Here is a 57,671-nt window from a genome sequence, read left to right on the forward strand (position 1 = left end):
TTCCACGCATCTGCTGTTTGCACCCGGATCCTCCGGCCGATTTGTCACGAATGCTCGACGCCGTCGTCGCCGAAGCGAAGGATCGCCCGAAAGACTGGAGATATCCCCATTCCGAGATGATGTTGTTATTCCGCCTGGGACGATACCGCGAATCGCTTGTCGCATTCTCTGATGCACGACGCGTCTCGCCAAGTAACCTCGTGCATCGCGCCGTCGATACGGCTTGGTCGGCATTGATTTTGAATCGGCTGGGACGAGCGACCGAAGCACGTCGTGCATTGGAAAAAGCGCAACAGTTGCAGCAGGACATCAAAGCAAACGCTCGCACTCCTGTGCCTCAAATGTGGTTCGATTACATCGAATTGGTTGTCATCCTTGGTCAATTTGATGAGCAATCCTCGACGCCCCAAGAAGATCCCGATCAACAATCGGAGACGACAACGCCTCCAGCAGATCAGGCGGCATCACCTCAGAAAATCGCACACGATTCTCAGGCGATCAAAACGGAAACGGCCAAAGAGACATCGATTCAACTGGTGCAGATGCCAATTGAAAACGCGGCGAGACACGAGACGCGGGATCAATGGGAGGACCGTGTCGACGGCCTGTTGATCAAACAAGCCTACGCTGACGCAGAGGCGGAATATGCTGCTGGTCAACAAACACACGAAATGCATTGGCCACTGCGCTGCCGCGTTGCACTCGGACTGATGATTGCCGCGCGAGACGATTCAAATCGACGCCCCCAAGCTGACCGATACTTGCAAAACCTGGAACAAACGCTCCGAAACGCCCCCCAATTGCCGCTGCCTGCTCGAATCGAAATACTCCGCCTGCTCGCGCTCCATCAAGAACGACAGTGGGACCAGGCGTTGATCGATCGGACCGCGCAGCAGATCCAGGCAGAGCGTTGGAGCGACTGGGGCCTTCACCATTGCCTTGCCACAATCCGATTTCGTCAGGGGCGACTTGCACTTGCATTGGATCACCAAGCGGCGGCGGGGCAACTGACGAAAACGGACTTGCAAAAATGGCTCCACGACTACTGGTGGACCCTGATGCTGGCCTGCAATGGTCAACTCGATTTGGCGCGCCGATCGTTGATGAAATCGGAAATGGTCCAGCGGCAGTTGACTCCGCTGCTCGGCTCCGAATCGACAGCGTCCATCGAGGACCTGGAATCGATCTTGGAGATGCGATGGATGATGCCGGTTTTTCAACATCGCCTCGGACCGCTTGAAAACCTGAAACGGTGGCATGCCGGACAAACGCCGGCCTTTGTGAATCTGGACAACCAGGTTCATACGATCACCAAACGTTTGATTGAGTCGCCCGATGAAGCCGAATTTTATTTCCAGCGAGCGATGACCTTCAGCCGCATGCGTCGGCAGCGGGAAGCGTTTTCTGATTTCCAGCGAGCTGCGATGCTGAAACCGGATGATCCGATCTATCAGACCGTCCAGGCATACGTCGAATCGTTGACGAAAGACCGTGGTCTGTTACAGCAGTTCAGTCGCGCCATGACCGGCGACAAAGCGACGATGCTTCGACGACTGGATCGTCGAAACCCCGGCACCGCGTTTGTGTTCCGCGTTCTTCTGGTCGGCACGCCCCAGGAACATACGTTTTCTGTCTATTTCGAAGATCTGGAAACACTCGCGAAAAACTTCCCCGATGATTGGTACTGTCAATACGTTCTCGCACTCTGGAAACTTCGAACCGGGCGAATCGATGAAGCGGAGGCTCACCTTCGGTCGCTCATCACGACCGTCGACGACACCTCTCTCGAACAGTATTGCACCTTATGGTGGATCGATTGGCTGGAGGATCTCCGTGGCAAGCAGAGCGAGGAGGAACGAGCGGCTCGCAAGAAGCGATTGGCTCAGCTGCAAGCCAAAACACAATTCAATCCCCTCAACGTCGTAAAGAATTGGCAGGCCGTTTATGAGTCCATGCTGATCTCAACAGGCAATCTTGAGCCCGTTCGAAAAGTCGTCGAAGCGGAATTGATGCGGACGATTCCCGGTGCGGGCGTCACGATTGCGTTCGATTTGTCTCGCAGCGGATTGTCGGACATGTTGTACAACATCAACGCCTCCGCGATGGATCCAGCAGGAACACGCTGCGCGTTCACTCCCCTACGCGATGGCAGTCTGTATCTGCTGGAAATTGCCCAGGGGAAACTGGTGAATTTCCCTGCCGGCGGTGAAGTCCGTTGTCTCGAATTCACCGGCGACGGCAAGTCCTTGATTGTCGGCCGACCCAACAAGTGCGTCGATGTGATTGAGATCGCGACCCGCCGAGCAACTTCGCTGAACGTGAAATTTCAGCCCAACTCGCTCGACCACTTTAAAACAGACAATTTGCTTGCCGTCGCGTTCCAAGCCAAGCGAGTGGAAATCTGGGATCTGGCAACGAAGACCCTCTGGCAACAACCGACGCTCTTGCTCGGCGTTCCGCGGCACATTGAATTCAATGCCGACGGATCCCGAATCGCGATCGGCATGGGCAACGATCACACGTCTATCTATTCTCAAACGCTGGCCCCGGTGACCGAATTGTCCGACGGCGGACAATTCGCGTGGATCGATCACAACACAATCTGCTGTTACCGTTCAGATTCCCGTCAACTTCGAATCATCGAGATTGACAAGGAACGACAGGCAAGGACGCTTGCGACAACACCGGGACCGATCACCGCTTTAACGTATTTGAAGTCTCATCAATTCATTGTCACCGGAAATGACCGGGGTGAAGTCATGGGATGGTCACTCTCCGGCGAGCAGAAAATGATCGGACACTTGCCACACGCGCTGATTCGTCGACTTTCCTCCTCCGACGATGGCCGCTATCTGCTTGTCACCGGGCGCCGCCACCGACAGGGTGACGGTGGTTCGTGCTGTGTGTTGTTCGACTTGGCAACGATCTAGCTCGACAACCGTCCCGGAGCGAACCCATGGAGGCGTTTCGGCCTGTCGATTGCAGCCCGCACGCGTTCGCAAGTGGCCACGCGGCGTCTCTCGTTCACGCCTCGGGCTGGCATGTTCATGTTGATCTCGGGACGTCGTCTAAATCGACAGGCCGCTTAGGGAAAATAACCCCCCTGAAGGGTAGCGTGCTGGCGTGCTTGCACCCGCTAATCTACGATTTCGGCCACTATTAGTGCCCAGGCATTCACTTATTTGAGGCAGCGGTTGTCCATTCCCGGGTCATCTGTCCTTTGCCTCCTTATCCATTTTCTCCAGGAATGAATCCGTGAGTTTTATCAACCACTTGCGCAGGGCGCTGGGTGAGCGACCGGTTCGCAACCACCGAGGCGATCGAGTCCATGCAAGACGCAATCGGCTTCGGATGCAGATTCTGGAACAACGCTATTTGCTGGCGGGAGACACGAACTATTCCTACGGCGACGAACTGCGCAACTACCGTTTGGCCATTGCAACAACGGAAGAATTCACGGCGGCGATCGGCGGTGAAGTCGCTGCTCTGGCGAGCGTGAATGCCTTGGTATCGGAGTTGAATGCAATCTACGAGCCCGAACTTGCGATTCACTTCGATTTGGTCACCGGCGCCAACACCATCTTTGAAACAAGTGACCCGACGGACGACGGACTGGACAATGGCAATCTGAGTTTATTGATCAATCAAGGCACCGGGGTCTTTGACACGATCATCGGGCCGGACAGCTACGATGTCGGGCATGTCTTGGGGACATTCGGTGGAGGAGGCACCTCCGGCCTCGCCTACCTGGGCGTGGTTGGGAGTTCCTCTCTGAAGGGTGGCGGCGCGACCGTCGTCGGCAATATCAGCTCGGTCGGTTCAGAGGGTTGGAATCTGGTGGTCGCTCATGAGTTGGGACACCAGTTCAGTGCTCGACACACATTCAATGCCTCTGTCGCGGGGACCAACTGCAACTCAACCACCTACGATCCCGCGTCGGCTTACGAACCGGCGAGCGGATCGACGATCATGAGCTATGCCGGAATCTGTGGTGCGAACGATTTGCAATCGACCGAAGACCCCGTGTTCCACTCCGCTAGCGTCGAGGACATCAGCGATTACATCACCACTCAGACGGGAGCGGACCCCAGTTCGACGACTCCGCTCGCCAACGATGTCCCGACCGTCAATGCCGGGATCGACTACACCATTCCCGCCGAGACTCCGTTTGCTTTGACGGCGGTCGGAAGTGACGCTGATCCGCTGAGCTACTCATGGGAGCAGCTGGATTTGGGAACGCCCCAAAGTTTGCCGCTGACGGACCTGGGGAACGGCCCGATCTTTCGCGCCTTTGCTCCAACCAATGATCCGACAAGAATCTTTCCTCGGCTCGATGACTTGCTCAACGGAGTTGACACGGCTGCGACCGGTGAAGTGCTGCCATCGATCAGCCGCGATTTGAACTTTCGCGCAACGGTTCGTGACGGTCACGGCGGTGTCTCCAGCGATGACATGGTGATCACGGTTGATAGCACATCTGGCCCGTTCGCCATCACCAGTTTCAATACCAGTTCCATCCTCACGGGCGGTTCGGTCGAAACGGTGACTTGGGATGTTGCGGGGACCAATGCTGGTGCCATCAATGTCAGTGACGTCGCGATTGAAATGTCTGCCGACGGCGGATTGACGTATCCGTACGTCCTCGCCTCCGCAACGGCCAATGACGGATCTCAAACCGTCACGATCCCCAATGTCAATCTTACCAGTGCTCGCTTGCGTGTTCGCGCCCTGGGGAATGTCTTTTTTGACGTCAACGACGCCAACCTGACGGTGGCCAGCGATAGTGGCCAGCCCGGAGTTGTGTTCACTCAAAGCGGAGGCGACACTCGACCTTTCGAAGCCACTGGTCCCGGTCTGGATGACAGCTACGATCTCTCGCTCAATGGTGACCCCGCGGGGTTGGTCACGATCGAGATTGCCGCGGACTCTCAAACTCTGGTGAGTTCCGATGGTGTCAATTTCAGTTCGACACTGCAACTGGTCTTTGACTCCGCGGCGGCACAAACGGTTCACGTTCGTGGGATCAGCGACGGAATCGAAGAAGGGCCACACCAAAGCTCGATCGCTCATTCGGTTCTCGCCAGCACGTCGACAAGTTATCCGGTTGGAACCGCTCTAGGATTTTTGCAGGTCGACGTGATCGATGCTGAATTACCACCGGTCATCGGAATTGATTTTGACTCCGCTGGAAATGTTCCGTCGAACTGGAAGGGCGCAGGTGCCTTGTTCAACGCGGACGGTTCGAACCTGAATCGTGACGATGGTGCGGCAACGACCGTGAACGTTTCGTCGTCGATCATTGGGACGACATGGATCAGTTCTTCAGGTCCGGCTTCCTCGACGATCCCGCGCCACTTTCCGTCCTTGGTTGACCTGGACGGATACAGCTACAACGAACTGGGAAATACCTTCACGTCGACGTGGACGGGATTGACTGCGGGGGCGCCATACGGGGTCTATCTGTTTGGTTTCGAAAACCGACCCGAAGACTATGGTCATGATGTGACGGTGACCGGGGCGGATACGGTTTCATTTACTCAGACACTTGTGAACGGCCAACTGGTCGTCAATGACGCTGTTGGCTCAAGCTTGAATCGCTTGGACGATTACGCCCAGGTGGTCACCGCCAACGCAAGTGGAAGCATCACGATCACCGTCGCCCCTGCCGCGGGATCTCAGGGAGTATCGCTCGCCGGACTCGCGGTGCAGCCGATCTTCAATTCGATGCTCGATTCAGATTTTGCGATCGCCGCGACGGATGCTTCGAAGAGTGAAGGGGATTTGGGCTCCGTCGATTTCACCTTCACGGTGACCCGGTCGGGGAGCACATCCGGAACGACGAGCGTGGACTACAGCGTCAGCGGCGCGTCTCCCCAACCCGCCGATGCCAATGATTTTGGGGGCGCGTTTGCCGGCGGCACGATCAACTTTGCCGATGGCGAATCCAGCAAAGTGATCAGTGTCAGCGTCAGCGGTGATACGCTGGTGGAGCCCGATGAGAACTTTGTCGTGACGCTGGCCAACCCCGCCGGTGCGGCCACGATCACGACCGCATCGGCAAACGGTCTGATTCTCAACGACGATGTGATTTCCAGTCAGCCTCCGGTGCTATCTCTGCCGTCGGGCCCGGTCACCTACGTCGAAGGCGACGTTGCGATTCTGGTCGATTCCAACGCAACGGTGTCTGACGCGGATTCACCCGACTTCGACGGCGGAACCCTGACGATCGCCATCGCCGAAAATAGCACAGCGAACGACCAGCTATCGATTCGCAACCAAGGGACCGGTGCTGGCCAAATCGGCGTCATTGGAAACACGGTGTCGTTCGAAGGGGTTGATGTCGGGACTTTTGCCGGTGGCACGGCAGCGACGCCGCTGATCGTCGCGTTCAATGCCGACTCGACGCCGGCTGCCGCGCAGGCGATTCTACGAAATCTCCAATTTGTCAACTCGTCCGATTCTCCGTCGACTCTCTCGCGGCTTGTGACTGTCACGTTGAACGACGGAGATGGCAACGAAAGCCCGCCAACGTCGCAAGAGTTGGCGTTCTCTTTCGTTTTACCGATTACGGGCGACAATTTTACGATCGGCGAGGCAATCGGGCGTGATTCGGCAGGCAACCTCTACCATGCCGGGAGGTTCGCCGGGACCATTGATGCCGATCCGAGCGCTGGCGAGTTTCTTTTGACCACGCCGAGTACTTCGGAGGATGGCTATATCGCCAGCTACACGCCAAGTGGGAATTTGCGTTGGGCGCACCAGATCGGCAGTGCCGGAAAGGAAACTGTGTGGCGGATGGTTGTAAGTGGCTCGGGCGATGTGTTCGCCGTTGGCGAATTTGCGGAAGCGGTCGATTTCGATCCGGGCCCTGGAATCGTCAATTTGACTCCCGTCAATACCCGCGACAATTACATCTTGAAGCTCGACAGCGACGGTCAATTCGTCAGCGTGGGGCAGATCGGAGGCGATATAAGCGGCCTTTCGTTGGACAACACCGGCAACCTCCTGCTCTCTGGTGGATACCGACGCACGGTCGACTTTGATCCCGGCCCCGGAGTGTTCAATCTTCCCGATGCCGGATCCAGCGGGAACGCCGACAGTTTTTTCTTGAAGCTCGACTCCGATCTGAATTTCGTTTGGGCCAAGTCACTCGATGAAGTCAACTATCCACTTGGACGTGGCGATTTTTCCTGGGCGATCGCGGCCGATTCAAACGGCGACGTGTATGCGGCGGGCGATTTCCGTGGTGAAGTCGACTTCGATCCGGGGCCTGGGGTGACAAGTTATGTGTCGCCGGGATCTTCGGAGTCGGACGCTTATCTATTGAAGCTATCTTCCGCGGGAGACTTTGTTTGGGCGAGGGCATGGGGCGGCGCAGCCATCGAATTCTCTTCGACTCTGGCGATCGATCGCAATGACAATATCTTGGTGGGCGGCGGATTTGGAGATGCGTTTTCAACTTCGGTGGGCCAAACGACTGATTTTGATCCCGGGCCTGGTTCCTTCCTGATCACGAGTAACGGTGAACGCGATGCGTTCCTCTCGAAATTTGATAAGGACGGACAGTTCATTTGGGCGAGGGGCATCGGTGGAACCTACTTTGACACCCCGAGTAGTATCGCTGTCGACAGCGAAGGCAATGCCTCACTCGCAATGAGATTTTGGCGGACCGTCGATTTTGATCCATCCGCCGACGTGTATGAAGTGGAGGCGGTCGGGATCAATAGTGCCATTTGGGGATTGTCAGAGACGGGTGATTTTAGGTTTGTTGCCCATCAGGCCGCTGATTCAACCACGTCTATCAATCAGTTGATGATTGACGACGCGGGCAATCATCTTGCCACCGGATATTTCAATGCGACGACCGATTTTGATCCCGGAGTCGGTTCTTTTGAATTGCCGGAATCGGCCAGCGGCGCTTTCATCTTGGCATTGTCGCTCGATAACCTTCCTGAGAATCAGATCGTTCATGTGGAAGGTGTTGACCCTGTTTTCTCCATCGCGGCGAATGACGCTCAGAAACAAGAAGGAAGCTCTGGCACGACAAACTTGACGTTTACGGTGACTCGAGCGGACGAATTGGTCGGCGAGTTCAGTGTGGATTATGCGGTGACCGGCGTCGGGACCAATCCGGCCGGTGCAACAGATTTCGGTGGTGCCTTTCCTTCCGGGACACTGACCTTTGCCGAGGGTGAGGATTCAAAGTCGTTGGCCGTTGCGGTGACAGGCGACTTCGACATCGAACCCAACGAAACCTTCCGTGTCACACTAAGCAATCCGAGTGGCGCCGCGACGATCGCGGTTGCGACGGCCAACGGCACAATCATCAATGACGATGCCTTGCCAGATTTCGGTGATGCTCCATTGCCGTTTCCTGTTACCTTGGCCGATGACGGTGCAAGACACATCGCGGTTGGTCCCCATCTTGGTCCGAATCGTGATAGCGAAGCCGATGGAGTAAATTCCGCGCTAGCCAACGCCGACGATCTTGCCAATCAAGATGACGAAGACGGGGTTGATTTTGGCGGTGCTGTTTTTGCATCGACCAACGTCGCTCTGACCGGTTCGGTAGAGATCAACCTGCAAAATCCCCACTCGACTTCTAATCGGTTGGACGCTTGGCTCGATTTCAATCAGGACGGGATTTGGAGTGTCGGCGAACAGATTTTCACGGATTTCGATCTGGGCGTCGTCGCCGGTCCCCAGACAGTTAACTTTGCCGTGCCACAAGACCTTGGTGCGAACGTGCTCAGTGGAACAACCTACGCTCGGTTCCGAATCAGCACGGTCGGCGGATTGTCTCCGACAGGCCAAGCCGTCGACGGTGAAGTGGAAGACCATGCCATCGAGGTTTTCAACGTCGACCCGATCATCGTTGATACGCTCGTCGATGAAAGCGATGGAGATTTTAGTCCAGGTGATTTATCGCTTCGGGAAGCAATCGAGATTTCGGAATTGAATCCCGCGCCCGACGAAATCGTGTTCGCTCCTGGATTGAGCGGAGGAACGATCACGTTGACTGGAGGCGAACTGTCAGGGTCCGGAGCGTTGACCGTGACCGGACCCGGAGCCTCGCTACTGACCATCAGTGGCGGGAACCAGTCGAGAATCTTCAACTTTACCTCGAGCGCTGATGTGTTGCTCGATGGGTTGACGCTTGTTGACGGCCACACCAACGGGTCGGGCGGCGCCATCTTCAGCCAGGGAGATTTGGAAATTCGCAGTTCGGTGATCAGCAACAACACGTCGGGCGCCGGCGGCGGAATCAACCATAGCTCATCATCAAAGATGCTCGTGATTGCCGACACGATCATCGATGGAAACACATCGAATAGTTCTGGCGGCGGCCTCACATCATCCGGGCCGACCGAGATTTCTAACACTTCGATCACGAACAACCAAGCCATCACCGTTGGCGGTGGGATGTACTCGTACATCACGACCACCACTTTGACCAACACGATCATCGATGGAAACACATCCGTGATTCGGTCCGGAGGTGGGGTTTACCAATACCTGGGCACGCTCAACGTGGTCGATAGCTCGATCGCAAACAACCAAGCTCAGGGGACAACGTCAGGAGGTTTGGGAGGCGGCATCGCCGTCGATTCTGGAACTCTGCTTGTTCGTGGCAGCACCATCGCCGGCAACACTTCCGTCAACAAAGGTGGCGGAATTGACTACGCCGATCGAAATGGTTCGAGCAGCTTCAGCGTCATCAACTCGACGATTTCTGGAAACACGACCAACGGCGAAGGTGGCGGCATCTCGGTCGGAGAAGGCAATCTCAACCTGACGCACAGCACCGTCACTGCGAACACGGCGCCCGCAGGGTTTGGGAGTGGTATCGCAAACGACACTCGTAGCTCCGGGCGGATTGCAAGGAGTTTCATCAATAGCAGCATCGTCGCGGGAAATATTAACAGTGACATTGACTCGATCAACGGATCTCCTGCGTCGGTCGTCAGTCAGGATTTCAATCTGATCGGTACGGGAAACGTCAGCTTGAACTTCAACATGTCGTCGGACACCAATGGAGTCGTCGCCCCAGGCCTCGACATTCTTGCTGACAATGGTGGGCCAACTCCGACGCACGCGTTGCTTGCGGGCAGTCCGGCCATCGATGGAGGTGACACGTTTTCCGCTGAAGCGTTCGATCAACGCGGCACGGGATTCCCGCGACTGGTCGGAAGCAATGTTGACATCGGTTCTTTCGAGACGAGTCTCGCGTCAACCTTTTTGATTGCCGCGGTTGATGCGGTCAAAACCGAAGGCAATTCCGGAACAACAAATTTCTTTTTCACCGTCACTCGGCTGGGTGAAACCGACTTCGCCGCAACTGTCGACTTTTCCGTAACCGGCGAGGGCGTTAGTCCTGCTGATGCTGTCGACTTCGGCGGTGCGTTTCCGAGCGGGACATTGAATTTTGCGATCGGCGAAACAGCTAAAATCATTGCCGTCGGCGTCAGCGGCGATTTGGTCGCCGAAGCCGATGAACAATTCAGGACCCTGCTGTCCAATCCGAGTTCGGGCGTCTCGATCGTGAATCGTTTTGCGCTGGGGACGATTCAAAACGACGACGCTGCCGTCCTGGCAGTCAACATTGTTGACACAGGAATTTCTGAATCAAGCGGAGCGGCCGCGACGAGTGTGACCATCACCAGAAGCAGCGATACGAGCGGTTCCCTGCTTGTGAATTTGGTCAGCGACGACACCACAGAAGCGACGATTCAAAATTCGGTCACGATCCCGGCGGGGCAGGCCTCTGTCACAGTTCCGCTGACCGCCGAAGATGACACTTTGGTGGACGGCACACAGGTGGTAACGATCTCGGCGACCGCTACGGGGCATGCCGGCTCGTCGGACACAGTGAACGTGACCGACGATGAGGTTGCGGGCTTTGTCGTGGCCGAAACCGGTGGGGATGCCTTTACCTGGTCCGATGCCGGTTCCTCTGGTGTCGACCCCTTCGGCAACCCTTGGATCGCATCGAACACGACAACCTTACCCAGTTGGGGAATTCCTGGATTTCAAGCGGGCACGATCAATTTCGTCGGCACGGGATCCTACGACGGTTTTCGCGTGACGTTTTCAGGCTTGCCCGACGGCGTCACGATCGATGGCAATCATGGAAATACCGCCTTGAACAAGACCCCGCTCTCTTCGGCTGACTTGTGGAATAAAGAGGTTACGGCAAACAGCGTCTTGTTTACCTCGCCCGATCCGGTGAGCAAGCGGCTCACCGGCGGTGAGCGTTTCTTTGTCAGTGTCATCTTCACGGGTGGCCTTGATCTCGGACAGTTGCAGTTTGATGTCGAATACATCGATGGACGCGCGCCCGGCAACACCGAAGTCAGTGAATCGGGCAGCACTGATGATTTGACCGTCGCCCTGACAGCGCAGCCAATTTCGGATGTGGTCATCAATGTGACCGTGGGTGACACGGGAGAAGTTTCCGCAGATCGAAATCAACTGACGTTCACCACCGCGAATTGGAACGTCGCGCAAACCGTCACTCTCACCGGAGTTGACGACGCCTTGGTGGACGGAGATCAAACGTCGTCGGTGACCTTTGCAATCGATCCTGCCTTATCTTCCGACGCGTTTGACTTGCTTGTCGACCAGAGTGTTTCCGTCGTGACGTTGGACGATGATTCCACACCGGATCCCGATTTCGGCGATGCGCCAAACACATCACAGTCCGGATTCGCAGGAAACTATGCGGTAACACTCGCCGAGGATGGTGCGCGCCACGAGGTGGTCGGACCGACCTTGGGTATCAACCGTGATTCAGAACTCGACGGAGTCCATTCCACCAACGCGGACGCCGACGATGCTGATGAGGTTGTCGATGATGAGGATGGCGTTGTATTCACCGATGCGCTCATCGCTTCAACGACATCGACGACGACGGGTTTCGTCGATATCGAACTGCGAAATGCTGATCCGACTTCGAATCGCCTGGACGCTTGGATCGACTTCAATCGCGACGGCGATTGGGATGATTCTGGCGAGCAAGTCTTTACGAGTTTTGATCTGGGTACAAGCAACGGTGTTCAATCATTGGCGTTTACCATTCCCCAAGACACGGGAGCCAATGTTGACACAGAATCGGGAACGGTCACCTATCGCTGGAACGGTTTCTTGGAGGACGATGGCGCCAATCCTTGGGGACTCGATGGCGATGGGATTCTTCGTTCCGGAGAATTCGATGGGACACCGTACACATTTGAGGTCGTGATTGACAAACGTGCCACAGACTTGCGAACCGGGACTGGAACGGGTTCCAACCTCGCTTCGTATGTCCCCCTGTCGACCACAATGATCATTGGTGGTATCGAAGCAAACGTGGCCAATGAAACGTTCAATCTCGCCGATGACTTTTCGGGTAACGATAGCTTTTCAATCTCTGCCGATGTGACTCTGGCCGGCACAACCCAGCGTATCAGCTCTTCCATCGTGCTGCCGGGTTCCAGCTTTGATCTCGCAGACGATCCGTCGGCCGATGTGCCTCCCGTCTTTCTGCCGTCTCATCCGATCTCCTTCACCGCGAATGGTTTCGTCGGCATTGACACCTTTACCTATCCCGCCGACGCTCCGGTGACCTCGTTTGCCACCGATGGCGGCCCGCTGACGACCTTCGCTCGGTTCCGCGTGAGCACTTCGGGGGGCTTGGCGACAACAGGACCTGCGAGCGACGGTGAGGTCGAAGACCATCAGGTTTTGATCGCCGCGGAACCGGGAGTGGACTTCGGTGACGCGCCTCATTCCGGCCAGTCTGGTTTCACCAGTTCGTACCCCGTTTCGCTCGCCGATGATGGTGCACGGCACGTCGTCAATGGTGGACCGACACTCGGAACCGTCATCGATGCGGACTTGGATGGGGTGAACTCGGCCGACGCAGACTCGGATGACCTTGTCGGTGCCTCGGATGATGAGGATGGAGTGACGTTCTCATCGATTTTGTTCGCCTCGGGCAGCAGCACGAGTGTCGGCACAGTGGGTGTCGATCTGCGAAATGCTGACCCGACATCAAATCGGCTGGATGCCTGGATCGACTTTAATCAGGACGGTGACTGGACCGATCCCGGCGAACAGATTTTCACGGATTTCGACCTCGGGACGGCTGATGGACTTCAGAACCTAAACTTTACGATTCCTCGCGCATCTGGTGGAGCCATTCGAACGGGAACCACTTTCGCTCGATTCCGCCTCAGCACGTCTGGAAACCTCGGGGTGACGGGGCTCGCCGGAGATGGTGAAGTGGAGGACCATGCGGTGACCGTGGTCGCCAGCCCTCTCACCGTGTCGACGTTGATTGACGAGAGCGACGGAGATTACTCATCGGGCGACTTGTCCCTTCGCGAGGCGGTCGAACTTGCCAACCTGAACCCGGGACCTGATCAGATCGGCTACCTGATCGGTCTGAACGGAACGACAAGCCTCACCCTAGGCCAGTTGGACATTACCGAAGACCTGACGATCACCGGGCGTGGAAAGACGTCGACCGTTGTCAGTGGCTCAGGCCTCTCACGTGTGTTCCGAGTGTTCAGCGGAACCGACGTGACTTTGTCCAACCTGTCGATTATCCAGGGCGCCACCTCGGGAGCTGATGCTAACGGCGCGGGAATATTCTCGACAGGCGATCTGCTCCTGGACGGCGTGCAATTCGTTGCCAACAACACAACCGACGGATCAGGCGGCGGTCTTTATCAGCGAGGCGGTTCGCTCACCATTTCCAATTCGCTCTTCGGACTCAATACCGTTTCCGGGAACGGAAGAGATGGTGGTGGAATCGCAGTTGTGGATGCGGACGTGTCCATCACGTCCACCACGATCACCGAAAATCAGGCGATCGGGTCAAACGCAAATGGAGGTGGAGTGAGTGTCGTCAACGGCAACCTGGCGTTGAAGGCATCGACGATCGACAACAACTCGGCGCAGAATGGCGGCGGCCTGATCTTTGAGGTGAATCTCGACGGCACCACCTTCACTGCCGATGTCACCAACACGACCTTCTCCGGAAACAGCGCCGCATCGATCGGTGGGGGGCTTACGAACGTAGGTGGCGTACTCAACCTACGCCATTCCACCGTCACCCTAAACTCGGGGTTCGGCGGTGGGATCGGATTTGCAGCAACGCCGAGCAACAACAATCTTTTCGCATCGATCGTTGCGGGCAATCTTGGTTCGGATATCAATACTTCGACCGGACCAGCGGGCCCCACGATTAACACGCTTGGTTTCAATCTGGTCGGCATCGGAAACGCAACCACAGGGTTTAACCAACCGTCGGATCAAGTAGGGATTACCGCCCCCGGCCTAGACGTCCTCGCCGACAACGGCGGGCCGACTATGACCCACGCATTGCTGCCAACCAGCCCCGCTCGAGACTCTGGACCAACCAGTTCGGCCGAATCGTTTGATCAGCGTGGTTCCGGTTTCCCCCGGTTGATTGGCACCCGTGTCGATGTCGGTGCCTTCGAAGCTGAGTTGCCCACATTGCTGTCAATCGAAAGAACCAATGCCGTTCAGCTCGAGGGTAACAATGGGACAACGCCATTTACGTTTACTGTGACTCGCAGCGGAGACACGAACGGCCCCACCAGCGTCGATTATGCAGTCACGGGAACCGGCTTGCAGCCAGCCAATGCGGATGACTTTGGCGGAACCCTGCCCAGCGGTACGATCAGTTTTGCCGATGGTGAATCCAGCAAGCTGATTACCGTTAATGTGAGCGGAGACCCGTTCGTCGAGTTAAATCAAGGGTTTACCGTTACTCTCAGCAATCCGACGTCTCCCGCCGTCATTACCAATGCCATTGAAACCGGCATCATTCTCAACGATGACACGAGTGTCGTGAGCGTCGTCCCCATTGCCAATGCGACCGAGGATAGCGGACTGCTGACCTATCAGTTTCGAAAAACAGGCACGGGGCCCGAAACACCCGCCCTGACCGTTGAGTTTGAGCTGACTGGAACGGCGACGTTTGGAACGGATTATCCCGCCACCACCCCACTGTCAGTTGACTTTGCAGCCGGAGTCGGAACCGCACAGGTCAGCATCAACCCAACGATTGACCTGATTGTCGAACCCGACGAATCGGTCATTCTGACGATGCAAGACTTGGCGACATACGATGTCTCTCCACTCAGCCCTTCTGCAACGGCCTTGATCCTTGACGATGACTCCGCTTCCTTGTCGATCGGGGATGTTGCGATCACGGAAGGCGATTCGGGCACCTCTGCCTTGACCTTCACCGTCACGCTGGACTCCGCCGTCGAGACGGGCGTGTCGGTTGACTTCGCCACCGCGGATGGTACCGCCACGACGGGCGATGGCGACTACGTGGCCACAAGTGGCACCTTGAACTTCGCCGGAACCGCCGGTGAGACTCAAACGATCAACGTCACGATCAATGGCGATACCAAGGTCGAGTTGAACGAGACCTTCGTCGTCGATCTGTCGAACTTGGCGGCCTCCGGTCGCAACGTGACAGTCTCCGACGCACAGGCAACCGGCACAATCAACAACGACGACGGCGCGTCGCTTTCGATCGCCGACGTCACTCAATCCGAAGGTGCGGACGGGACAACCGTTTTTGACTTCATTGTCACGCTTGATTCAGAAGTGGACACCGCGTTCAACGTTGACGTCGCCACGGCTGATGGAACGGCAACCTCTGGTGACGACTATGTTGCCTCGTCCACGACACTCGCCTTCTCGGGATCAGCCGGCGAGACCCAGACCTTCTCGGTTTCGGTCAACGGCGATAACACCGTTGAACTCGATGAAAACTTCCTGGTCAACCTTTTCAACGTCACCGGAGTCGGCGTAACGCTCGCGGACGCGCAGGCAACAGGCACGATCCGCAATGATGACTCCGCTTCCTTGTCGATCGGTGATGTTGCGATCACCGAAGGCGACTCGGGCACCACCGACTTGACATTCACCGTCACGCTGGACTCGGCCGTTGACACGGGCGTGTCGGTTGACTTCGCCACCGCGGATGGCACCGCAACGACTGCAGAGGGTGACTATGTCGGCGCCAATGGCACGCTGAACTTCGTCGGAACCGCAGGTGAAACTCAGACGATCAACATCACGATCAATGGCGACACGAAAGTCGAGCTCGATGAATCCTTCGTGGTCAATCTGAGCGGTTTGGTTGCCTCGGGCCGCAACGTGATAATCGCAGGCACGCAAGCCACCGGCACGATTCGCAATGATGACTCCGCTTCCTTATCGATCGGTGATGTTGCGATCACGGAAGGCGATTCGGGCACCTCTGCCTTGACATTCACTGTCACACTGGACTCCGCCGTCGAGACGGGCGTGTCGGTTGACTTCGCCACCGCGGATGGCACCGCAACGACGGCAGATGGTGACTACGTGGCGGGAAGTGGCACGCTGAACTTCACCGGAACCGCCGGTGAAACTCAAACGTTCAACGTCACGATCCATGGCGACACGAAAGTCGAGCTCGATGAAACCTTCGTGGTCAATCTGAGCGGTTTGGTTGCCTCGGGCCGCAACGTGACACTCGCGGACTCGCAAGCAATTGGCACAATCAACAATGATGACTCCGCTTCGTTGTCGATCGGTGATGTTGCGATCACGGAAGGCGATTTGGGCACCTCTGCCTTGACATTCACTGTCACACTGGACTCCGCCGTCGAGACGGGCGTATCGGTTGACTTCGCCACCGCGGATGGCACCGCAACGACGGCAGATGGTGACTACGTGGCGGGAAGTGGCACGCTGAACTTCGTCGGAACCGCAGGTGAAACTCAGACGATCAACATCACGATCAATGGCGACACGAAAGTCGAGTTGAATGAGACCTTCGTCGTCGATCTTTCGAACTTGGCGGCGTCCGGTCGCAACGTGACCATCTCCGACGCACAGGCAACCGGCACAATCAACAACGATGACGGGGCGTCCCTCTCGATCGCCAACGTCACTCAATCCGAAGGTGCGGACGGGACAACCGTTTTTGACTTCATTGTCACGCTTGATTCAGAAGTGGACGCCGCGTTCAACGTTGACGTCGCGACGGCTGATGGAACGGCAACCTCTGGTGAGGACTATGTTGCCTCGTCCACGACACTCGCCTTCTCGGGATCAGCCGGCGAGACCCAGACCTTCTCGGTTTCGGTCAACGGCGATAACACCGTTGAACTTGATGAGAACTTCGTGGTCAACCTCTCCAACGTCACCGGAGTTGGCGTGATAATCGCAGACGCGCAAGCAATCGGCACGATTCGCAATGATGACTCCGCTTCCTTATCGATCGGTGACGTTGCGATCACCGAAGGCGACTCGGGCACCACCGACTTGACGTTCACCGTCACACTGGACTCGGCCGTCGACACGGGCTTGTCGGTCAATTTCACCACCGCCGACGGGACCGCCACGACGGGCGATGGCGACTACGTGGCCACAAGTGGCACCTTGAACTTCGCCGGAACCGCCGGTGAAACTCAGACGATCAACATCACGATCAATGGCGATACCAAGGTCGAGTTGAATGAGACCTTCGTTGTCGATCTGTCGAACTTGGCGGCCTCCGGTCGCAACGTGACAGTCTCCGACGCGCAGGCAACCGGCACAATCAACAACGACGACGGCGCGTCGCTTTCGATCGCCGACGTCACTCAATCCGAAGGTGCGGACGGGACAACCGTTTTTGACTTCATTGTCACGCTTGATTCAGAAGTGGACACCGCGTTCAACGTTGACGTCGCCACGGTTGATGGAACGGCAACCTCTGGCGAGGACTATGCTGCCTCTTCCACGACACTCACGTTCTCGGGATTAGCCGGCGAAACCCAAACCTTCTCGGTTTCGGTCAACGGCGATAACACCGTTGAACTCGATGAAAACTTCCTGGTCAACCTTTCCAACGTCACCGGAGTCGGCGTAACGCTCGCGGACGCACAAGCAATCGGCACGATCCGCAATGACGACGGCGCTTCCTTGTCGATCGGGGATGTTGCGATCACCGAAGGCGACTCGGGCACCACCGACTTGACATTCACCGTCACGCTGGACTCGGCCGTTGACACGGGTTTGTCGGTCGATTTCTCCACTGCGGATGGTACTGCAACGACGGCAGATGGTGACTATGCCGGCGCCAGCGGCACGCTGAACTTCGTTGGAACCGCCGGTGAAACTCAAACGTTCAACGTCACGATCAATGGCGACACGAAAGTCGAGCTCGATGAATCCTTCGTGGTCAATCTGAGCGGTTTGGTTGCCTCGGGCCGCAACGTGATAATCGCAGGCACGCAAGCCACCGGCACGATTCGCAATGATGACTCCGCTTCGTTATCGATCGGTGACGTTGCGATCACCGAAGGCGATTCGGGCACCACTGAATTGGCCTTCACCGTCACACTGGACTCGGCCGTTGACACGGGCGTGTCGGTTGATTTCGCTACAGCGGATGGCACCGCTACGACTGCAGATGGTGACTATGTCGGCGCCAATGGCACGCTGAACTTCGCCGGGACCGCCGGTGAAACTCAAACGTTCAACGTCACGATCAATGGCGACACGAAAGTCGAGTTGAACGAGACCTTCGTCGTCGATCTTTCGAACTTGGCGGCGTCCGGTCGCAACGTGACCATCTCCGACGCGCAGGCAACCGGCACGATCCGCAATGACGACGGCGCTTCCTTGTCGATCGGGGATGTTGCGATCACCGAAGGCGACTCGGGCACCACCGACTTGACGTTCACCGTCACGCTGGACTCAGCCGTTGACACGGGCGTGTCGGTTGACTTCGCCACCGCGGATGGCACCGCAACGACGGCAGATGGTGACTATGTCGGCGCCAATGGCACGCTGAACTTCGTCGGAACCGCAGGTGAAACTCAGACGATCAACATCACGATCAATGGCGACACGAAAGTCGAGTTGAACGAGACCTTTGTCGTCGATCTGTCGAACTTGGCGGCATCCGGTCGCAACGTGACCATCTCCGACGCACAGGCAACCGGCACGATCCGCAATGATGACTCCGCTTCCTTGTCGATCGGGGATGTTGCGATCACCGAAGGCGACTCGGGCACCACCGACTTGACGTTCACCGTCACGCTGGACTCGGCCGTCGACACGGGCTTGTCGGTTGACTTCACCACCGCCGACGGGACCGCCACGACGGGCGATGGTGACTACGTGGCGGGAAGTGGCACGCTGAACTTCGTCGGAACCGCCGGTGAGACTCAAACGATCAACGTCACCATCAATGGCGATACCAAGGTCGAGTTGAATGAGACCTTCGTCGTCGATCTGGCCAATCTCTCTGCTTCGAACCGTACCGTTCTAATCAGAGACAATCAGGGGATCGCCACCATCAATAATGACGATCTGCCTATGGTATCGGTTGCCGTCGCTCCGAATGAGGTCGGGGAGAACGGGAATTCGCCGCTGATCTATACGTTCTCCCGCGATGACGCGAGCCTGCCACTGACCATTGGTTATGGAATATCGGGTCCCGCAACACCTGGTGTAGATTTTTCTGTCTCGCACGATGGCTTACTTTCATTCGCCGCGGGACAATTCCAAACCACGGTTGAAGTTCAGCCGGTCGACGATGAATTGGTTGAATTCTCTGAAACCGTGCAATTGACGATTCTCGAGGGTGATTACATCATCGGCACGAATGGATCAGCTGTCGGGACCATCACGGATGATGACTTCAGCACGATTAGCATGTCGCTTGGGCCAAACGCAATCAACGAAGATGCTGCCGGTACGATGAATTTCGTCTTTGTTCGCGACAGCGTTGATTTGACGAGTCCCGAGCTGACGGTCAAGTTTTCGACCACGGGAACCGCGGAATCCGGTGTGGACTACGTCCCCAGCGCGGTGGGTGAGATCACGTTTGCCGTCGGTGAGAACACTGCGTCGGTCACCATTGATCCGCAACAGGATTCCGCTATCGAGCCAGACGAAACGGTCATCCTGTCACTTCTTCCCGACGCTGCCTACATCGTTGGGGCGCCGAGTTCGCTGGTCGGGACGATCGTGAATGACGATTCACTTCCAAAGGTGGGCGTCGAAATGGTTCCTGAATTCGTAGAAGACCAGTATGGGACGCGTGAAGTTTCATTCTTGCGGACCGGTGATCTGACAGTTCCTGTGACGATCCACTACGAAGTCGCCGGCTCTGCGTCGGCAGGAACGGACTACAACGGATTGTCCACAGGTAGCATTACCCTGGCCGCCGGGGTTCCTTCGGCGTCCATACAATACACCGTGGCGGCGGACTCAATTGTCGAGCCAGACGAGGACATCACGGTCACGATTCTTTCCAATGTCGCCTATTCCCTTGATCCTGCCACATCATCTGCGTCATCCTTGATCTTGAACGACGACATCAGTCAGATTTCTATTCTGGGGCCTGCAGCCGCAGTCACGGAGGACGGTGCTGAAACAATCACCTTTACAGTGACTCGAGACAACGTTTCTTCGGAAACACCTGCCCTTTCAGTTGATTTTGCGACGACGGGTTCTGCAACACCGGGTGTCGATTATTCGATGACTCATAGCGGATCGATCTCCTTCCCAGCTGGAGTAGAGGCTGTGACCGTTGTTGTCACACCGAATCAGGACGACATAGTGGAGTTAGATGAAACCGTTGTACTTTCAGTCGCACCGGCGCCAGGTGGGCAATACCTGGTAGGTAGCCCCGACTCGGCGACAGGCGAAATTTTCAACGACGACTCCGCCGCGTTTTCAATCGATGACTCGATGGTTTTCGAAGGCAATCGTGGGCAGGTCATCACGAGATTTACCGTGACGCTGAACAATTCGGTGGATGTCCCCGTTTCTGTCGACTACGCCACGGCTGACGGTTCCGCGACGACTTCAGACAACGACTACCTGAACCAAAGTGGCACGCTGCAGTTCGATGGCAACACATCGATCACTGAATCGTTTAACGTCAGCGTGGTCGGGGATGTCTTCGCCGAGCCGGATGAGACGTTCCTCGTCCTGTTGAGAAATGTCCAATCATCAGGCCGCGATGTGACGATAAGCGACGGCAGCGGACTCGGTACCATTTTGAACGATGACTTGGGACTGGCCTCTGTTCCCGTTGAGAGCGTTGTTTACTTCAACGAAGACGTCCAATCGGAACTTGATTACACTCCCGATTCGACGGGGCAACGCTCGATCCTTCGCAAAATTCAGGTGACATTTGCGGGGGCGGTCAACATCGCTCCAGGTCCCGTCCAAGGGGACGGTTTTGTCGTGGAGTCATCGACCGGATCGCGCGTCCAGCTTGAGGTACTCAATTCCGAACTGGTAAATGGAAAACAGGTCGTCGTCCTTGGATTCGCAGGGACGACTTTGATCGAAGCGATCTCGGCCTCGCAGCCGGAGCTTTCTCCGATGTTGGTCGACGGCCTCTACACCCTGATGGTCGACGGATCGGAATTCGGCATCGATGCCAACGGCGACGCGCCCGGCGTGTCCGCCATCGATGAGTTCCATCGCTTGTTTGGCGACATTGACGGCGACGGAACCGTCCTCGGTCGGGACAACAGTAAGTTTGTAAAGTACCGACGAGATTTACGTTTCGACGAGATCTTTGATTACGACAGTGATGACGAAACTCAAGATCGTGATGACAATATTGAGTTCAAAGCCCGTTTTGGCACTCGCTTGTTCTGATCGCCAACGATCGATTCTGTTTTCGGCAACCTCACATAACGTCGGTCGTCGCCAGCATCCGTTCAATCGAGTTAATCCGACGAGACCCGACATCGGCCCCACAATAACACTCCCAGCCGCCCCCCCATTTTTCTGCCCCTGATTTTTCTGCCAACTTCAGCTGGCGAATCAGTTTTTCCCCTCCAAGCCTTTCTCACGCCGCAAGTGCAACCATCGTTTTGCCTGCGGCCCTTCAGTGACTCGTGTTTTCATCCGCCTTTGACCAGATTGGCTCCGACCCAATAACCCCAGTGGCCTCGCGACAACACGCGACGCCCCTGGTAACCCTGGTCGGCGATGTGCATGCCATCGATGTTGCCCCCGGAGGTCGCATAGCGGAGGAAGATAAAGGAGTGTCCGATCCCGCGAGGACGTTTGTTATCGCGGACGAGTTCGTAGTTAGACTTGGTGCTCCAGGTTTGGATCACGGCACCCGGCTTCAGGTTGCCGGCCCAGATTCCCTGCTGCTCGACGAGCGTGCCAAGCTTCGCATACGCCATCGCTCCCGCAGCGCCTTTGCCACGATATTTTTCGGGAAGATTGAACCAACTGTTGGTCTTGGTGTTGATGAACGAGCCCCACAATCGGCCAAACGACGTGCGACTGGACAGCGATGGCAAGGCAACGCCCACCTGGATCGCAGCAGCTTTGACGCGGTTGTAGGCGATTTGGTAGCACAGCCCGTTGGGATACTTCTCACTTTCGCTCAGGCTGTTGTACAGTTCGACCACCTTGTTCCCGAACTCGTTTCCCTGGGGCTGGGGAGCACCGGTGGGCAAAAAGATCATCCCGGACTTCTTCGCCGCATCGTAGGTTGCCCCGCGAAAATGAACGTACTTTTGCCCACGCGAAGGGCGGGGGCACTGGACGTAATTGACCAGATACCAGTTGATCTCGGCTGACTTCAGCGTGCCAAAGTTGAACCGGATCAGTTCTTTGGCGTCGAGTCCATGGTCCTTTGCAATGGAGGCGAAGGTTTCGCCTTCCTTCTGGCCTACTTGGTAGGGGACCGGTTGATGGCCGGTCGTGGGAGCGGGTGGCCAGGGCGCTTTTCTCGCCGGTTCTTGAATCGTTGCCATTGTCGTCTCGTCCGTTTGGTTTGCGTGGAGTTCAGAGGGGGCCAGCCCCGTGATTCGACCGTCGTGTGGCTGCGGCCAGCAGGAAGGGGCGAAACACACCTCGTTCAGATTTCCAAGCGAACCGTCAGTGGTTTTGTTTCAATCATTGCGGTGCCTTGTAAAAAAAGTTTTCGCTCGGCCGAAGGCGTTCGACGCGGAGGTCGATGCGACCGAATCGCCCGCGGTGTTGCTTGATGCTTTCCCGCCGGGGCAACGATCGTGCAATGGGACCACTAGGACACATAGGACGTATGGGTCCCATCTGTCCTATTGGTCCTATCGATCGCGGGACCCTTCAGTCCACGAGGTTGGACCAACCGCAGCGTTGGGGACGATCGTCAACGTCGCGAACGAAAAGCGATTCGTTGGGGGGCAATGGCACCGTGAAACGCGACTCAAACGCCAAACGCGTGGGGCTCAGGAACGAAGTTCCGTCAAGTCATTTTGCATGCCGCTGAGGATGGCGCCCGAATCGGAGCCGAAAGCGAGCAGCCGGAATCCCTGTTCTTTGTGTTGCCGGATGAATCCGTTTTTGGTCAGGATTCCCGCTGACTTGCCCTGCCTTTCACAGCAGTCGACGACGTATTGAAAAGCGTTTGCGACATCGGGGTGGCCGAAGTCGGCGGGATGTCCCAGGTTGACCGAAAGATCCAGCGGGCCGACGAACAACACGTCGACGCCCTCTACTGCCGCGATCTCCTCGGCCGCCGCTACCGCTTCGGGCGTTTCGATTTGGACGATAACGAGGCTCTTGTCGTTCGCCTCCTCAAAGTACTGCTGCCAGTTCCGGCCGTAGTCGGTCGCGCGGATCACACCGGCCACGCCGCGGCGACCCAGCGGCGGGTACTTCATGCAACGCACCGCTTTTCGAGCTTCGTCGGCCGAACTGACAAAGGGGAACATGACCCCAGCGGCGCCGCTGTCCATCACGAATTTGACCGTGTCGGGGTCGACCGAACGAAGACGCACGACAGGCGCGGCATTGCCGGCGCGGCAGGCCAACAGCATCCCGCGCAGATCGGCCAGCGAACCGGAGCCATGTTCAAGATCAATCAGCAGCCAATCAAAACCGACGCCGGCGGCAATCTCAACGGCCGTCGCGGAGCCGAGGTTGAGAAACGTGCCGGCAAGTGTTTCTCGCCGCAATCGCTGTTTGTCGATCCACTGCATTTGCATTCTGGTTTTCTGGTCGAAAGGTCACTTGATTCGTGTGTGTCGGCTACGGCAGTTGGTCGAACGTGTAAAACGGCAGTTTCAGCTCCTCCGCTTTGCTAAAGATTTGAGTCAGTGCTTCGGGAGTCACAAAGTGGCCTCCGTCGGGTTTCGTCGCACAGATGCGATGCGCATAGAACACGAGGATTTCGTTGTTCTCTGCCGCGCGGGTCAATGCTGCGTCGATCTGTTCAAAGGTGCGATCGGGGCGAGTGGGAGCGTAGTCGATACCCTTTGCGATCAGGCAACCGTGCTGGTGAATCCGGCTGGCTGGAACAAAGAATGCATCGACATCACAGACGCGTTGCCCGTCGCCCACGTTTTTTCCTGTCCGCAGATGTCGAAACACCGTTAACAGTGTCTCGTCGGTGACGGCGTCGTTGCGGCTCATGGGATAGGCGAACGACGTCGGAGTGACTTCCGCAGCTTGAAACGCTTCGAGTTGCGGACGAATTTCGTTGCGAAGAAAGACTTCGGGTGAATGATCCTGGCAGTACTCGACGGCTTTCAAATGATGCACGCTGTGGGAACCGATCGCGTGACCGTGGCTTTTAAGCTGGCGGATTGCCTTGACAGCCTGTTCGTCAATCTTGCCGTTGATAAAGAACGTTGCGTTGACACCGAACCGGTCAAACAACGGGATCGCATTGACCCAATCGTCGAAATTTCGGTCGTCGAAAGTCATCACGACGCCACCGCGATCGACGTCAAACGCTGATGACGCGGGTTCGTCGGCACAGACATCGGATGAGGAAACGATCGACGCCAGTGCTGCGACGACAACAACGAAGATGCTTTGTCGGTTCATGCCCATTCATCCGACTTGCCTGAGAATTTCTGTTTTACCGAATCACCAAATCGGGCGCAGGCATCATCGATTTCAGTCAGGAGTTCTTCCATTGATTGACCGGCCGCGCTACGGGCGGTCGGAATCATGGTTTGGCATTCGAAGGAGTCCATGCTGCGGGCGGCGTCCAAAAGCCCAGGCGTGTCCTCCATCGGCACGGCAAGAAACCCGTGCTTGTCGGCGTGAATCAACGTTCCTGGTGTGATCGGCGTGCCGAACACTTCGACTTCGCAGCCCCATCGAACCGGAGTGCTGTACGCATGACCGACGCTCAATCTGCGAGCCAACGCTTTGAAGCCTGCGTTGGTCATTTCATCGACGTCACGAATGGAACCGTCCACGATCGCACCGACACAGCCGAGGGCTCGATGGATGTTGCTGTTCACTTCACCCCAAAAGGCACCGAAGGTCGCCGGTTTGTCCAGATCCTGCACGACCACGATCTTGGGTCCCGGTATCGACGCCACGTACCGTCGGTATTCACTCCAAGCACCGGTATCTGCCGTCTTGTGATCGGGGTTACCCGGCTCGATCACGACCGTCACGGCGTAACCGATCATGGGCCCCATCTGTGGCATGAAGTCGTGGGTTTCTTCAAGATTAAAACACTCTCGACCCGCATCGCGAGAAGTGATCTGTTCCCAGCCGTTGTAAATCGTGGGCGTGTTCCAGCGTTTCAGTTCCAGCAGATCCGCGTGGCGAAGCGGTGGGGGAGTGTCGTTCATGGGGCGAGTGTCAGTGATTGTGCATCAGGAAGTCAGGTAGGGGATGAAAACCTTCGCTATTGGGCGGAATCTTTTCAACGGTCATCTCGGAAGCTCGTAGTCGTAGACGGTGGCATCACTGCGACATTGTCTCATCGCAACGTTGGTGCGTCAACGATCATCGGCTTCGAGTCCGGTTCGATTGCGTGTGGGGGCGAACGATGGGTGGGGCAAATGGATCACCGCAGGGGCAGAATCCACGACGCCAAGCGAATCACTCCGGCAGATACGATTTCAATCGGTTGATTTCGTCATTTCCCGTGAGCGTCGCCTTTTCGTTGGTCAGCATCGGATACCTGCAACGGTAGTACTCGGCCAAGTCTTCACAGAGTCGAAGTGCATTCTTGGTGTACGTCGAATTGGGCCCGGGTGTGTCCAATCGACTGTGTGAACCTGCCACCAACATCATTGCGTCCAGGGTGCTCTGCTCTTGAAAATATTCCATCTCCAAGCCTTGCCGGACGCCGGCGAGCACGCGGTTTCCATCAACATGCGCATATCGAAAGAACGCCCGCAGGAACACTTTATCAACCCATTGGATGCATCTTGAATAGATAAAATCCCCCATCGGTGGTCCGATTGCCTGGGCGACCGCGGCAGCGTAGGCGGAGCCGGATCCGCGTGTCCCACCCCAGCGTTCCAGTCGCCAGATCATCACTTGCAGATGCAGCATGTCATCGTGCGGGAATCGTTCAAGATATTCACGAATCTCGTCATAGGTATCGTCGTAGCTGAATGACGCGTCGCGAGCCAGGTCGATGAAGTATTGGTAAGCAACGGCGGGGATATCGTCGGTCTGTTGCAACTTGTTCCACGCTTCCATCGCCATCTTGTTTTGCGATTGAAACGTTTGCCAGCCGTTCTCCGTCACGGAACCGGACCAGCCGCTGCCCCTGGCATCCCAGGCTTTCGTGTAGCAGTATTTCATTTTTGCTGTCAGTGCGAGCGGTGACTGACGATCAGCCCACTCGGCGAAGCCCGCCAAACGTTCTTTTGTCACCTCGACGTCTGCTTCGGTGACTTGATCGTTCCTCAGTGACTGTTCCTTGAAGAACCATTTCATGGCAATTCCCTCAGAGAGCATCTGATAGAGTTGCTCGTTGGTTCGATTGAATCGCTTTTCGGGGAGAGCTCGAATCACGGAGTGCAACGCTTCTAAATGATCGAACTGATTCTGCCATGCCCAACTACTCGCCAGCCGCCCAAGTTCGTTTACACCTTGCGGGGGGAACACGAGGCGGGCGTAAAGGTCAATGGTCTGACCGTCATGCAGCGCGACGACGCGTCCGGAAGCGGCGACCACAAGTTTTCGATCGCCGAAACGTTTCATCGGCATCGGCCGCCCAAACGAGCGATCACCAAGAATGGTGTCGTACATCACACGCTCGGTGCCGCCGTCGGGCAGCGGGCGGTCAGCGAGACAGAGTTGTATGCGCCGTGAGTAGGAATGGTGAAGGTCGATGACGTCCACGATGTCCCAGTAGATCGATGCCCGCAAACTCTGGTGATCATTTCCCGACGCGTTCGGGTCGTTGGGACGTCGATGACACGCATTCTTCTCGATCCACAAGTCATCGTCATGCAAACAACGCACCATCAACGGTTCGCCGGGATCGTTGAGCGGAACGTCGAAATCGTAGTCCAACACTCCACCATTGAGTTTGAACACGCGGCCGTTTTGGGGATCGTGCCAAGCCGCGATTCGGGTCGCATCGGGGGAAATCGCTGGCATCGGAAGGCTCACGTCGACCTTGCCGATCTTCGTCGCCGTGGCCAATTCCGGGTCGGTCAAGTACAGATCGCCCGCGTGGTCAACGACCGCGGCATGACCTGTTTCCGCTGCCACGCTGAGATGTAGGATGTCCTCGTCGAAGGCCAGCGTTGTGGCAATGGAGGCCGTTGTGCAATCGACCCGGTGAAGTTGTTTTCCGGCGGCAACGATCAGTTGAGAGTCCGAGCCGTCCGCGTGCTGCCCGAAAAACTCGACATGGATTGCGTTTTCAGCTGACATGGGTAATGCAAGGTGTTGATACTTGCCCGCATCACCAGGTTCGTCGCGTTCCGTCGGCGGCATACCTGGCAACGCCCACCAGGGTCGCCACGGCAATCTTGAAATCCAAAGTCCGTTGTCGCCGCCGACGACCAAGTGCCGTCCCGTGTTGTCCAGCCAGACCGTCGGGTTGGAAACGTCCGCCGGCATCGCAACGCTTTCGCGGAGCATCGGCTGTTCGTCCACTTCATCGAGGGCAATTCTTGCCATTGTCAACGCCTCGCCGCTGAGGCCAGTCGATGCGACCATCCACGGCGGCGGCTGCGGGCTGGACTTGGCGTCTTCCATCCGCTTCTGATTCTTTTTGAGAATCTGATCGGCGATTTCGCCAATCGCTCCCGGCTTGATTTGGCGCAGGAACCCACAGTCGGTCGGTTTGGTGGCTTGCCATTGGTCTTCAATCACCGGCCAGCGGTATTGGTTCGCAACAGCGGGCGCGGCGACAAGCGTTTCGCCCGCCGGAACGGAAAAGTGTTGCTCCGTTGGCACCGGTTCACAGCCTGTCAATGAGATCACGGCGATTGCCAACAGGCAGAGTTTCAATGGACACTTCATTGTTCTTCCACGTCTTCTAAATTGTCGGTGTCGTCGACGGATGCACCCGCGGAGTTGATCGAACGGAGCAATTGACCGAGTACGGAACGGGCTCCCGGCCCGACCGGAGCGTTGGGGACAAGGACGGTCCCGGCTGGGGAGTTAATCTTGGGAGCAGGGCGGAAAAAATCGGGTGCCCAGTCGGGACGCTCGAATTCGCTTGGCCCCTCCTCGTCATCTGGATCTGCGTAGACCGCAAACCCCCTCGGGTCATAGCCCAGTAGTTTCCGTTCTTGCGGCTGGAACCATGTTTCGTAGGCATCACGTTCCATGATCAGCCGATTCTCGGCGGTCAGTTTGGTGATCAATGCCACCGTCGCGTCGACCGGCGACAGTCGAAACATGAGTGACGGGTGGGTTCGGAGCGCCGGTACGATTTCCGACCAGTCAGCGGTCGCGCCGGTGAGATCGAGTTCGTTCAAGAAATCGGATTTGTCAATGATCGCCGACAGTCCGCCTGGTTCAATGGTCGCACCGACAAGTTTCACTTGGCTCAGATAGTCAAGCGGTCCCATGGCGTCAATCACCGATTGATTGATGGTGACGCCGCCGAGGCTGACGGCGGTGAGCCCCGGGCTCTTTCTGAGTTCGGGCAATGAACTCATGTCGATCTCGTTTCCGCCCAGCAGCAGTTGTGTCCAGCCTCCACGACTGATGATCCGAGACGTCGTCGCGGCCGAAAGTCCACAATCTCTGAGATCCAATTCAGTCAGAGTCGCGGGGATGTCCCACTGTTGAAACACGTCGTTGTCGAGATCCGCCCCCGGAAGGGCTAGCTGCTCGAGCGATCGAAGATGAGAGACGTCGTTGAGCACCTTCGATGATGCGGATGGATAAGCGATCGTCAACTTCGTCAACGCCCGCGCTTTCAACACCTCCGAGACGTTTTCGTCAGTCATCCCCTCGCCGCCTCCGATAAACCACTCCAATCCGGCGACACCACTGATTCGGATTTTCGAAAGCGGGCTCAGAACCGCCAAACCGGGAAGCTGAGGCGCGGCCTCCACATGCAGGTAATTTCCGACCGGACTGAGGACCAGGGGAGTCCGAAGTTCCGGTACATTGATCAATCGCAATGCAGTGATTTGTGATTTCTTGTGCTGGTCAAAAACGATCATTTCAAGTTCGGGTTGATTTTCAACCCTGAGCGCGTTGATGTTCGAATTGATCAGCAACGATTTGAGGTCTGCGACTTGGGCGGAGATGGAGTTGACAAACCCGACACCGACCTCGGCGTTTCGCACGTCGATGCTCGTTGCCGAAAGCTTTGCGATCTGATCGGCCGCCTGTTTCGCCAGCGCGCAGTATTGAAAGTCCAGTGATGCGATCGCGGGGTTTTCTGTCAGGGGTGAAAAATCGACCTTGCGAAGATCACATCCTCGCAATCTCAAAAGCGACGGCCCGTTTAACTTTCCGAACTGGTCGATCACTCGTTGGCTGCACTCAGAGCTGATCGTTGGGTCATAGTCCGGATCCCCGACTCCGGGGACGATCATGCTGGTTCCGGCCAGATGCTCCATCGCGTCGCAGCCTTCGACTTGGATGGTTTCAAAGTCGCGAACGTAAAACGAGAAGGACTCGATCAGAGGAATCTCTTTCAACGTACAGTTGCGAACCCACGCTTCAACCGGCATCTGGTCATTGTCAGCCATTCGGGTTTGCAGGTTGTGGTATTGCACTTTGATGTTTGCTAGTTTTGGCAGACGTTGTAGATCAAGGTCGACCAATTGAAACGAATCGAAACCGAAGTACTCCAGCTCGGGCATGTCGTGCACCGAGATCTCAAACAGGCTCGGGTTGAGTGGTTCGTCCAGTGATTGAAACGCGAGGCGTCGCAGTTGGGGCCAAGATTCGAGCCGGATTTCACCAGCGGTCCCCGTTTTCGGTCGAGAGAGGACCAGTATTTCCAGTTGGTTCTTCAGCTCGCAATTTTGCCAAGCCTGGAACGGGATCACCGTTTCCATGGCCATCAGCCGTGAGAGTTGCGGAAGTTTGGCGAAACGTTGAAGCGCGTCCTCCGCAAGATTGGTGTGCGAAATGTTGAGTTGTCGAAGCAGCGAACATTCAGACAATGCGAAAACGGTTTCCGCATCCAATTCGGTACCGGCGACGCGAAGATCTTGCAGATATCGCATCGAGGGCAGGCGGCTCAACGGTTTCTGGTCGTACTGGCCACCACCGATCCGCAGCGCTCGCAGGTAGGGCAACTTGCACATCCACTGCAGTTGTTCGTCTGACGGCTCTTGGAGATCAACAGCGGTTGTCCTCAGCCAGATCGTTCGTGCCGACTCGGGGACCCAGTCGGTCAAAATCGCCGGCATGTACGACTGCCGCAGGACCTGCCCGCTCGTTGCGAGTTGATCGGCAACGACTTGATCGGCTTCGGACTGTCGGATCAGCCATCGCCAATAGCCCATCGCCGAGGCGATCAGCGTGACGACAAACAACAAATCGGCCAGCGAAACGCGATTAGACTTCCTCACCGATGGCCGTAAGTAGAACCAAATGATGGCCAAAAACACGAGGGCGATCGCCAGATTCCAGGCCAGCGCGCCGCCGTACCATTGAACTTGATCGGGACCATTAGGAAATGGATGGCGAATGTAGTAGCGAAACGGCCATCCTGCTTCGACCGGGTCGATGGCTTGCAGCCCGTCTTCGGTTCGAAAGCCGAAGTCGAATGGCAACTCGGACCACGTCGCCTGGGTCGAATAACTGACAGAATACTGAAACGGCCAGTTGGCCGCTACCAGCATCGAAAGCACGACCGCCGATGCGATCCATCGAGCACGGGATTGCCGCCGAGGTGTGCCGCTAGGCGGTAAAGCCTTTTCTTCTAGCCGTCGGGAGTCAACGCTGGGGTGTTCGGGTGACGATGGGGACGCGGAGGGCTTGCGTCCCGCCGGTAAACGCTTGGAAAACACCGCAAATAAACGCTTCACAGCGTTCGGTTTGCCGGTGGCGGTGTTCGCTGTTGTCCTCTGTTCGTCGGTTTTCTGTTCGTCGCCGCCGGTCTCGCCGCTGGTCCGCTCTCCACGAGCAGAATTCTTGGTCTCGCTCACTGATCGTCTCTGCTTCTCTTGCCGCCGTTTTCCATGCCGCTACGTGGCTAGGGCATGTCCACCCGGAGTATACACCGTTCGACGACAGTGGTGCGTCAACGATTAAACTTAGGGCGTCTTGAGACGGTTGGTGCTGGCATCGTGCCGTGCATCGGTTCAGCCACTACCGCGGGCCGCGGGGAAGGTGTTCGACCAGGTATCTGGCGATGAGCATTCGGACATGCAATTCCGATCCCTTTCCTTCACGAAGGCCATGGTCACGATTGGGGTAGACCATGTAGTCGAAGCGTTTGCCGAGTTCGATCAACCGATCCACCAGCCCTTCGATGATCTGAATGTGCGTGTTCGTCTCGCCGGAGCCCGTGACGATCAGCAGGTCGCCCTTGAGGCCTTCGGCGAAATGGAGGGGAGCCGATCGCTCGTAGCCGTCCGGGTTGACCTCGCGGGTGCGCATGTAGATTTCCTGGAACCATGCGTTGTACAGGTGTGGTTGGGGCTTGGGGACGACGGCGATTCCGACGTGGTAATCGTCGGGCTTGCGAAACATGGCGTTCAAGGTGTTAGACCCTCCGCCGCTCCATCCCCAAATTCCGACGCGCGACAGATCGACATACGGTCGTGTGCGGCCGAGTTCTTTCAGTCCCGCCGCTTGATCTTCGGTTGAAAGTGGTCCCAAGCTGCCAAAGATCGACCGTCGCCATGCCGCGCCTTTGGGCGCAGGGGTGCCGCGATTGTCGATCGAGACGACCAGGTAGCCGAGGTCGGCAATGACTCGATGAAAGTGATTTTGAGCGGCGCCCCACTGGTCCAGCACCGTCTGCGCATACGGCTCACCGTAGACGTAAATGAAGACAGGATACTTTTTGGATGCATCAAACTTCTTCGGCTTGATCATCCAGGCATCCATCGAGACACCGCCATCGATTTCCAGCCGGATGAATTCAGTCGGAGGTGTCAGGAGCGTCTCGGCCCGATCGCGCAGTTCGCGGTTGTCCTCCAGCACGCGCACTACCTTGTGTCCTTCCAATTCGACCAAGTCGACGACCGGCGGCTGGTCGATGGTGGAATAGGTGTGAAAGGCCCACTTGGCATCGGGAGAAAAATCGTAGTCGTGCGTCCCCGGTTGATTCGCGGGTGTGATCCGCTCCAGCGTTCCCGATCCGTCGAGGGGGACTCGGTACAAGTACTTTCTCGGCCCATCGTCCGGTGCGGCGTAGAAGTAATACCAACCGCCCGGTTCATCGACGACGGCCCGATCAATGATGTCGTACTCGCCGGGTGTCAGCAGTGCCAATGCTTTGCCGTCGCGCGAATAGAGGAATGCGTGGCGCCAGCCGTCTTTTTCGCTGATGACGATGAACGCCTGGCCGTCTCGAACCCATGTCAGCCCCGAATTCTTTCCCTGGCTGCCCACCGCCCAAGCGGAATTGGTTTCGCGAAAGATCTCTTTCATCGGGCCATCGACGCTTGCCAGCAAGAAGACTCGTTCGTCGCGAAAACGGCTCTTCTTTTCGACCAGCACTTCCTCCGAATTCCCTGCCCAATCGACCTGCCCAAGATAAAAGCCGTCCGGGCTGGATTCGATCGGCAACCATTTCAGTTCGCCTCCATCGATTTCGACGACGCCGACGCGGAGGGCGTTGATTTTTTCACCGACGCGAGCAAAACGCCGGTGTCGGACGCTCGGATAGGAGGGATCGTCTGGCACCAGCATCGGACGCATTCTGACGTCGGTCGCGTCCGACTCGATGAATACCACGCGTTTCCCGTCGGGGCTCCATTGGGGATCACGAAACGAAATGTCTCGATCGGACGAACGTTGCGTCAATCGGGTTCGCTGATCGGTTTTCAGATCGCGGACGAACAGATCCTGATCTCGAAATTCCAGGCGATCGTTGCCATCGGGTGACGTCAATCCCCGGCGGGCCGGTTGCGGCGTCGTCGGCGATTCAACTACCTCGCGTTCACCCGTCTGGACGTTATACCGCAGCAACTGCGATTGGTCGGAACTCGGATCCCGTTGACGAACGGTGTATCCCGAACTGTCGGGCAACCATTTGCCCTCAAAGTCCTTCGCCCGAAATTGACCCTTTTCGTAAATCGCTTTCAGCCGTGGTTCTGCTTCCCAGACCCACGCCGAATCGTCGGTCGATTGTGCCGGCAGTGGACCGAGTCCGATCGCAGCACTTGCAATCAGTGAAAAAAGCGTGACCGGGAATCCTTGTCTCGGCATCATGGGAGATCGCTCGCAGTGGGGGCCAATGGCTGATGGGGACGCAGGTCCTCGGCGAGCGAGTGAAACAGAGATTTTTGATGCGTTTCACCCGACCCTCGGCTGCCTGTGCGGGTCATCGTAGTCGCTTGGGCGCGAGTCTTCTTGTTCGTGCGCACGCGTCCATCGATGATTTGCGCACATCGCGACGTGGCGCGTCGGGATCGACGGGGGCCCACCAGGCGTTGCTTAGCCGTGGTTCGAACCATCGGATCAGCCGTTTCCCTTGCTCGTGCAGTGCTCGCTGAGGAAGTCGACCAGCCGGTCCGGTGCAAAGGGTTTCATCAGAAAGATCACCGCCTGGAAGCTCGCCAGTTGAGCCAGCACGTCTTCGTCACGGTGTCCGCTGATCACAACGGTCGGGACGGCAGTTCCTTGTTCGGTGAGTTGAGTCAGCAGATCGATTCCGCTCATTTTGGGCAGTCGCAGATCCAGCACCATGCCGTCGATGGAGCCGCTAAAGTTCCCGACTAAAAAATCTTCGGCACTTGCGACGCAATGGGTTTCAAATCCGAAGGCTGCCAGCAGCGCCCTGACGGAGTCTTGGACGGCGGGGTCATCATCAACAATGCAAACTCTTGCTTTCGCAACATTCATCGGCGGATTCTCCGCTTCGTGGCAGCACTACGAGAAAGACCGTCCCGCGACTGGTGGATTGTTCAACGACGAGTGATCCCTGATGGGCTTCAACGATAGAACGTGCAACGGCCAAGCCCATGCCCATCCCTTCCGGTTTCGTCGTGAAAAATGTACGAAAAACATCCTGTGTGTCGTCGGACTCGATTCCGTTTCCGGTGTCTTTCACGCGGATCTCGATCTTGTCGGGTGTCGACGTGGTGCCAATGGTCAGCGTCCGCCGGTTTTGTTCCACCTGATCCATCGCCTGAATCGCGTTTTGGAACAGATTCATGAGGACTTGTTGGAGCTGCACTTGATGGCCAAAAACGGTCAGAGATTCGGCGTGCAAGCGAGTGTCGAGATCAACGCCATGGGCGCGAAGGTCTGGTCCCATGATGCCCAATGAACTTTCGATCAGCTGATGGATGTCGGTTGCCTGGTTGTCACCCGGGCTGGGTTTGAGGAGACGTCGGACGCCGCGGACGATCTCGGCGGCACGTTGCGCCTGGCCGCGAACCTGTCCGGCATGTTCACGGATCGCTGCGGTCTGTACGGGGGATTCCGAAGCAAGTTTTTCCAGGACAAACGCGTAGTTGGTCGCCGCCGACAGCGGCTGATTCAATTCGTGGGCGATGGAGGAAACCAATTCGCCCAGCAGATTCACCCGGCTGGCGTGCGCCAGCTTGTCGCGATGGTCCTTCAACTGTTTTTCGATGCGCCGTTTCTCGGTGATGTCTTGGGTAATGCTTAAGACATGGATTGATTCGTCGGATCCGTATCGAATCGGGACTTGGCGAGTCGTCATGAAGCGATGCTGGCCGTTCAGGCCGACGATCTCAAATTCCAGACTGTTCGATTCCCCGCGCAGGACCGCTTGCGTCGCTTCGACGAAACGTTCGCGATCTTCGCCGACAATCACATCGAAGATGCATTTCCCCAGGACCTCTTCACGATCCGCTTCCAGCATCCGAAGTCCGGCAGGGTTGATATCCACCAGACGCCCCTCGCGATCGACCAGTTTGACGCACTGGGGTTCGGAATCAAAAATCAAGCGGAACCGACGGTTGCTTTCCAAGATGCTGGTCATCGCCTCGTCACGCAGTTGGTCGTAGGCGTGAAAACGGCGGAGCAGCAACACGAGCAGCGTCGACGACACAACGGCAAACACGACCCCCAGCACGATGCTCTCCGCCCTGGTTCGGTTCCACACCAATGCGGTCTCCAGTTGCGATTTCGCCAAATCAATCTCAAGTTGATTTTGCAGTACCGAGATGACCTGGCCGAATTGATCAACGTCATGTTCCAAGGCGTGAAAGTCATTCGGATCGACCACGCCGGTTTGGTCGTACCCATCGATCATGCGTTTACCGCTGTCGGCGATGTCACGTTGATGCTTCAGGACGCGATCGAATTGCATTCGCGATGCTTCATCTAACGCCGACTGATGAAGAAAAGACTGAGAGATCTGTTCAAAGTCCTCGGTCCAACTTTTGAAATCCCGTTTCTCGGCCTCGTCGCCAGAGATGACGTACGCAAAACACTCTTGAACGGCACCATGGGTTCTGCTGCGAAGATCCACCAATCGACCGACCGATGGGACCCGGCGATTGTTCGTTCGAGTTGCGCTGTCGACGCGCAAAAACAACTGCACGCAATAGGTCGACGCCAACAGCAGCAGTCCCGCAAAGGAAAGGATCAGCAAACGAGAATACGCAGATCGGGGAGCTGTTGATGCTTCGTTGATCATTCGACCGGCCGCCGTTCGATTCGCAGAAGGTGGCTGTCTCGGCGCGTGATCGGCGACTCGCTTGTGCGGGCGCTGAAGTTCGAAACGCTTGAGGCGGCACAGAGGAACACTGTGCAAGTATGGACTGCGGCCCGTCGATCGCCAAGGGTGGTTCCGCGATACCGGTGAGGCACGGTCCCCCGGCAACTGCCCCGGTTCGGATTGGCGTGGTCACGTCACGTGCTTTCCGCTCGTTGCGTGGTGCTCTCCGGTCTGTAGATCGCATCGATGTTCCGAAATCGGCGCGATCATCGGATCACATTCGGTGCGAACGCGTCAGCGGATCTGATACTTCTGATCGATCCAGCATCGTGGCAGGGGTTCACCGGAGGGGAACACCAAATCGGATTTGGCGAATTGGCATTCGTCCTGCTCTTCCTCGCCGGCTTGCCGCCGGGCCAGAACCTCTGATTCCAGCGGGCTGAGGAGTTGGTCGATGTGGCTGATCCGGACCAGGTCTTCGGATTGATTTTCTTTTAGAAACATTGAATCCCTCGAAATTGATAGAAACCGTTTTCGAAGGTGCAATTCACGTTCCAAACAGGTTGAGTTCGGTACGGCGAAGCATCGCGTTCGCAGTCGGCGCGTGATTTGCAAGTTGTACCGTCGGCGACTCTTGGAACGGTGACGTCGCCAGTCTTGTGTCTGCACGACCTCGCGGAGATCAGCTGATCGAAATCGCGGCGAGGCGACTGAAGCTCAATCTCGCGCCGAATGTCGCATGGGACGAAAACTTAACACGCACGAAAACTCAAGAGAAATCAAGACGTAGGGAGATCAACATGTCGACCGCAATCGGATCACCAACCGAACATCTCAATGCACTGTCGCAACAAATTCGACGCTGGATTGTCCGCTGCACGTCGGAGGCCGGTTCGGGCCATCCGACGTCTTCCCTGTCGGCGGTCGAACTGATGGTGGACTTGTTGTTCGGGGGGACGTTTCGATTCAACCCCGAGCAACCTGACCATCCCGCCAACGACCGTTTGATCTTTTCCAAGGGGCACGCATCGCCGCTTTTCTATTCGTTGTGGGCGGCGGCGGGACAGATCGACCCGGCGGATTTGATGAGCTACCGGACGTTTGGTAGCCGTTTGGAAGGCCATCCCACTTCACGGTTCCACTTGACCGAAGCAGCGACCGGGTCGCTCGGTCAGGGGCTTTCGATCGGGTTGGGCATGGCGTTGACGGCCAAGTATTTGGACCATTCGCCCAGCCGTACATTCGTTCTGTTGGGCGATAGCGAAATGGCCGAGGGGTCACAGTGGGAAGCGATTCAGTTGGCCGCCCATTATCAACTGGACAACTTAATCGGCGTCTTGGATGTCAATCGGTTGGGACAACGTGGTGAAACGATGTTCGGACACGACCTGCGCGCCTATCGCGATCGGATCGAGTCGTTCGGTTGGCGGTGCGTGCTCGTCGAAGACGGGCACGACCACGAACAGGTGCGACAAGCGTATGCAACGCTGGACGATTCGCAGGAGCCGTCTGGCAAGCCGACGATGTTGATCGCGCGAACCATCAAGGGCAAGGGGATTCCGTCATGGGAAGATGAAAACGGGCATCACGGCAAACCGCTCGACGAGGAGTCGTACGAACAGGTTTTGTCGCAGTTGGGTGATCCAGACCAATCGATCCGAGGCGAACTGGCCCCGCCGATTTTGTATCAACCCGACCCGGCTGCATCCCTCGAAGCCGGCTCGGTCGACTATTCGCCGGGTGATCAAGTGGCCACGCGCGATGCGTTCGGTAACGCGTTGGTTCGTCTGGCGGGTAAATATCCGCGTCTGGTCTCACTCGATGGCGAAGTTTGTAACTCGACGCGTTCCAAACGGTTTCGTGACGAATATCCGGATCGGTTTTTCCAGATGTTTGTTGCCGAACAGAACATGGTCGGTGCCGCAACCGGGATGGCCGTGCGGGGCAAGACTCCGTTTGTTTCCACCTTCGCAGCATTCTTGACCCGTGCGTTCGATCAAATACGCATGGCACCTTACTCGGACGCCCACATCAAGTTCGTCGGATCGCATTGCGGCGTTTCGATCGGGCAAGACGGGCCGTCGCAAATGGGGCTGGAAGACATCGCGATGTTTCGAACGATTCAAGACGCTCTGGTGCTGTATCCTAGCGACGCCACATCGACCGAGGCACTCGTTGATCTGATGGCCGACCACGACGGCATCGCCTACCTGAGGGCCACGCGAGGCAAGCTGCCCGTCATCTACGATGCCAGTGAGACGTTCGCGATCGGAGGAAGCAAGGTGCTGCGGGAGAGCGAAGCGGACCAAGTGACGCTGATCGGAGCAGGCATCACACTACATGAATGTCTGGCGGCACACGCGGTGCTGCGAGACTGTGGCATTGCAACTCGCGTGATCGATCTCTATTCGATCAAACCGCTCGATCATGCGACGGTGCGGCAGGCGGCGGACCAGACTCGGGTGGTCTTTACGGTCGAAGACCATTTTCCCGAGGGCGGACTCGGCGAGGCGGTGTTGACGAGTTTGTCAGATCACTCCACCCCGGTGAACTGTATCGGAGTCCGCAAACGTCCGCTCAGCGGATCACCGGACGAGCTGCTCGACGCCGAAGGCATCTCCGCCACCAAGATCGCCGATGCGGTCACACGGTGGATCAACCGCTAAGGCAACTACATCGCCAGTGCCACCGTCAAGAATCCCGCCGCGTAAATCACGAGCATCAAGACGCTCTCGAATCCGATGTTGCCCGGACCGTGTTTTTGCCGATAAATCAATCCGATCAACAGGGTGATGTTCAGCAACAGCGTCAGACTGGTGAGGAACGACTCCCGCATGCCGACGCCGGTGCCGTGCAAGAGTGAGCCCTGAAGGAAGCAGAGATCCGCTGCGGCGACGAACAGCACGTCAAAAAAGTTGCCGCCGACGATGTCGCTGACCGCCAGCGTGAGCGCGCCGCGACGCACCGCCGCGACACAGGTGATCAATTCGGGCAACGAAGTCGCCGCGGCCATGAACAGACCGCCAACGATGGACTCGGAGATGCCCGTCGCCGCCACCAGTTCTCCTGCCGTTTCGGCCACCAGGATCCCGCAGCCAAGCGTACGGATGCGGCCAAGCCCGGGAGTGCAGTGATCAAGCCCAAGAACACGGTGCCGGTAATGGCTTCCCCGAGTCCGGTGCGATCTGCCAAACGGTCGGCCAAGCCGGCCATCTTCGTGCCCGCGAACCCAATGACAACCGCCGCGATCAGAAATACCGTGACGCTGCCGCCGATGGATAGCGAAAGATTCAGCATGGAAATGCGATGGCGTCCCCCACACGACTCCTCATCGTGTGAGTCCATTGTGGGTGTTGTTTTGACGGCGAAGCCGGCCTACGGAAGGACTCAAGGTGAACATCATTCGTCTTCCCCCGTCGGGTTGCGGGCAAGTGACGCGAAGTAGCTGGCGATCTGTTGCGATTGTTCTTCATCGATGGCATCGGCGATTTTGTGCATCAGATTGCCGTTGCCGGCGCCTCCTCGTGATCGCTTCCGGAATAACGTCAGCTGACGATTCAAGAACTCGGCGGGTTGCCCTGCCAAAACAGGGTAGGACGGATCATTCCACTCACCGTGGCACTCCGAACAGGCCGCCACTTTCAGCGTGTCGTCCTGCTGCGAAATCAGATCGCGTCCCGCTCGGATTGCTTCGTCGTCCAAATCAGATCGATCCGTTGGCGTTAACTCTTGCCCAGCATACCACTTTGCCGCCGCGACGATTTCCGGCTGGCTCAGCCGCGCGGAGATCGGTTCCATCACTCCGCTATGTCGATCGCCCTCGGCAAACGCTTGCAGCGACTCCTGCAAGTAGACCTCGTTTTGGCCGGCGAGGATCGGTACGCGTGCATTGCCGCGGCCCATCCCATCGGCTGCATGACAAACCGTGCAGGCTTCCGTCACGATTTCAGGCGCGTCGGCATTCTCTTCGACGTGGACCAAGTCCTGGTATTCCGCGACGCTCATCTCGCTGAACTGTTTCAGAAACGCCACCAACGGCCAGATCTCGTCGTCGCGTTGACGGGTCGGCCAGGCGGGCATACCGGTAAACTTGATTCCGTGTTTCACGATGTAAAACATCTCGGACGGTTCTAATTCGTGCAGCACGTCGGGCAAGTACGGTGGCGCGGGAGTCATCGCAGCTGGTACCGGGGGCGACGGCAAGCCCGGGCGACCGTGGCACCATTTGCAATTGGACTGGTAGATGCCGGCGCCCAACGTCAGCATACCGGGATCGTCCAGCGGCGGAACCTCCGTTCCGTTGCTGTGGAAAGCGACTGAGCGATCACTGGCAAAACCGAGAATCCAACGGGTGATCGGCCAATGCCCGCTGCTGGCCTTGACGGGCACGATGCCAGAAACCAACACGAGTAGACCGATCACTGCCAAAACCAAGCCGAGCAGCGCAAGCTTTTTCAAAAAGTCCTTCATGCTGATGCCTCCACTGTCGATGGGCGTGCGGCTGATTCACTCCGCTGGGATGTCAGTGCCGCCGAACGATTCCGCAAGAGATCTGCCGTCAGCACCAGACCGCCCGCCAGGTATACCATGCCGCCGACGACCAACATCACTGCGCCGCCAAGATGTTGATCTTCCAGCGGTGTCAAGCCGCTCGAGCCGTGTGGGTGATGAAACAGCAAACGCGGCGACAAGGCCAGCAGCGCGCCGAGTAAGGTCATGTGCATCGAAGTGAGCAGCAATCCGACCACTCCGGCGGCACTGCGCTGACGGGTGCGGGGTTGCGTGCCCCCGAATGCCGACAGCCAAACCCACGTGCCGGCGGCCAAAAACATCGATTGTTCCACGACGAATCCGAGCGTGTCGTGTCTGGCCCAATGGTGAAGCCCCGGTCCGTGCCAGGCCCACACGATGATCAATTCCCCGACCGATGCGGGAACCGGTGCAAAGAATCCTGGGCAAAATCGGACGGGGTCGTAGCGACGCCCGGCGGCGGCGATCGAAAGCATCGGCGCGACGATCGCAACGACCAGCATGTGGAGTGTCATGTGCGCAGCAAACGAGTGCCGGGCCATGTCGGGAAGTGGTCCCATCCATGCCGCAGTCAAGATGACCCAACCGAGATTCCAGATCAGCAAACGCATCAGTGGCAGGTCCCCACGAAGTAGAACACCAGGGCGGTGAAAATCGTCGCGACGGCGCTCAATAGTGACAACAGAAATGTCGACAGGCCGATCAGGCGACGTAGATCGGCGGCAGTTGCTTCGTCATGTGGGCTGCGACCATGGCCGTCGCGCTGCCGACGATGCCCGGCCCAGCCGACCCCGGCGATGATCACGATCGCCACCACGGTGTATGCCATCACGGCCAACTGAACTTCACCGGCCGAGCGATCGGAATCCGCGACCTTGGCGCAAAAGATCGCGGCGGTCAAATAGCTTGCCAAAAAATGCACCGCCCAGACCGTGGGCGCGACAACGATCCACCAGATCGATGTGACATGATCCGTTTTGTTGATCTCGTTGCGATTGCTCGTCTCGGTCATCGCCATCACTTCGCCACCAGCGGAAATCCGGCGATCACCAAGACTGTAATCGCCGTGGTCAACAACAGAAAGTGCCAGTAGAGCGTCACGTTGACGATGTCGGCGTCACAGCGCGCCGTCATCCGGCCGGCGGCGCGTCTGGCGGCACAATACAGGTGCATCACGACCCCGAGCACCACATGCAGCGCAGTCCAGATCGTCAAGACCCAGACGATTGCCGGATAGACGTGGGCGGTCGGATCCATTTGATGCGTCAACGGACCGTACAGCAGTGCCAGACCGCCGACGATGCTCAGGACGACTCCGCAAGCGATCGCCCCATAAAACCTCGTCGCGTGATCCTGGCGGTTCCACCGTCGCGCGGCCAACGTCGCCGAGTAGGCAAGCAGAATCGTCAGCACGGCGACCATGGGCCAGATCCACCCGGGGCCACTCGATCCATTGGGCGGAAAATCGTCGTGGGCGGTCCAGTAAAAAAAGTAGCCGAAGATCAGCGAAATGAACGCGGTCATGTCACCGAGCATGGTGATGAACATCGCCCACCAGCCGACCGCTTGGGATCCCGAAACGTAAATCGGCAACGTCAGACCACGTCCCACGTCCTTTTCCTGTTTTTCTGGAATCGGAGCGGTGCCGGTCCAGAGCCAGACCAGAATTGTGATGAACGCAAGCACGCCGCTGATCGTTGCGGCGGTGTACCAGTGGTACGTCGACAAAATGAACACGCCGCCGGTAAAGATCGCTGCGAAGTGCGTCAGGAATGTCGGCCCCGGAACCCGCAGGCATTGGATCGGATCGGCATCGACCACCGACGTCACCAGCGTCTCTCGCAACCCCTCTTCCGCATCGGGCAGGTAAAAGTGGCCTGCGTCGACATCATCGACAAAACCCGGTTGATCCCAAAGCGGATAGCGACTGGTGACGATCGGAATGCTGCGCACCCCCCAAGGCTTGTCGGGTACCTCTGCTAACCATTCCAGCGTGCCCGCGTTCCAGATGTTTCTCGGCGCAAGTGGTTGGTTCTTTTTGGAACGAAGCACGTCAAAGAGAAAAACGACAAAACCGATCGCCAGCACGAAGGCACCCACCGTCGAAATCAGATTCAACGTCCCCAATCCCAATTCCGCCGGGTAGGTGTAGACGCGGCGTGGCATCCCCAGCAAACCGCTCAGGTGCATGGGGAAGAAACTGACGTTGAATCCGACCAACATCAACCAAAACGCATACCGCCCCAGTTTTTCGGAAAGTTGTTTTCCGGTGACGGCGGGATAGTAGTAGTAGACGCCGGCGACGATCGGAAAGATGGTCCCGCCGATCAGGACGTAGTGCAGGTGTCCGACGATAAAGTACGTGTCATGGGCTTGATAATCGAACGGGGCGACGGCGACCATGACGCCCGTCAAACCGCCGATGACAAAGGTCGCCAGGCCGCCCAGCGTGAACAGCAAACAGACCGATTTGGTGACGCGTCCGATCAGCAGCGTGGCGATGAAACAAAAAAGCTGGATCCCGGTCGGTATCGCGACCGCCTGGGAGGCGGCCGAAAAAATGCCGATCGAAATCGCCGGCAACCCGGTCGTGAACATGTGGTGCACCCACAAGCCGAAACTCAGAAACCCCGTCCCGACCGCCGCCAATACGATCCAGCCGTAACCGACCATGGGCGTGCGGGCGAAGGTCGGTACGATCATCGCGATCAACGCGATGGACGGCAGAAACACGATGTAGACTTCGGGGTGACCGAAAATCCAGAACAGGTGTTGCCACAACAGCGGGTCGCCGCCACGCGATGCGTCGAAGAAGGGCCAATCGAGCGACCGCTGAAGTTCCATCAGCAGATCGCCTGCGATCAAGGGCGGAAACGCAAACAAGATCATCACGGCGACGACCAAAATGTACCACGCGTACAGCGGAATCAGGTTCAACTGCATGCCCGGTGGGCGACACTTCAAGACACCCACGATCAATTCGACGGCCGCTGCGATCGACGCCACTTCGATGAAGGAAAGTCCCAGCAGCCAAATGTCGACGCCCACACCAGTCTGGTATTCGGTCGTCATCGGCGGATACATGAACCAACCGCCCTCCGGCGCCACGCCGAAAAAGATCGATCCACAGACAAAGACGCCCCCGATCACGAAACACCAAAATCCGTACGCGGACAGCCGCGGGAAGGGCAGGTCGCGTGCGCCGAGCATTTCGGGCAATAGCAGAATGGAAATCGCTTCTAGAATCGGCACCGCGAACAGGAACATCATCACGCTGCCGTGCATCGTGAAGACCTGGTTGTACTGATCGGCTGTCAAGAAATCGTTATCAGGGATCGCCAATTGGATCCGCATCAACAGCGCCAGGATTCCGCCGAACAGAAAGAAGGTGAACGAGGCGACCACGTACCAGAAGCCGACTTCCGAGTTGTTGACTGCCGACCAATACCGCCAACGTGTCGGCGTACGCCATGCGTCCAGCAAGCGTTTCGCGTTGGCATCGAGTCGGTCGTCGCCGGATGGGTTGCTAGGTGCGTCCGCGTTCAATTCAGTTGCTCCAGGTAAGCGACAATCGAATCCAGTTCCCGATCGCTGAGCGATTTGAACGCGGGCATTTGCACACCTGGTTTGACATCGTGGGTACGGCTGATCCAACGCCGCAGGTTGTCCGCGTCATTGGTCTTGATTCCCGCCCCCAGGCTGAGCCGGCCGCCGAAATGCGTCAAATCGGGGCCGACTCTCCCACCCGCATCCGTTCCGCGGATGGTGTGACAGGCGCCGCAGCCTTTGCGGCGGAACAGTTCGCGTCCCCGAACGGCTGCCTCGCCCGCCGGTTCGCGGGCGTCTTGTTGTTGGTCCCGCAGCCATTGATCGAAATCGGCCTGCTGCATCACGATCACATCGAATGCCATCTGCGCGTGGGCGGTGCCGCAGTATTCGGCGCACACGCCCCGAAATCTTCCGACGCGATTGGGATGTAGTTTCAAACGGGTTTCTCGGCCGGGAATCATGTCGACCTTTCCTCCCAGGGCAGGAATCCAGAACGAATGAATCACGTCTTCGCTATGTAACTTGAACTCGACCGCCTGATCGACCGGCAAGCGAACCTCGTTGGCCGTCTCGACACGCTCGTTCTCGCCGGTTCGGTAACCGATTCGCCACCACCAGCGCACCCCGCTGACGTCGATCGTCAAACCGGTTTTCGGCGCAGGTTGATGCAAGGCGGGTAACATCGCCAGCGCGTAACACAACAGGGATGTCAGCACCAAAGTGGGAAACACGGCACCACCGCCGATGACCAGAGTCTTGGTCAGCCGGGGTCGGTGTCGTCCAGGCACGGTGACGGAATAAACCGCCAAGCCGACGACGATCAACCAGATCAACACGCCGCCGCTGAGCATCCAGTGGAACAGTTCAGCAATTCGCTCGGCCCCGACCCCAGCCGGATCGAGCGTCGATTGCGAAATGTCGCCGAGCAGTAAGAAGGTCATGGTGGCTGGCTGAATGGGAACCAAGTTGCAAGGAAATCGGCCATTGCCGCGCTGTCGACGACAAACGTTTCGTCTCGACGAACGAGCGGGGAATCATGGGGGCCGCGACTCAGACAAGGAAGCCGCGTTGGGCGGGAGGGCGCGAGCCCTCCGGTCTTTCACAGCGTGCACCGTCGCTGCGCCGGTCGTTTCCATCTGGCTGGACCGCAAATCGTGTGCCCGGCCGTCGGCAAACCGTCCCTCAATGATTCAATGCGATCGCATCCAGGGGATCAGTCCGCCGGCACGGAGCACTTCCAACTGCCGCGGCGATAGGCTGTGATCGCCGATCAGGCTGGTGGATCGAGTCGTGTTCTCGATCGTGATGTGCTGCCCCGACCGAAGTTGTTCGGCGGGGGATTCAATGACAAGATCGTCGTCGGCCGCGATGTGTTCACGCGTGTTTTCAACGGTCAGCGGCAGGATGCCGAAATTGACGAGGTTTTGCCAGTGGATCCGCGCGAAGCTCTCCGCGATCACCAATCGTAGTCCAAGGAATTGGGGAGCAATCGCGGCATGTTCACGGCTGGAACCTTGGCCGTAATTTATACCGCCGATGATTGCGTGTGCGCCGTCATGGTCTTTGGCTCGGCCGACGTACGTGGGGTCAACCTCGATGTAAACAAATTCAGCGATGCGAGGAATGTTGCTGCGGAACGGCAGCACACGCGCACCGGCGGGCATGATTTCGTCGGTCGAAATATTGTCGCCGACCGCGAGCAGCACTTTCACGGCCAGGCGATCGGGAAGCGGTTGGGAGTTTGGCAGCGACTTGATGTTGGGGCCTTTTGCCAAGTCGGGCTTTGCCTGGCGGGAAATGGATGGGGGCGGAGCGATTTGACCGGTGTCGATGATCGGCGCGGAAGGTTCTTCGATTTTCGGATAGGGTCGCTGCGCATCGCGTGGGTCGGTGATCCTGCCCGCCAATGCCGACACGGCGGCGGTTTCGGGGCTGCACAGGTGCACCGCGTCTTCTCGTGTGCCGCTGCGGCCGGCGAAGTTGCGCGGGACGGTCCGCAAGCTAATCCGCCCCGTCGCCGGCGCTTGGCCCATCCCGATGCAACCGTTGCATCCGGCTTGGTGCAGCCGTGCCCCCGACTGCAGCAACGTCAGAACATGGCCATCGCGGGCCAAGTTTTGAAGGATCTGACGAGAGGTCGGGTTGATGTCCAGTGAAACGCCCTCGGCAACCCGTTGTCCTTTCACGATCTCGGCCACGATGGCGAAGTCGCGGTAGCCAGGGTTGGCACTGGAACCGACGTACGCCTGGTAAACCGGTTCGCCGGCGACTTCGCGAACCGGAACCACGTTTCCAGGGCTGGTCGGTAGCGCGATCAAGGGTTCGAGTTGCGACAGGTCAATGGTCTCTTTGCGGTCGTAGATGGCGTCCGAGGAGGCCCGCAACTCCTGCCAATCCTGCTCGCGTCCTTGTGATCTCAAAAACTCTCGCGTCACCTGATCGGACGGAAACACACTTGCGGTCGCGCCCAACTCCGCGCCCATGTTGGCGATCACATGTCGATCCATCGCCGACAACCCGCCCAGTCCGTCGCCGCTGTACTCGAGGATCCACCCCACGCCACCCTTGACATCGTGACGTCGTAGCATTTCCAGAATGACGTCTTTGGCGCTCACCCAGTCTGGCAATTCGCCTTCCAGACGCACGTTCCAGATTCGCGGCATCTTGACGTAGAACGGTTCACCCGCGATCGCCATGGCGACTTCCAATCCGCCGGCGCCCATGGCTAACATGCCGATCGCGCCGGCGGCACAAGTATGCGAATCAGATCCCAATAGCGTCGCACCGGGTTTGCCAAAACGCTCTTGATGGAGCGGATGTGAGACGCCATTGCCGGGACGACTGAACCACAATCCGAATCGTTTGGCGGCGCTTTCCAAAAACAGATGGTCGTCGGGATTCTTGTGGTCTTCTTGCAAAAGGTTGTGATCGACATATTGAACCGAGCAATCCGTTTTGGCATGGTCCAAGTCCATCGCCTCGAGTTCCAGCATCACCAACGTCCCGGTCGCGTCCTGCGTCAGTGTTTGATCGATCCGCAAGCCGATCTCCGATCCCGGATCGAGCGAACCGGAAACCAAATGTTTTTTGATCAGTTGCTGCGTGATGTTGAAGGCGGTCATCGTTGCGCTCTTTTCTACCAGGTTGGTCGGTCAGCAGGTCGTTGGGCCGCAACACTGTGAAGCAGACTTGAGCGGTAGGGCACGAGCCCGATGTCACTTACTTTGCCTCTCAAGGTGTTAGCGGAACGGCGCGAGCCGGCTGTCGTTTTTGTGAGCCGCGACGCGTAAGCGGCCGGGCATTCCGACGCCCGCCCGAGGCGTTACGGCCAGCAGCTCACCATAGACTCAGCAGATCCCAACTAAATCGACAGCCCGCGAGCCGTCCGGTCACGCTTCAAAAACACCGTGAAAGACCGGAGGGCTCGCGCCCTACCGCTAATAAAAACACCCCGCTCGGCGTCGACGGGCTGGAAGCCTATCCCACTTCTATTTCGTTCCTTGCTACGAGATGTGGGAACTGCAAACGATATGCCGGTCCGGCTGACGCAAGGTAGGATCCCGGGATACAATCGGTGCCGTACCGCCCGAATGACCTTCCATCGAGACGTTTACTGATGCACCGGACCATTGCACCGCGTTTGTCTGCCCGGCATTCGATCGCAGTGAGCTTTTGTGCATTTGGCTGGTGTACCGTTGGTCTGGTGATGCTCCCAGGTTGTTCGCAGCGGGGCGATCAGGTCGGCAGCAACGATCCGGGTAGGACTGCGATCGCATCGCCGGACGCCCAACGGAAAGCCTCACCACGACGAATCGATGCACCACATCTGCCGAATCCGATCCAGGTGCATCCGAAGGTGATTTCCGGCGGGTTACCCGATGGAGAGAAAGCCTTTGAGGCGTTGCAGTCGCTCGGGGTAACGACCGTGATCAGCGTCGATGGCATGAAGCCCGACGTGGAGACCGCGAAAAAGTACGGACTGCGGTACATCCATCTGCCGCATGGATACGATGGCATTCCCGACGAGCGTGTGAAGGAACTGGCGAAAGCCGTTCGAGGGTTCGAAGGAAAGATCTACATTCACTGTCACCACGGAAAGCATCGCAGCCCCGCGGCGGCGAGTGTCGCCTGTGTGGCGGCGGGGTTGATCCCGAAATCCGAGAGTTTGGCGATTTTGCAACTCGCCGGAACCAGTCATCACTATCGCGGACTGTACGAATCGGCACGCGTCGTCACGCCGCTGGAATCCGCTTTGCTGGACGAACTGAGCGTGGATTTTCCGGAGTCCGTCGAGGTCCCGCCGATGGCTGAAGCCATGGTGGCGATGGGGCACACGCATCACCATTTGAAACTGATCGCGGAGGCGGGTTGGCGGTCACCGGCAGACCATCCCGACCTGTCTCCCGCTCATCAGGCGTTGTTGATGCGAGAGCACTTCACAGAATTGCTCCGCAGCGAGGACGTGTTGAAGGAATCGGACCTGTTTCGGCAATCCTTGCGTGAGTCCGAGCAAGCCGCCGAGGCACTCGAAGATGCCTTGCGCGGCTGGGCGGCGACTTCTCCTGCGGCCGACGCGCCACCGCCCGAGGCTGTGCGGCGCCACGCGGCAGCGATCTCTGCCAACTGCAAGGCCTGTCACCGGCAGTTCCGTGATGTGCCGCTGAGCGAGAAGTGAAGCGGAGGTTGGGGTGTCCGGACACCGGCCCAGTGCCTCCTACTTTGGCGTTAAGCGAGGTGTTGTTGTTAGCGGTATTGGGCTTCCGCCGTTCCGCGAACACCTTTCGAGCTAAAGCCTCGTCTAGCAGAGGGAAAGAATACTTTATAGCGTTTCCCTTCCGGGCCGTCGTCCGTAGGACTCTCCTCGACGGCCTGGAAAGGTCGTCGTACCGTCGCGTGACTACTTCAAGCTGACCGACTGCGCCGCACCACCCACCTTGGCGTCTTGGACGACGATCGTTTCGGGTGCGTCTTTGCCAGCCTTGATGTTGAAGGTTTTGTCCTTGGGGGCTGCCGGGACAAATCTCTTTCCGGCAATGCGAACCGTGTAAAGGATCTCGTCGCTGTCGCGATCGACGAGCTGCACGACGGGTGAATCGACGTCAAAGGTCAGCTCCCCGAGTTTTCCCCAAGACGGCGGATTGTAGTTGTCGAATTGCGAAATCGTACGTGGCCAGCCGGGATACTGCTTGGCCGACGGATCGGTCACGTCAACATTCCGCGGCCAACATTCCATCGTGATCTGACGGGTTTTGGTGTTCAGACGGACGATGCCGAATCCGGCCGATCGTGTGTTCAGCACGTTGCCAGCTGGCGTCTTCTCGGGGTTGGCTGCCGCGTAGTTAGTGACCTTGTTGGCAAAGCCATCGAGATGGTCACCCGTGTAGTCCGGGCTGCCCGGCTCGCGGTTCTGACCGGGTTCCAGCGGTTCCCACCAGCGGAGATACAGGTTGGCGATCGAGGGAACACAAAACGACCAGATGGCGTCGCGATGTTCGTCGATGCCATGATGAAAGATCGTGGCCAAGTGTTGATCGCCGGCGTAGTGAAACGCAAAGGCTTTGCGGAGTGCCTTCAAGGCGCGGTTTCGTCCGGTTTGTGGCCAGCCGTTGGAGTCCATGTCGGCATGCAATCGACCGTTGGCGCTGCCGTGGATGTGTGCACCACCGCAGAAGATGGTTTGCGACAGGGCAACTTTCATGCTCGCGTCGCGCCAGTCCTGGGCCCAGTCGTCGAGGAAATCCAGTTGTCGCTGACCCAGCAGGATCGCACCGTCGACATCGACGCTGGCGGGATCGTACTCGGGATTGCGAATGTGGTCGGGGCGCGGTCCCTGTTTGGGCACTCGGCCGGCCGGACCGGTTTTGAATTTGCGGTCTTCCAGAATGGCGAAGTCGATGTTGCCCCAATTCAAATTGGTGAAGTAGACGCCGATTCCTTGGCCAATTTTTCGCGGGTCCACCGGATCGGGGAAGTGGCTGGTCTGAGCGCGTTCGACTTCTTGGACATAGATTCCCGGCTGGCGATAACCGCCATCGGCGTTGCCGCTGATCGTGGAGATCTTTCCGCTTTCGCCCCACAAGTTGGGCTGGCCGACGTCATGGTCGTCGGGCAGGCAAAGCGTCGGACGGTCCTTGATGATGGCGCCGAAGTCGCGTCCGAATTTCAACCAGGCGGCGAGGTGTTTATTGTGGTCGTAAACCTGGTCGCCGGAAAAGAACAGCACGTCGGCATCGATTTGTTGAACATTGTCGATCAGGTCCTGTCGTGAGATGTCGCCGCCATGGGCCGGTTGGATCGAGTTGCCGGTAAAGCCGGCGACGACGATTTCGTCCTTGTCGACGGGGTTCTTGCGTATGACGCCTTCGTAGTTCGCTTCGGCTCCATGCAAAACCCGGTAGTTAGACGCTTGGGTGTCGTCCCAGTTTTCGACTCGAAAGGGCGCCGTCCAACCGGGTTCGACGACACTCGTTCGAGCGACTTCCACCCAGTTGCCGTCCTTTTCGATTTCCAGCCGCACGGTTCGGCTCTCACCGGACTGAAGCGGATAGAGTTGGGCGGTCAGTTTGAGCGTGTTGTCGTGAACCGTGTAGAGCGCAAAACAAATCACCTCGCTGCGTTCGACCTCGGGGATCTCCAGGACGGCGCGGCGCGGTCGTCGTTGGGCATTTTGTTGGGCGGTTGCCGGAGCCACGGCCAGAAGGATTGCCAGGCAGCAGAGCCCGGCTCGTTTGTATGGTTGTCGATTCATTCGTTTTCCTATCGATCGGGGGAATTCGGGATCTAGTGTAACTCAGCGGTGACCGGCTGCCGAGCTTGGAGAGCTTCCTTCTCGCCCGGTTTGCGCCACAGGCAGAACAGAAACAGGGGAATGGCGAAGTGCGGCGCCCTGAGCGCGGTTTCGTGCAGGAATTGATCGGCCCCCCAGTAGTTGAGTCCCCAGGACATGCCTGCGACGGGGCGTGCGATGGCGGTCAGGAATCCCCAAGCGGTCGCGTACACCGCGGTCGCGCGACGTAGGTAGGGAATGCAGATTCCGACGCAGACGGCAAAATCAAGAATGCCGGCCGCGCGCAGCAAAAACTGTGCGGTGGGATACTCAACGCCCAGGATCAACGTCGTCATGGCATAAAAATTTCCCGGCGTCGGCCAAAATCCGATCGCATAACAGCCGTGACCGGCAAACGTCATGATCAATCCGATGATCGCCGTCGTCACCGTGACCCGGTGGCCGGCGCCAAGGGCGAGTGCCATCACCAGAATCGTCGGAATCAACATCTGGCCCCCGTGTTCGATGAACATCGGCAGTTGACGTTGTGCGGCGACGTAGCTGGCGTAACTGAGCAACGTCAATAGCCCGCTACCGAGTACCAGTCCGGTCATCTGCACCCACGATGTTTTGCGAACCGTGAGCGTCAAGAGGGTGCATGCCAGGTACAGCCACCAGATCCGGGCAATCCATTTTTGCACGAAACCGTCATCGGCCCCCGTGCCGACGAATTCGTCCCAAGAGAGTCCCAGCCGTGTGGCGAGGTCGTACGTGGCGTCCTGCCACAGCAACACACCATAGGGGCCTTCCCAATAAAAATGCACCCAAGTCCAACCGGCGAAGCAACAAAACGCCCCCGACCGGAGGCAGGCAATCGGCAATCGGTGCGGATTCGATTCGTTCACATTCGACCTGGGCGAGACGCGATGCTGGTGAGAGACGTTACGATAGTAACTGGGAGGTGATTCTAATTGTTTGTCCAAAATAAATCTTAGGGTGGTCGCGGAAGCCGCCGACCGTCTGTCGATTTGAGCCGGATCTGTGGGGGCAACAGTGAGCCGCGGGTTCGAAGGCCCTGGGCAACGCCAGAATGCCCGGCCGCTGACGCGTCACGGCTCACTCAACGAAACAACCGGACTCGCAAGAACCGTACTCGAACGAAATGGCCGATGTCGCAGAACGTTCACAACAAAGAGCACTTTCAGCAAGCCTATGACGGCAGTGCTCCGTGGGATATCGGCAAACCGCAACCGGTCTTCGTCGAGGCTGCCGAACAGATCACCGGCAGACTGCTCGATGTCGGCTGCGGAACCGGAGGAAATTCGCTCTTCTTTGCCGAGCGGGGCCACCAGACCACCGGCATCGACTTTCTTGAACTCCCCATCGCCCAGGCGAAGCGAAAGGCGCTCCAGCGTGGACTGCCGGCGGCCTTTCGGGTGATGGACGCGCTACGCGTGGACGAGCTGGGCGATGTCTTTGATTCGGCGATTGACTGCGGCTTGTTCCACGTTTTTTCGGACCAGGACCGCGCACGCTATGTCGACGCTCTGGCGCAGGTCGTCAAACCGGGCGGCAGATTGTTCCTGATCTGTTTCAGCGATCTGGAACCGCCGGGCGACGGACCGCGGCGAATTTCAGAAGACGAAATCCACGCCGCCTTCGCAAACGACTGGCAGGTGGAATCGATCCGGCAAGCCCGCTTCGAAACCCGCCGTGATCCGCAGCATTCGCCGTTCAGCGAGGGCGGACCGCGGGCATGGTTCTGCGTCATTCGCAGGAGTGTCCCTTGATTGAATCGATGTTCCGAAATCAACGTGATCTTGCTAGACGCGAATGCATCAGCAACGCACCCGATAAAAGTGGGATAGAATCGACACCTGCCGATACAATCGCGGACGTCGACGATTGACGTGCGACCGCCTTGACTTTCTTCCATACGCTTCTTGTGTCCGACGTTACTCGAATCCTGAATCAAATCGAAGCCGGTGATGCCGCGGCGGCAGGCGAATTGTTGCCGCTGGTGTATGCCGAACTGCGGCGACTGGCCGGGCACAAAATGGACAAGGAAGCGGCGGGGCAGACGTTGCAGCCGACAGCGCTCGTTCACGAAGCGTATGTGCGTCTGGTGGGTGCCGAGGATGTCCGGCAATGGGACAATCGTGGCCACTTCTTTGCAGCGGCGGCCGAGGCCATGCGCCGCATTCTGATCGATAACGCTCGCCGACGTCAGAGCCACAAACGTGGCGGTGACCGCGAGCGGCTGGAGATCGCGGAAGTCGATGCGATTGTCGACTCCGCCGACGTCGATGAATTGCTGGATCTGGATGCCGCCCTGACCAAGCTCGCCGAATGTGAACCGGAAATGGCCAAGCTGGTTCAATTGCGATACTTCGCCGGGCTGTCGGTCGATGAGTCGGCCAAAGCGCTCGGGATGTCCCCGCGATCGGTCAAACGAAATTGGGCATTCGCCCGGGCATGGCTCGGTCGCGAATTGAATTTGGGCGAGGGAATCTGAAATGGGTGGCCCCGGCTGATGCCGGAATTCGCATTGTATTTCGTGGGAGTTGGCTTTCACACAAATACCTGCGCCGAATTCACCACCGTTGGTCGAAACATCATGCCCGTTGTCACCGAAAAGTCGATCTTCTTTCACGCCCTCGAGATTGAATCGCCGGCCGAGCGGGCCGCGTATGTCGAGCGTGCGTGTGGCGGCGACGAGCAGCTCTTGACCGCCGTTTGCGCCCTGCTTCGCGAGAACGATCGGGAGAAAAACCCCGTCGACCGTCCGGTCGGGGCCGCCTGGATGCCGACGGATCTGGTCAGTGATGATGCCGGTGTTGCTACAACACGCTTTTTCCCGGGGGCGATGGTTGGCCCCTACAAGTTGATGGAGCGAATCGGCGAAGGCGGATTTGGATTGGTCTTTGTGGCTCAACAGCAGGCACCGGTCCGACGGCGGGTTGCGCTCAAAATCATCAAGCCGGGCATGGAGTCCCGCGAAGTCCTGGCTCGGTTCGAGGCCGAGCGGCAGGCGATCGCTTTGATGGACCATCCCAACATCGCCCGTGTGTTCGAAGCCGGCGTCACGGAGACGGCGCAACCCTATTTCGTCATGGAATTGGTGCGTGGCGTCCCGCTCAATGAGTTCTGCGACCACCAGCAGTTGAACATGTCGGAGCGGCTCAAGCTGTTTGTCACAATCTGCCACGCCGTCCAGCACGCCCACCAGAAAGGCATCATCCATCGCGACCTGAAACCGTCCAATATTCTGGTGACACTTCAGGATGGTCAGCCGCTGGCAAAGGTCATCGATTTCGGCGTGGCCAAGGCGATCGGCCAGAGCTTGACCGTCAAAACGATTTACACGCGGTTCGCCTCCATGGTCGGCACACCGGCCTACATGAGTCCCGAACAGGCGGCGATGAGTACCGACGATGTTGACACCCGGAGCGACATTTATTCGCTCGGCGTGTTGCTCTATGAAGTGCTGACCGGTTCGACGCCGTTTGCCCCGGACCGGCTGCAGAGCGCGGGGTTTGACGAGCTTAGACGAATCATTCGCGACGAGGATCCGCCGCGTCCTAGCACTCGCCTGAGCACGCTGAATAACGAACTGGCGAGCACAATCGCCGTCAATCGACGGCTCGACCCGGCAACGCTCTCGTCGGCGATGAAACGCGATCTGGATTGGATCGTGATGAAGGCGATGGACAAGGATCGGAACCGAAGATACTCGACCGCCGGCGCGATGGCCGAAGACGTCTCGCGATTCCTCAACGACCAACCGGTCGAAGCACGTCCGCCTTCGACCTGGTACCGATTCTCCAAGTTCGCGCGGCGAAACAAAGTCGGCCTCTCGACCGCATCGATCGTCGCCTGCGCCTTGCTTCTGGGAACCGCGGTCAGTGTCTGGCAGGCCCATGCGGCGATCAAGGAACGCGATGAAAAAGAGATCGCGTTGGAAGAAGCACGTGCGGCCGAGCAGGTTGCCAACGCCGCTCGGCTCGAATTGGAACGCTTCAACGATCGGCTCAATTCGACCACCGTTCTGCTGGCGTCGGGGCGCGCCAATGCCGACGCCCAACGCTGGTCGGAGGCCTACCAGGCATACACCGAAGCGACGGGCATTTTGCCGAAATATTTCCTGGTCTGGCTGGAGCGAGGCGGGTTGAATGCAAAACTCGGCCGCTGGGATGCCGCCGCGGCTGATTTTGCAAAAGCGGTCGAAATCGGGTGCCCGATCGAACAGGCTGAACTGTCCGGTGTGCCGCAATTGTTGTTCTTTGCCGGAGAATCCGCCGCTTACAAAAGACTGAGTAACGAATTGCGACGCGTTGAAAACGACGATCCCATGGCCGTGACCATTCGAGGGCAATTGGTCGGTGACGTCACCGAATCTGCGGCCGCAGAGTTAGCCGATCGTGTCGAGCTGATGCTCGCTGCCATGCCCAACCCGGACGACTCCGAGGCAAACCGCGAACCGGATCGAAGAAGACGGAAATACGCCGAGATGTTCTATGGGGTGAACCTCTACGTCGCCGGCTGGGCGCATTTGCGAGCCGGAAATCATCAACGCGCGCTCCAGCGGCTACAGGAATCGAATCAGGCGCCCTGGTTCGGACGCGGAATCGCCCATCCGCTCCTCGCGATCGCTCACCACAGAACGGGCAACGCGGAAGATGCCGTTCGTTCATTCGAGCAGTCACAGACGCTGCTGGACCGATTGCTCGATGAAAGCGTCAGCCAGTCCAAAGGCTCGCCGATGATCCCATGGATCGATTGGATCGAATTCCTGCTGCATCACCGCGAGGCGAGTATCGTCGTGAAGGGGCACACACCGGCGAACGACCCCCGGATGCAGCAGATGGAACGCTTTGCCGATGAGCGAATTTCGGGGTGAGCAGCGCCGTCGGTCTCTGCGTCGTTGCCACGTCTTTTTTTCTGCACCGATTTGTCTGGCCCCGAGCTCGTGTGGTTTACGCATTAATCAAGTAGAAGCCTGAGTCCTAGTGCTCCGGCTACTCTTAAATTTAGGGTGCCGCGGAAAGAGATCTGATCATGAACTTATGCAAATCGTTTCTACTGTTCGCTTTCATCAGCATCACGGCACAGGCGCAGCACCCGCTGTCGATTTCCGTCGGCGACGCATCGATCACGTCCAGCGATTCCGCCGGCCCCATGTGGCTCCGCGACCGGGGAGTTGCCGGTGACCGGTTCGAATGGAGGCGTGATGGATTCGGCCGAAACCATTCCGCTCCGCCGGCCGGTGGACTGATGCATTGGTTCATCAACCGCGACTCGGACAACAGCCTTGGGCTGACGGAACTTGAGTTGCCGCAGACCCACCGATTTCTGTTCCCGAGGCTCGACGAAGACGGCAATGGAGAACTGAGCCGCTCTGAGATTGGACGCTTCGAGACCTTTGCCCTCGGTCAGTTCGACGGCCTGCAATTGCGAAGTTCCCTTTGGAGTGATGACGCACCGTCTATTGAAACGACTCGACGGTTGAAAGAAGTGATGGACTCCTTTCTAGCCGATAATGCCGAATCCGATGCCAGTGCCGCCTCTGAGATTGCTTCCACCAACCGGGCCGCGTGGACATCTTACGTCTTTACCGTTGCCGCGATGATGATCGCCGCTTTCAGTTTTGGGCATCTGCTGACCACTTCACCGCCACGCCGCCATCGCTGGACTCATATCGATGCATCGCCCGATGCGACTCGTTCGGTCGTTGAATCGCTGGTGCTGATCAGTCTGCTCTCGGTGATCGACCTGTTTTGGACGACGATCAAATCGACGGAGACTCATTTTCACGAAATGAATCCGCTTGGAAACCAAATCTTGCTCAATGGCGACTCCCTGACCGCCTTCAAGGTGATCAGCGTACTGGTCAGTCTGACGGTGTTGTTTTTCCTGCGTCAATACAAAGGCGCACAACATGCATCGTGGTGGGGGTGCTTGATCTGCACGCTCGTCGCATTTCGCTGGATCGTTTTGGATTCCGCGATGCTCGGATGAACCCTGCGGGGCCAAACGAACCATTCCCCCGACCTCTTTCGCTCTTCCCCGGAAATTGAATCAATGATCAAATTGTATCTCGCCAGTCTGTTCTTCCTTGGCTCCGCTGTCATCGGTTTCGCCGCCGATTGGCCGCAATGGCAGGGACCGGATCGAAATGCGATCTCGAAAGAAGGGGGACTGATGCAGCAATGGCCCGATGGCGGTCCGCCGTTGGCGTGGCGAGTCGACGGACTGGGAGGCGGTGACAGCGCACCGGCCGTCGCCGACGGCAAGCTCTTCGGGATGAGCAATCGGGACGGCAAGGAAATCGCATGGGCACGCTCCGAAAACGACGGCCAGGAAATCTGGTTCACGTCGTTGGGTGACGCGATTGAACAGCGCGTGCCCCAGTCGAAAGAAGGTCCCGGATGCACTCCGTCGGTAGACGGCGATCGGTTGTACGTGATCGGCATGAGCGGACGCGTCGCCTGTCTGAATGCGGAGGATGGCCGCGTCCTTTGGCAACGAAGTCTCGTCGATGATTTCGGCGGTGTCTTGCCGATGTGGAGTTACCGCGAATCACCACTCGTCGATGGCGATCAAGTCGTCTGCACACCGGGTGCCCCCGATGCGATGATCGTCGCGCTCAATAAGTTGACGGGAGAGACGAATTGGAAAAGCCAAATGCCCGATGAACCCGCAGAGGCACCGGCAGACGCACAGAGTGATCGTCCGAGTCGCCCGGAACCTCCAAGTCGTGAGGTACCCCCCCAACGCGGATCCGCTCCGGAAATCACC

General features: G+C 57.8%; 28 protein-coding genes (2 of these 28 cut by a window edge). 9 read left to right on the forward strand and 19 right to left on the reverse strand.

The features are described 5' to 3' along the window. Window positions 1-2,930 carry the 3' portion of a WD40 repeat domain-containing serine/threonine protein kinase gene (locus tag NZK35_RS21680; RefSeq protein ID WP_259634615.1) on the forward strand. The gene continues 1,672 nt to the left of window position 1, outside the view, so only the last 2,930 of its 4,602 coding nucleotides appear in the window; the start codon falls outside the window, past its left edge; the stop codon is at window positions 2,928-2,930. A 325-nt stretch (window positions 2,931-3,255) separates the two neighbouring features. Next, window positions 3,256-21,684 (forward strand): Calx-beta domain-containing protein, encoded by an 18,429-nt coding sequence (locus NZK35_RS21685; RefSeq protein ID WP_259634616.1) that lies wholly within the window; start codon window positions 3,256-3,258, stop codon window positions 21,682-21,684. A gap of 248 nt (window positions 21,685-21,932) precedes the next feature. Here the strand turns inward: NZK35_RS21685 and NZK35_RS21690 are convergent, their stop codons facing one another. The 10 genes from NZK35_RS21690 to NZK35_RS21735 all read right to left on the reverse strand — a co-directional run bounded on the left by NZK35_RS21690 (window position 21,933) and on the right by NZK35_RS21735 (window position 36,532). Continuing rightward, complete coding sequence (locus NZK35_RS21690; RefSeq protein ID WP_259634617.1) at window positions 21,933-22,802, reverse strand: LysM peptidoglycan-binding domain-containing protein; 870 nt, start codon at window positions 22,800-22,802, stop codon at window positions 21,933-21,935. Window positions 22,803-23,258: 456 nt separating this feature from the next. After that, window positions 23,259-24,011: an HpcH/HpaI aldolase family protein gene (locus NZK35_RS21695; RefSeq protein ID WP_259634618.1), complete on the reverse strand. Its 753-nt coding sequence runs from the start codon at window positions 24,009-24,011 to the stop codon at window positions 23,259-23,261. 49 nt (window positions 24,012-24,060) lie between these two features. Beyond that, window positions 24,061-24,861 (reverse strand): polysaccharide deacetylase family protein, encoded by an 801-nt coding sequence (locus NZK35_RS21700; RefSeq protein WP_259634619.1) that lies wholly within the window; start codon window positions 24,859-24,861, stop codon window positions 24,061-24,063. Further along, window positions 24,858-25,625, reverse strand: coding sequence for an RraA family protein (locus NZK35_RS21705; protein ID WP_259634620.1), 768 nt, complete (start codon window positions 25,623-25,625; stop codon window positions 24,858-24,860). The genes NZK35_RS21700 and NZK35_RS21705 overlap by 4 nt, the downstream gene beginning before the upstream one ends. Before the next feature lie 253 nt (window positions 25,626-25,878). Beyond that, window positions 25,879-28,269 carry a hypothetical protein gene (locus NZK35_RS21710; RefSeq protein ID WP_259634621.1) on the reverse strand — a complete coding sequence of 797 codons (2,391 nt, stop codon included), beginning with the start codon at window positions 28,267-28,269 and terminating at the stop codon, window positions 25,879-25,881. After that, window positions 28,266-31,370: a hypothetical protein gene (locus tag NZK35_RS21715; RefSeq protein WP_259634622.1), complete on the reverse strand. Its 3,105-nt coding sequence runs from the start codon at window positions 31,368-31,370 to the stop codon at window positions 28,266-28,268. Before NZK35_RS21715 ends, NZK35_RS21710 begins: the two co-directional genes overlap by 4 nt. A gap of 163 nt (window positions 31,371-31,533) precedes the next feature. Then, a complete protein-coding gene (locus NZK35_RS21720; protein WP_407699816.1) occupies window positions 31,534-33,603 on the reverse strand; it encodes a S9 family peptidase in 2,070 nt (689 codons plus the stop codon). A gap of 252 nt (window positions 33,604-33,855) precedes the next feature. Further along, window positions 33,856-34,239 carry a response regulator transcription factor gene (locus tag NZK35_RS21725; protein ID WP_259634624.1) on the reverse strand — a complete coding sequence of 128 codons (384 nt, stop codon included), beginning with the start codon at window positions 34,237-34,239 and terminating at the stop codon, window positions 33,856-33,858. Continuing rightward, window positions 34,205-36,007 (reverse strand): sensor histidine kinase, encoded by a 1,803-nt coding sequence (locus NZK35_RS21730; RefSeq protein ID WP_259634625.1) that lies wholly within the window; start codon window positions 36,005-36,007, stop codon window positions 34,205-34,207. The genes NZK35_RS21725 and NZK35_RS21730 overlap by 35 nt, the downstream gene beginning before the upstream one ends. Window positions 36,008-36,322: 315 nt before the next feature. After that, window positions 36,323-36,532 (reverse strand): acetyltransferase, encoded by a 210-nt coding sequence (locus NZK35_RS21735; protein WP_259634626.1) that lies wholly within the window; start codon window positions 36,530-36,532, stop codon window positions 36,323-36,325. 296 nt (window positions 36,533-36,828) lie between these two features. Between NZK35_RS21735 and NZK35_RS21740 the strand changes: the two genes are divergently transcribed. Then, window positions 36,829-38,694 carry a transketolase gene (locus NZK35_RS21740; protein WP_259634627.1) on the forward strand — a complete coding sequence of 622 codons (1,866 nt, stop codon included), beginning with the start codon at window positions 36,829-36,831 and terminating at the stop codon, window positions 38,692-38,694. Between the two features lie 5 nt (window positions 38,695-38,699). Here the strand turns inward: NZK35_RS21740 and NZK35_RS21745 are convergent, their stop codons facing one another. From NZK35_RS21745 to NZK35_RS21775, 7 genes are all read right to left on the reverse strand, one after another. Continuing rightward, the gene (locus NZK35_RS21745; protein ID WP_259634628.1) at window positions 38,700-39,110 is read right to left on the reverse strand and encodes a hypothetical protein; all 411 of its coding nucleotides are present in this window, start codon (window positions 39,108-39,110) and stop codon (window positions 38,700-38,702) included. A gap of 317 nt (window positions 39,111-39,427) precedes the next feature. Then, window positions 39,428-40,498, reverse strand: coding sequence for a c-type cytochrome (locus NZK35_RS21750; protein WP_259634629.1), 1,071 nt, complete (start codon window positions 40,496-40,498; stop codon window positions 39,428-39,430). Beyond that, on the reverse strand, window positions 40,495-41,169 hold the full coding sequence (locus tag NZK35_RS21755; protein WP_259634630.1) for a cytochrome c oxidase assembly protein: 675 nt from the start codon (window positions 41,167-41,169) through the stop codon (window positions 40,495-40,497). The genes NZK35_RS21750 and NZK35_RS21755 overlap by 4 nt, the downstream gene beginning before the upstream one ends. Continuing rightward, complete coding sequence (locus NZK35_RS21760) at window positions 41,169-41,570, reverse strand: transmembrane prediction (RefSeq protein WP_259634631.1); 402 nt, start codon at window positions 41,568-41,570, stop codon at window positions 41,169-41,171. Before NZK35_RS21760 ends, NZK35_RS21755 begins: the two co-directional genes overlap by 1 nt. Window positions 41,571-41,575: 5 nt before the next feature. Then, complete coding sequence (ctaD, locus tag NZK35_RS21765) at window positions 41,576-44,104, reverse strand: cytochrome c oxidase subunit I (RefSeq protein WP_259634632.1); 2,529 nt, start codon at window positions 44,102-44,104, stop codon at window positions 41,576-41,578. After that, window positions 44,101-45,048, reverse strand: coding sequence for a cytochrome c oxidase subunit II (coxB, locus tag NZK35_RS21770; protein WP_259634633.1), 948 nt, complete (start codon window positions 45,046-45,048; stop codon window positions 44,101-44,103). The genes ctaD and coxB overlap by 4 nt, the downstream gene beginning before the upstream one ends. A gap of 249 nt (window positions 45,049-45,297) precedes the next feature. Then, the gene (locus NZK35_RS21775; protein ID WP_259634634.1) at window positions 45,298-47,229 is read right to left on the reverse strand and encodes an aconitate hydratase; all 1,932 of its coding nucleotides are present in this window, start codon (window positions 47,227-47,229) and stop codon (window positions 45,298-45,300) included. Between the two features lie 584 nt (window positions 47,230-47,813). Here NZK35_RS21775 and NZK35_RS21780 point away from each other — a divergent pair. After that, a complete protein-coding gene (locus tag NZK35_RS21780; protein ID WP_259634635.1) occupies window positions 47,814-48,782 on the forward strand; it encodes a protein-tyrosine phosphatase family protein in 969 nt (322 codons plus the stop codon). A 222-nt stretch (window positions 48,783-49,004) separates the two neighbouring features. Here NZK35_RS21780 and NZK35_RS21785 read toward each other — a convergent pair whose 3' ends face one another. Further along, the gene (locus NZK35_RS21785; RefSeq protein ID WP_259634636.1) at window positions 49,005-50,855 is read right to left on the reverse strand and encodes an alkaline phosphatase D family protein; all 1,851 of its coding nucleotides are present in this window, start codon (window positions 50,853-50,855) and stop codon (window positions 49,005-49,007) included. A 32-nt stretch (window positions 50,856-50,887) separates the two neighbouring features. Next, window positions 50,888-51,697 (reverse strand): hypothetical protein, encoded by an 810-nt coding sequence (locus NZK35_RS21790; protein ID WP_259634637.1) that lies wholly within the window; start codon window positions 51,695-51,697, stop codon window positions 50,888-50,890. A 345-nt stretch (window positions 51,698-52,042) separates the two neighbouring features. Between NZK35_RS21790 and NZK35_RS21795 the strand changes: the two genes are divergently transcribed. The 5 genes from NZK35_RS21795 to NZK35_RS21815 form a co-directional block, all read left to right on the forward strand. Then, window positions 52,043-52,663: a class I SAM-dependent methyltransferase gene (locus NZK35_RS21795; RefSeq protein ID WP_259634638.1), complete on the forward strand. Its 621-nt coding sequence runs from the start codon at window positions 52,043-52,045 to the stop codon at window positions 52,661-52,663. 155 nt (window positions 52,664-52,818) lie between these two features. After that, window positions 52,819-53,388 (forward strand): ECF-type sigma factor, encoded by a 570-nt coding sequence (locus NZK35_RS21800; protein WP_259634639.1) that lies wholly within the window; start codon window positions 52,819-52,821, stop codon window positions 53,386-53,388. A gap of 102 nt (window positions 53,389-53,490) precedes the next feature. After that, window positions 53,491-55,773: a serine/threonine-protein kinase gene (locus NZK35_RS21805; RefSeq protein ID WP_259634640.1), complete on the forward strand. Its 2,283-nt coding sequence runs from the start codon at window positions 53,491-53,493 to the stop codon at window positions 55,771-55,773. Window positions 55,774-55,931: 158 nt separating this feature from the next. Further along, on the forward strand, window positions 55,932-56,891 hold the full coding sequence (locus NZK35_RS21810) for a hypothetical protein (protein WP_259634641.1): 960 nt from the start codon (window positions 55,932-55,934) through the stop codon (window positions 56,889-56,891). Between the two features lie 63 nt (window positions 56,892-56,954). Beyond that, window positions 56,955-57,671 carry the beginning of an outer membrane protein assembly factor BamB family protein gene (locus NZK35_RS21815; protein ID WP_259634642.1) on the forward strand. Its footprint extends 1,194 nt past the window's final position, so only the first 717 of its 1,911 coding nucleotides appear in the window; the start codon lies at window positions 56,955-56,957; its stop codon lies beyond the right edge, outside the window.

The sequence above is a fragment of the Stieleria sedimenti genome (genome assembly GCF_025060895.1).
Lineage (GTDB): Bacteria > Planctomycetota > Planctomycetia > Pirellulales > Pirellulaceae > Stieleria > Stieleria sedimenti.

Coding starts and splice junctions, on each gene's coding strand:
- coxB (WP_259634633.1), bottom strand. CDS start 45,048: ATGACCTTCTTACTGCTCGGCGACATTTCGCAATCGACGCTCGATCCG.
- NZK35_RS21705 (WP_259634620.1), bottom strand. CDS start 25,625: ATGAACGACACTCCCCCACCGCTTCGCCACGCGGATCTGCTGGAACTG.
- NZK35_RS21720 (WP_407699816.1), bottom strand. CDS start 33,603: ATGCCGAGACAAGGATTCCCGGTCACGCTTTTTTCACTGATTGCAAGT.
- NZK35_RS21750 (WP_259634629.1), bottom strand. CDS start 40,498: ATGAAGGACTTTTTGAAAAAGCTTGCGCTGCTCGGCTTGGTTTTGGCA.
- NZK35_RS21775 (WP_259634634.1), bottom strand. CDS start 47,229: ATGACCGCCTTCAACATCACGCAGCAACTGATCAAAAAACATTTGGTT.
- NZK35_RS21755 (WP_259634630.1), bottom strand. CDS start 41,169: ATGCGTTTGCTGATCTGGAATCTCGGTTGGGTCATCTTGACTGCGGCA.
- NZK35_RS21760 (WP_259634631.1), bottom strand. CDS start 41,570: ATGACCGAGACGAGCAATCGCAACGAGATCAACAAAACGGATCATGTC.
- NZK35_RS21740 (WP_259634627.1), top strand. CDS start 36,829: ATGTCGACCGCAATCGGATCACCAACCGAACATCTCAATGCACTGTCG.
- NZK35_RS21725 (WP_259634624.1), bottom strand. CDS start 34,239: ATGAATGTTGCGAAAGCAAGAGTTTGCATTGTTGATGATGACCCCGCC.
- NZK35_RS21730 (WP_259634625.1), bottom strand. CDS start 36,007: ATGATCAACGAAGCATCAACAGCTCCCCGATCTGCGTATTCTCGTTTG.
- NZK35_RS21795 (WP_259634638.1), top strand. CDS start 52,043: ATGTCGCAGAACGTTCACAACAAAGAGCACTTTCAGCAAGCCTATGAC.
- NZK35_RS21690 (WP_259634617.1), bottom strand. CDS start 22,802: ATGGCAACGATTCAAGAACCGGCGAGAAAAGCGCCCTGGCCACCCGCT.
- NZK35_RS21710 (WP_259634621.1), bottom strand. CDS start 28,269: ATGAAGTGTCCATTGAAACTCTGCCTGTTGGCAATCGCCGTGATCTCA.
- NZK35_RS21695 (WP_259634618.1), bottom strand. CDS start 24,011: ATGCAGTGGATCGACAAACAGCGATTGCGGCGAGAAACACTTGCCGGC.
- NZK35_RS21700 (WP_259634619.1), bottom strand. CDS start 24,861: ATGAACCGACAAAGCATCTTCGTTGTTGTCGTCGCAGCACTGGCGTCG.
- NZK35_RS21780 (WP_259634635.1), top strand. CDS start 47,814: ATGCTCCCAGGTTGTTCGCAGCGGGGCGATCAGGTCGGCAGCAACGAT.
- NZK35_RS21805 (WP_259634640.1), top strand. CDS start 53,491: ATGCCCGTTGTCACCGAAAAGTCGATCTTCTTTCACGCCCTCGAGATT.
- NZK35_RS21785 (WP_259634636.1), bottom strand. CDS start 50,855: ATGAATCGACAACCATACAAACGAGCCGGGCTCTGCTGCCTGGCAATC.
- NZK35_RS21735 (WP_259634626.1), bottom strand. CDS start 36,532: ATGTTTCTAAAAGAAAATCAATCCGAAGACCTGGTCCGGATCAGCCAC.
- NZK35_RS21810 (WP_259634641.1), top strand. CDS start 55,932: ATGAACTTATGCAAATCGTTTCTACTGTTCGCTTTCATCAGCATCACG.